General features: G+C 58.1%; 46 protein-coding genes and 1 tRNA gene (1 of these 47 running past the window's edge). 31 read left to right on the forward strand and 16 right to left on the reverse strand.

Annotated features, from left to right (window positions below; genetic code table 11):
* The 3 genes in view from rsmD to ABRP84_RS07260 are tightly spaced (at most 16 nt apart) and all read left to right on the forward strand, a layout consistent with a single transcriptional unit that may run on beyond the window.
* Window positions 1–295 carry the end of a 16S rRNA (guanine(966)-N(2))-methyltransferase RsmD gene (rsmD, locus tag ABRP84_RS07250; RefSeq protein WP_349853181.1) on the forward strand. 299 nt of this gene lie to the left of the window's left edge, so only the last 295 of its 594 coding nucleotides appear in the window; the start codon falls outside the window, past its left edge; it ends in the stop codon at window positions 293–295.
* A gap of 16 nt (window positions 296–311) precedes the next feature.
* Window positions 312–785: a pantetheine-phosphate adenylyltransferase gene (gene coaD / locus ABRP84_RS07255; protein WP_349853182.1), complete on the forward strand. Its 474-nt coding sequence runs from the start codon at window positions 312–314 to the stop codon at window positions 783–785.
* Entirely contained in the window at window positions 782–1,528 is a 747-nt protein-coding gene (locus ABRP84_RS07260; protein WP_349853183.1) for a TSUP family transporter, read from the forward strand. Before coaD ends, ABRP84_RS07260 begins: the two co-directional genes overlap by 4 nt.
* A gap of 31 nt (window positions 1,529–1,559) precedes the next feature.
* Here ABRP84_RS07260 and ABRP84_RS07265 read toward each other — a convergent pair whose 3' ends face one another.
* The 5 genes from ABRP84_RS07265 to ABRP84_RS07285 all read right to left on the reverse strand — a co-directional run bounded on the left by ABRP84_RS07265 (window position 1,560) and on the right by ABRP84_RS07285 (window position 5,434).
* Entirely contained in the window at window positions 1,560–2,324 is a 765-nt protein-coding gene (locus ABRP84_RS07265; protein ID WP_349853184.1) for an amino acid ABC transporter ATP-binding protein, read from the reverse strand.
* Window positions 2,324–3,277, reverse strand: a complete 954-nt coding sequence (locus tag ABRP84_RS07270) for an amino acid ABC transporter permease (protein WP_349853185.1) — start codon at window positions 3,275–3,277, stop codon at window positions 2,324–2,326. The genes ABRP84_RS07265 and ABRP84_RS07270 overlap by 1 nt, the downstream gene beginning before the upstream one ends.
* Window positions 3,270–4,157 (reverse strand): ABC transporter substrate-binding protein, encoded by an 888-nt coding sequence (locus tag ABRP84_RS07275; protein WP_126318923.1) that lies wholly within the window; start codon window positions 4,155–4,157, stop codon window positions 3,270–3,272. Before ABRP84_RS07275 ends, ABRP84_RS07270 begins: the two co-directional genes overlap by 8 nt.
* Window positions 4,157–4,993 carry a DUF368 domain-containing protein gene (locus ABRP84_RS07280; protein WP_349853187.1) on the reverse strand — a complete coding sequence of 279 codons (837 nt, stop codon included), beginning with the start codon at window positions 4,991–4,993 and terminating at the stop codon, window positions 4,157–4,159. The genes ABRP84_RS07275 and ABRP84_RS07280 overlap by 1 nt, the downstream gene beginning before the upstream one ends.
* 367 nt (window positions 4,994–5,360) lie before the next feature.
* Window positions 5,361–5,434, reverse strand: a tRNA-Leu gene (locus tag ABRP84_RS07285).
* 144 nt (window positions 5,435–5,578) lie between these two features.
* On the opposite strand from ABRP84_RS07285, the gene polA reads away from it, so the two are divergent.
* Together polA and ABRP84_RS11285 are read left to right on the forward strand one after the other, a co-directional pair.
* Window positions 5,579–8,227 (forward strand): DNA polymerase I, encoded by a 2,649-nt coding sequence (gene polA / locus ABRP84_RS07290; protein WP_349853189.1) that lies wholly within the window; start codon window positions 5,579–5,581, stop codon window positions 8,225–8,227.
* Between the two features lie 7 nt (window positions 8,228–8,234).
* On the forward strand, window positions 8,235–8,453 hold the full coding sequence (locus ABRP84_RS11285) for a hypothetical protein (protein ID WP_502879797.1): 219 nt from the start codon (window positions 8,235–8,237) through the stop codon (window positions 8,451–8,453).
* Between the two features lie 859 nt (window positions 8,454–9,312).
* Here ABRP84_RS11285 and ABRP84_RS07300 read toward each other — a convergent pair.
* Together ABRP84_RS07300 and ABRP84_RS07305 are read right to left on the reverse strand one after the other, a co-directional pair.
* Window positions 9,313–9,780: an RDD family protein gene (locus ABRP84_RS07300; protein ID WP_349853190.1), complete on the reverse strand. Its 468-nt coding sequence runs from the start codon at window positions 9,778–9,780 to the stop codon at window positions 9,313–9,315.
* A gap of 10 nt (window positions 9,781–9,790) precedes the next feature.
* Window positions 9,791–10,522 carry a class I SAM-dependent methyltransferase gene (locus ABRP84_RS07305; protein ID WP_349853191.1) on the reverse strand — a complete coding sequence of 244 codons (732 nt, stop codon included), beginning with the start codon at window positions 10,520–10,522 and terminating at the stop codon, window positions 9,791–9,793.
* Window positions 10,523–10,771: 249 nt separating this feature from the next.
* On the opposite strand from ABRP84_RS07305, the gene rpsA reads away from it, so the two are divergent.
* From rpsA to ABRP84_RS07340, 7 genes are all read left to right on the forward strand, one after another.
* A complete protein-coding gene (rpsA, locus tag ABRP84_RS07310) occupies window positions 10,772–12,235 on the forward strand; it encodes a 30S ribosomal protein S1 (protein ID WP_005280312.1) in 1,464 nt (487 codons plus the stop codon).
* Window positions 12,236–12,550: 315 nt separating this feature from the next.
* Window positions 12,551–14,599, forward strand: a complete 2,049-nt coding sequence (locus ABRP84_RS07315; protein WP_349853192.1) for a glucose PTS transporter subunit IIA — start codon at window positions 12,551–12,553, stop codon at window positions 14,597–14,599.
* A gap of 74 nt (window positions 14,600–14,673) precedes the next feature.
* Window positions 14,674–15,276 (forward strand): dephospho-CoA kinase, encoded by a 603-nt coding sequence (gene coaE, locus ABRP84_RS07320; RefSeq protein ID WP_349853194.1) that lies wholly within the window; start codon window positions 14,674–14,676, stop codon window positions 15,274–15,276.
* 75 nt (window positions 15,277–15,351) lie between these two features.
* Window positions 15,352–15,714: a DUF4259 domain-containing protein gene (locus ABRP84_RS07325; RefSeq protein ID WP_084539229.1), complete on the forward strand. Its 363-nt coding sequence runs from the start codon at window positions 15,352–15,354 to the stop codon at window positions 15,712–15,714.
* Between the two features lie 39 nt (window positions 15,715–15,753).
* Window positions 15,754–17,847, forward strand: coding sequence for an excinuclease ABC subunit UvrB (gene uvrB, locus ABRP84_RS07330; protein WP_349853195.1), 2,094 nt, complete (start codon window positions 15,754–15,756; stop codon window positions 17,845–17,847).
* 151 nt (window positions 17,848–17,998) lie between these two features.
* Window positions 17,999–18,451 carry a universal stress protein gene (locus ABRP84_RS07335; protein WP_284609203.1) on the forward strand — a complete coding sequence of 151 codons (453 nt, stop codon included), beginning with the start codon at window positions 17,999–18,001 and terminating at the stop codon, window positions 18,449–18,451.
* Window positions 18,452–18,534: 83 nt separating this feature from the next.
* Window positions 18,535–18,975: a universal stress protein gene (locus ABRP84_RS07340; RefSeq protein ID WP_005282685.1), complete on the forward strand. Its 441-nt coding sequence runs from the start codon at window positions 18,535–18,537 to the stop codon at window positions 18,973–18,975.
* A 76-nt stretch (window positions 18,976–19,051) separates the two neighbouring features.
* Here ABRP84_RS07340 and ABRP84_RS07345 read toward each other — a convergent pair whose 3' ends face one another.
* From ABRP84_RS07345 to ABRP84_RS07355, 3 genes are all read right to left on the reverse strand, one after another.
* Window positions 19,052–21,310 (reverse strand): HelD family protein, encoded by a 2,259-nt coding sequence (locus ABRP84_RS07345; RefSeq protein WP_502879796.1) that lies wholly within the window; start codon window positions 21,308–21,310, stop codon window positions 19,052–19,054.
* Between the two features lie 141 nt (window positions 21,311–21,451).
* Window positions 21,452–22,468 carry a DoxX family protein gene (locus ABRP84_RS07350; RefSeq protein WP_349853196.1) on the reverse strand — a complete coding sequence of 339 codons (1,017 nt, stop codon included), beginning with the start codon at window positions 22,466–22,468 and terminating at the stop codon, window positions 21,452–21,454.
* A 77-nt stretch (window positions 22,469–22,545) separates the two neighbouring features.
* A complete protein-coding gene (locus tag ABRP84_RS07355) occupies window positions 22,546–23,148 on the reverse strand; it encodes an MBL fold metallo-hydrolase (protein ID WP_349853197.1) in 603 nt (200 codons plus the stop codon).
* Between the two features lie 64 nt (window positions 23,149–23,212).
* Between ABRP84_RS07355 and uvrA the strand changes: the two genes are divergently transcribed.
* From uvrA to argH, 17 genes are all read left to right on the forward strand, one after another.
* Window positions 23,213–26,053 (forward strand): excinuclease ABC subunit UvrA, encoded by a 2,841-nt coding sequence (uvrA, locus tag ABRP84_RS07360; protein WP_349853199.1) that lies wholly within the window; start codon window positions 23,213–23,215, stop codon window positions 26,051–26,053.
* Window positions 26,054–26,136: 83 nt separating this feature from the next.
* On the forward strand, window positions 26,137–26,976 hold the full coding sequence (locus ABRP84_RS07365; protein ID WP_349853201.1) for a serine hydrolase: 840 nt from the start codon (window positions 26,137–26,139) through the stop codon (window positions 26,974–26,976).
* A 270-nt stretch (window positions 26,977–27,246) separates the two neighbouring features.
* Complete coding sequence (infC, locus tag ABRP84_RS07370) at window positions 27,247–27,768, forward strand: translation initiation factor IF-3 (protein ID WP_081443661.1); 522 nt, start codon at window positions 27,247–27,249, stop codon at window positions 27,766–27,768.
* Between the two features lie 36 nt (window positions 27,769–27,804).
* The gene (gene rpmI / locus ABRP84_RS07375) at window positions 27,805–27,999 is read left to right on the forward strand and encodes a 50S ribosomal protein L35 (RefSeq protein WP_239269865.1); all 195 of its coding nucleotides are present in this window, start codon (window positions 27,805–27,807) and stop codon (window positions 27,997–27,999) included.
* 56 nt (window positions 28,000–28,055) lie between these two features.
* Complete coding sequence (gene rplT, locus ABRP84_RS07380) at window positions 28,056–28,439, forward strand: 50S ribosomal protein L20 (protein WP_023017886.1); 384 nt, start codon at window positions 28,056–28,058, stop codon at window positions 28,437–28,439.
* A 163-nt stretch (window positions 28,440–28,602) separates the two neighbouring features.
* Window positions 28,603–29,013 (forward strand): TM2 domain-containing protein, encoded by a 411-nt coding sequence (locus ABRP84_RS07385; protein WP_349853202.1) that lies wholly within the window; start codon window positions 28,603–28,605, stop codon window positions 29,011–29,013.
* A gap of 93 nt (window positions 29,014–29,106) precedes the next feature.
* Window positions 29,107–29,913 carry a TrmH family RNA methyltransferase gene (locus ABRP84_RS07390; protein ID WP_349853203.1) on the forward strand — a complete coding sequence of 269 codons (807 nt, stop codon included), beginning with the start codon at window positions 29,107–29,109 and terminating at the stop codon, window positions 29,911–29,913.
* Window positions 29,914–30,033: 120 nt separating this feature from the next.
* Entirely contained in the window at window positions 30,034–31,080 is a 1,047-nt protein-coding gene (gene pheS, locus ABRP84_RS07395; RefSeq protein ID WP_349853205.1) for a phenylalanine--tRNA ligase subunit alpha, read from the forward strand.
* 23 nt (window positions 31,081–31,103) lie between these two features.
* Window positions 31,104–33,620: a phenylalanine--tRNA ligase subunit beta gene (gene pheT, locus ABRP84_RS07400; RefSeq protein ID WP_349853206.1), complete on the forward strand. Its 2,517-nt coding sequence runs from the start codon at window positions 31,104–31,106 to the stop codon at window positions 33,618–33,620.
* A 202-nt stretch (window positions 33,621–33,822) separates the two neighbouring features.
* Window positions 33,823–34,866 (forward strand): N-acetyl-gamma-glutamyl-phosphate reductase, encoded by a 1,044-nt coding sequence (argC, locus tag ABRP84_RS07405; protein ID WP_349853208.1) that lies wholly within the window; start codon window positions 33,823–33,825, stop codon window positions 34,864–34,866.
* Between the two features lie 28 nt (window positions 34,867–34,894).
* A complete protein-coding gene (gene argJ, locus ABRP84_RS07410; RefSeq protein ID WP_349853229.1) occupies window positions 34,895–36,064 on the forward strand; it encodes a bifunctional glutamate N-acetyltransferase/amino-acid acetyltransferase ArgJ in 1,170 nt (389 codons plus the stop codon).
* An 8-nt stretch (window positions 36,065–36,072) separates the two neighbouring features.
* On the forward strand, window positions 36,073–37,008 hold the full coding sequence (gene argB, locus ABRP84_RS07415; RefSeq protein ID WP_349853210.1) for an acetylglutamate kinase: 936 nt from the start codon (window positions 36,073–36,075) through the stop codon (window positions 37,006–37,008).
* Window positions 37,005–38,183, forward strand: a complete 1,179-nt coding sequence (locus ABRP84_RS07420) for an acetylornithine transaminase (protein WP_349853212.1) — start codon at window positions 37,005–37,007, stop codon at window positions 38,181–38,183. Before argB ends, ABRP84_RS07420 begins: the two co-directional genes overlap by 4 nt.
* Window positions 38,180–39,100 (forward strand): ornithine carbamoyltransferase, encoded by a 921-nt coding sequence (gene argF / locus ABRP84_RS07425; RefSeq protein ID WP_349853213.1) that lies wholly within the window; start codon window positions 38,180–38,182, stop codon window positions 39,098–39,100. Before ABRP84_RS07420 ends, argF begins: the two co-directional genes overlap by 4 nt.
* A gap of 2 nt (window positions 39,101–39,102) precedes the next feature.
* On the forward strand, window positions 39,103–39,585 hold the full coding sequence (locus ABRP84_RS07430; protein WP_349853214.1) for an arginine repressor: 483 nt from the start codon (window positions 39,103–39,105) through the stop codon (window positions 39,583–39,585).
* Between the two features lie 78 nt (window positions 39,586–39,663).
* On the forward strand, window positions 39,664–40,884 hold the full coding sequence (locus tag ABRP84_RS07435; protein ID WP_005280338.1) for an argininosuccinate synthase: 1,221 nt from the start codon (window positions 39,664–39,666) through the stop codon (window positions 40,882–40,884).
* A gap of 6 nt (window positions 40,885–40,890) precedes the next feature.
* Window positions 40,891–42,330, forward strand: a complete 1,440-nt coding sequence (argH, locus tag ABRP84_RS07440) for an argininosuccinate lyase (protein ID WP_349853216.1) — start codon at window positions 40,891–40,893, stop codon at window positions 42,328–42,330.
* Between the two features lie 51 nt (window positions 42,331–42,381).
* Here argH and ABRP84_RS07445 read toward each other — a convergent pair whose 3' ends face one another.
* From ABRP84_RS07445 to thiC, 6 genes are read right to left on the reverse strand one after another with little or no spacing between them, the layout of a single operon-like run.
* Window positions 42,382–43,545 (reverse strand): ThiF family adenylyltransferase, encoded by a 1,164-nt coding sequence (locus tag ABRP84_RS07445; RefSeq protein WP_349853217.1) that lies wholly within the window; start codon window positions 43,543–43,545, stop codon window positions 42,382–42,384.
* The gene (locus ABRP84_RS07450; RefSeq protein WP_349853218.1) at window positions 43,545–44,327 is read right to left on the reverse strand and encodes a thiazole synthase; all 783 of its coding nucleotides are present in this window, start codon (window positions 44,325–44,327) and stop codon (window positions 43,545–43,547) included. Before ABRP84_RS07450 ends, ABRP84_RS07445 begins: the two co-directional genes overlap by 1 nt.
* A gap of 11 nt (window positions 44,328–44,338) precedes the next feature.
* Window positions 44,339–44,542: a sulfur carrier protein ThiS gene (thiS, locus tag ABRP84_RS07455; protein ID WP_349853219.1), complete on the reverse strand. Its 204-nt coding sequence runs from the start codon at window positions 44,540–44,542 to the stop codon at window positions 44,339–44,341.
* Between the two features lie 24 nt (window positions 44,543–44,566).
* The gene (thiO, locus tag ABRP84_RS07460) at window positions 44,567–45,703 is read right to left on the reverse strand and encodes a glycine oxidase ThiO (RefSeq protein ID WP_349853220.1); all 1,137 of its coding nucleotides are present in this window, start codon (window positions 45,701–45,703) and stop codon (window positions 44,567–44,569) included.
* The gene (locus ABRP84_RS07465; RefSeq protein WP_349853221.1) at window positions 45,696–46,376 is read right to left on the reverse strand and encodes a thiamine phosphate synthase; all 681 of its coding nucleotides are present in this window, start codon (window positions 46,374–46,376) and stop codon (window positions 45,696–45,698) included. The genes thiO and ABRP84_RS07465 overlap by 8 nt, the downstream gene beginning before the upstream one ends.
* A complete protein-coding gene (gene thiC, locus ABRP84_RS07470) occupies window positions 46,366–48,297 on the reverse strand; it encodes a phosphomethylpyrimidine synthase ThiC (protein WP_349853222.1) in 1,932 nt (643 codons plus the stop codon). Before thiC ends, ABRP84_RS07465 begins: the two co-directional genes overlap by 11 nt.
* A gap of 263 nt (window positions 48,298–48,560) precedes the next feature.
* Here thiC and ABRP84_RS07475 point away from each other — a divergent pair, with 263 nt between their 5' ends.
* Together ABRP84_RS07475 and tyrS are read left to right on the forward strand one after the other, a co-directional pair.
* The gene (locus ABRP84_RS07475) at window positions 48,561–48,734 is read left to right on the forward strand and encodes a Trm112 family protein (RefSeq protein ID WP_034656461.1); all 174 of its coding nucleotides are present in this window, start codon (window positions 48,561–48,563) and stop codon (window positions 48,732–48,734) included.
* Window positions 48,735–48,798: 64 nt separating this feature from the next.
* On the forward strand, window positions 48,799–50,085 hold the full coding sequence (gene tyrS, locus ABRP84_RS07480; RefSeq protein ID WP_349853223.1) for a tyrosine--tRNA ligase: 1,287 nt from the start codon (window positions 48,799–48,801) through the stop codon (window positions 50,083–50,085).
* Window positions 50,086–50,409: the final 324 nt, after the last annotated feature.

The raw sequence follows: 50,409 nt of genomic DNA on the forward strand, positions 1-50,409 counted from the left end.
GGTATCCACGTACCTGGCCAGTGCCCCGCGCGGTTATTTTGATCTGGTTTTAGCTGATCCGCCCTATGCGTTTGATGATGTCGCCGGGCTCGTGGCCGCACTCGAGCCTGTGCTTACAGATAGCGCAATGGTGGTTATTGAACGCCACGTCGAATCGCCCGAAACCGAGTGGCCAGAGGGATTTGTGCCGACTGGGCAGAAATTAAAGAAGCGTACCTTCGGCATCGCGCGTATGGATATGGCAGTCTATACCCGTCCCAGTACCGACGATGCCGACGAAACTTTAGATAACTAGAGAAAGCGATTTTTTTATGACCACAGCCGTGTGCCCCGGGTCTTTTGATCCCATCACTCTTGGCCACGTCAATATTTTCGAGCGCGCCAGCAAGATGTTTGATGAGGTTACGGTGCTAGTAACTGGCAACCCAGAAAAGCCTTCCGGGCTTTTTAGCGTGCACGAGCGCATGGATCTCATCCGCCAGAGCGTGGATTCGCGCATTAACGTGGATTATTGGTCTGGCCTGCTCGTGGACTATACCTCGCAGCACGGCGTTGACGTTTTGGTCAAGGGACTGCGTTCTTCCTTGGACTATGAATACGAGCTGCCGATGGCCCAGATGAACAGGCGCTTGTCCGGCATCGATACGGTCTTTTTGCTTACCGATGAAAAGTACGGCTACATCAGCTCTTCGCTGTGCAAGCAGGTCGCGCAATTCGGCGGTGAGGTCACCGGCATGCTTCCTGATCCGGTAGTTCAAGCGGTGAAAGAAAAATACCGCCGATGATATTGGCGCTGATTATTTTTGGCGTCGTTGTTGCAGGATCCACCCTGCAACGTGTCTCCGGCATGGGACTTGGTCTTATTGGCGGGCCCATACTCATGTTGGTAATGGGCCCAGTAGAAGGCATCCTTGTGATCAACGTCTTGGCGGCGGTGAATGCCCTGCTTACCACGGTGACCGTTCGCCGCAATGTCAGTTGGAGAATGTTTGGGCTCATTGCACCAGTGATGGTTATTGGGTCCTTGGCGGCTGCGGCGTTAATTAGCAAGATCGATACCGCAGGTCTATTGATAGTGGTAGGTGCAGCACTTCTCATCGCCTTGGCGGTGGTGACCTACGGCGCTAGGTTCATCCCGCCACTCGAGGGCAAGGGCCCGGCCATTTCTGCGGGCATCCTTGGCGGATTTACCAATACTTTGGCAGGAGTAGCAGGCCCAGTCATCACCGTCTATGCCCAAGCGGCCAAATGGCCGCAAGCCATGTATACGGCGACGTTGCAGCCGATTTTTGTGGTGGGTGGATTGTTTTCCGTTATCACCAAGACTGCGCTTGGTGCTGCGAGCTTCGATGGCCTGCCTTGGAACATTTGGCCCGCGGGAATTGTCGGCATGTTCATCGGCATCTGGCTGGGGTCACGCATCGCGCATGTCGTTTCTCGGGATGTCGCGCGCGCACTGTCGCTGTCGGTAGCCAGCCTTGGGGCTTTGAGTGCACTGATTCGCGGCATCGTCACCTACGGCGCCTAGGCAGGCGCGGCTGGCACCGCGCGAGAACCAATTAAAGCAGAGAGGACAGAAACTCCTTGGTGCGCGGCTGCTGTGGGTTTTCGAGCATCTCAGCGGGGGTACCGGACTCTAGAACTACGCCGCCATCCATAAAGAAGATTTTATCAGCAACCTCGCGCGCGAAACCCATCTCGTGGGTAACCACGAGCATGGTCATACCCTGGGCCGCGAGATCCTTCATGACGCGGAGGACCTCACCGACGAGCTCGGGATCGAGGGCTGAGGTAGGTTCATCGAAAAGCATGAGCTTGGGGTCCATCGCCACGGCGCGGGCGATGGCAACGCGCTGTTGCTGGCCACCGGAAAGCTGGACCGGGAAGTTATCGGCCTTGGCCGCAAGCCCCACCTCGTCTAGTAACTCTATGGCCCGCGTCCGGGCCTTATCCTCCGGCACCTTTTTGACCTGCATCGGTGCTTCAATGATATTTTCAATAACCGTGCGGTGAGGAAAGAGGTTGAAGGACTGGAATACCATGCCGATACTGGAGCGCTGCTGTGCAGCTTGCTTCTCGCTCACTTCGTACAGGACGCCATTCTTTTCGCGATAACCAATTAGTTCGCCATCGACATAGAGGCGGCCCGCCGTGGCTTTATCCAGGTGGTTAACGCAGCGCAGGAAGGTTGACTTACCGGAACCGGAAGGACCCAAAAGGCAGGCAACTTCGCCGGGCTGGACCTCTAAGTTGATGCCCTTGAGCACCTCGAATTGCCCGAAGGATTTGTGCACATTCTGGGCGGAAATCATGGGAGTAGTCATTAGTTTTTACCCTCCTGGATTACGGAGACGTTGCGGGGGATAGTACCTTCGGCATCGGCAAGCGCGGCAAGTTGGCGACCGGTGAGCTCGCGGGTGGCGCCGCGCTCAAAGTGGCGCTCGAGGAAGTACTGGCCCACCATGAGCACGGAAGTAATAACCAAGTACCACGAGGCAGCGACCATCAAGAGCGGAATTGGCTGGAAGAGGGCTGCGGAAATGTCGGTAGCGCGCCCAAAGATCTCGTGGGTATAGGGGATGGCTACCACCAGTGATGAGGTCTTAAGCAGGGAAATGAACTCATTGCCTGTCGGTGGGATGATAATGCGCATTGCCTGCGGCAATACGGTGCGCCGCATGGTCATCCACCAGGACATGCCAAGGGCCTTGGAGGCTTCCTTTTGCCCTTCTGGGACAGAGGAAATGCCCGAGCGCACGATTTCGGCCATGTAGGCGGCCTCATTGAGGCCCAAGCCCATGACCGCCAAGAAGAAGGCATTGGTCAGCACGCTTTGCAAAGAGACCTCGGCAAAGCCCAAGTTGATGGACTGATAAATCGCAGATAGCAGACCCCAGAAGACCAGCTGGACGTAAATTGGGGTGCCACGGAAGATCCATAGGAAGATCCAGGAAATGGCGCGCAGGATGGGGTTGGGCGACATACGCATCACGGCGAGGATGGCACCGCCTACCACGCCAATGATCATGGACGAGATGGTGATTGCAATCGTGTGCAGGGAGGCGATGGCGATGCGCCGGTCAAAGAGATAGTGAAAGTACGTATCCCACCCGAAGGCCTCGTTGCGCGCGGAGGCAATGACAAACCACAGGCCGAGGATCAGCAGCACAGCGGCAAAGATCCACCGCCAGGGATGGCGCAGTGGCCGGGCTTCAATCTTGGCGGGTGACTCCTGCTGTGCCGTAGGGCCGGATGTGTCTTTGTGCTCGTTAACCATTGATGGGCCTTTCATTAATCATCGCCTGGTCTACTAATCCATCTTCAATTCCCCAGCGGGCCAAGATCTCCGCGTACTCACCGGTATCGATAAGGTGCTGGAGGGCCGCAGCCGAGGCCTTGCCCAAGTCCGAATCCTTTGGAACCGCGAAGCCATAAGGAGAGGCCTGGAACATATCGCCCACTGCGCGCATCTTTCCCTCGGAGCGATTGACCGCCCAAGCCGTTACCGGCGAGTCTGCGGATAGGGCATCGGCGCGGCCCATCAGGACGGCGAGCGCGGCGTTATCCCCGGTGTCATAGGACAAGACGGTGAGATCGCCGTCGCAGGCCTCTTGCTTGGGGCGCACATCGTCGGTCTCGGATACGGTGGTGCGCTGCACGGCGACGGTCAGACCGCAAGGGTTTTGGGGATCGACCTTGTTGGGGCCATCGACAAGCTCTGCCCACTGGATGCCCGCATAGAGGTGATCCACGAAGTCGAACTCATCGCGGCGATCGGCCGTATCCGTAAACCCGGAAGCACCCATGTCTATCTGCCCGGACTGTACCGCCGGCAAGATCATGGAGAAGTCTTGCTCCAGGGCCTGGAATTTCAGACCCAGCACCCCGGCTACGGCGCGGGCGAGGTCGAGCTCTACGCCCTGCAGATCTCCGTGGGAGTCCTTGAGCTGAAACGGGGCATAGGGCGGGTTCGTTCCCGCCGTCAGCACGCCGTCATCGTCGTGGTACATCGCGGCGATCTCGGGAACCTCGCTGGTCTGTGGTTCCTCCCAGCCCTCTGGAGTCGAATCCTCCTCGTTGACCACGCACGCGCTCAAGGGGAGTACACACGCCATAACGGCAGCCGTGAGTGGTCGATGATTAATCGCCCAGGGCATTAATATTCCGCCGTCCTTTCCCCAATGGCACGTGCGTTCCTGCGGTCTACGTAGATGAAGATGGACACGATGATGGCACCGAGGATGAAATATCCGATGATGGCGCCCGAAGAAGCATCCTGGTCTGCACCCCACGGCCACAGGGCGCGCAGGGAGCCCAGCATGAAGCCCGCCATCGCGGCCAGGGTTGGGGCGCGGTGGGTGCTCAGCAAATAGTTGAGCAATTTGATGAAGGCGGCGAGGCCGCACAGGGCGCCTAATGCAAAGACACCCATGGTGCCCAACTCACGGTCTGATACCGCGCCGATGATCGGCTGGTATAGCCCCATAGTCAGCAGGATGAGCGAGCCGGAAATGCCCGGCAGGATGAGCGCGCATACAGCAATCGCTGCCGCAAAGAAGACCACGATGAGGCTCGGGTCATCGTGTGGCTCTGAGGTAAAGCCCGTGACGATGAAAATTACGACGGCAGCAGCGATAAACGCAATGATGGAGGAGGGGGCGGTGCGCTCCGCCTTAGACAACATGGATAGCGGAACGATGATGGAGACGACCACCATGCCTAAAAAGAGGGCGCTGGAGGCAGAAACATTGTTGTCGACGAAGTTGGATAGGAGCGTGGAAAAGCCAAAGACGGCGATGAGCATGCCGACGGCGACGGAGCCCAGAAAGGACCACTCGACCTTTTTAAAGTTGCCGGAAATGAGGTCATTGGCATTGCGAACGGCGCGCTCATAAATCCCCACGATGAGGGCGACGGTTCCGCCGGAGATGCCGGGAACCAGCTCGGCCATACCGATGAGGGCGCCACGAATGGCGTTCAAAATATAGTGCATAAGTTAAAAATCTACCTGGGTATAAGACATGACTGCGGTTGACGGGCCACTCAGGGCGCCAAAAAGCTCGTTGCTCAAGGTCGAACCGCGCGGGGAAGTAAAGACCGCGCTCGCTTAAGCCTGCATATCTTTCATTACTTTAACGATTATCTACCCTATATGAGATTGACTCTCGCTTAAAGTCTCGAGGTTAAAGCGCATTATTTTGCGTAGTTCATTCCCCTCGGGCGGTGTGTAAATATGCAATTCGCAGAAGGATATACGCTGAATCGAGGCAGTTGTGAAGAGGCAAGCGGCAAACAGTCTGGCATGACGAAACCCCGCTTCCTTCCAAAAAGTGTATCCGGAAAGAAGCGGGGTTTAAGCGTGCCCCTGGTGAGACTCGAACTCACACTGGACGGGTTTTGAATCCGTTGCCTCTGCCAATTGGGCTACAGGGGCAATCAAAAGCGAGTGCCTTTGACTGTTGGAAATATTAGCGCAGGGGCTGGCGCAATTCCTAATTGGGGTCCCCTTCTGGTGAAAACCCCTGCTCAACGGGCTGAAGTTGGGTGGGGTATTGCCGTGTCCACGGTGTTGCCTAGTATGGGTCAGGTGACTTCCAAACAGACCCGCCTTTTGCTCATTGACGGCCATTCGATGGCATTTCGTGCCTTTTATGCCCTGCCGGTGGAAAATTTTTCCACCTCTGGTGGCCAGCACACCAACGCCGTGTATGGCTTTTTGTCCATGCTGTCTAATATCGTCTCTGAGGAAAAGCCGGATGCGATTGCGGTTGCCTTCGATGTGGGGCGGAAGACTTTCCGCACGGAGATGTTCCCGGACTATAAGGCGCAGCGCGAGGCTGCGCCGGAAGAATTTAAGGGCCAAGTAGATATCATCCGCGATACCTTGGAGACCTTGGGGATAACGACGCTCTCGCGTGAAAATTACGAGGCCGACGATATTTTGGCCACCCTGGCTACCCACGCCCGTGACTACGAGACGCTCATTGTCACCGGTGACCGCGATTACCTGCAGCTGGTTACGGACTCGACGACGGTGCTTTATCCCATGAAGGGCGTATCCACACTGCACCGGTTTACGCCGGAAGCTGTCGAGGATAAATACGGTCTTACTCCCGCGCAATATCCCGACTTTGCTGCCTTGCGCGGCGATCCCTCCGATAATCTCCCCGGCATCCCCAAAGTGGGAGAAAAGACTGCCACTAAGTGGATAGTCAAGTATGGAGACTTGCCCTCCTTGGTAGAGCACGCCGAAGAAATCAATGGCGTGGTGGGAAATAACTTCCGCGAGCGCATCGAACAGGTGCAGATGAACCGGAAGCTCACCCAGATGATTACCGATATGGACTTGGACGTCGGCCCGGGCGATCTAGCTTTCAGGGAAGCCAAGGTTGCCGATGTCGCCGCAAAATTCGATGAGTTGGAGTTTGGCAGCAACCTACGCGATCGTGTCCTATCTGCCATCCCCAATGATGGAGCAGAGGCTGCCGAGCAAGCCGCGGAGACCTCAGATGTCGAGCTCACCATTGATGATGCTCCGCTGAGCGAGTGGCTACCTGGTCGCGAGCACGTGGCCGTGTACGTGCAAGGCGAGGGTACCCCGGGCCAAGGCGATGCCTCTGCCATCGCGTTTGTGGACCGCGAGCACCACGGCCTGCAGATAGAGCTCGGGGAACTTTCCGCCGATGAGGAAAAGGCTCTGGTCCAGTGGCTCGAATCGCCGGCCCCTAAGTATCTCCACGCCGCGAAGGCTGCATTCCACATGTTGGCCGGGCGCGGCATTGAACTCGACGGGATCGCCCACGATACCGCCTTGGCGGCGTATATCCTGCGCCCAGGCCAGCGCACATACGAGCTTTCCGATGTCTACCAGCGCCACCTTCAAAAGTCCCTCGGCGCCGCCTCGGAGCAGATGTCGCTGCTCGATAGTTCCTCCCTGGTAGATCAGGCAGCGGCAATCATGGAGCTTGCGGAAAAACTCACCGCAGAGCTGCAGGACATCGACTCTTTCGAGCTCTATACCGACTTGGAATTGCCGCTGGTGACCATTCTGGCGCGCATGGAGGCTACGGGTATCGCGGTCGATGTGGACATTCTGGAAACGCAAAAGGATGCCTTTGTGGAGCAGGTGGCGGAACAAGAACGCTCCGCGCGGGAGCTCGCTGGCGATAACAAGCTCAACTTGAACTCTCCTAAACAGCTGCAAAAGGTGCTCTTTGAGACCTTCGATATGCCCAAGACGAAAAAGACGAAGACGGGCTATTCCACGGCCGCTAAGGAAATCGAGCAGCTAGCCATTAAGCACCCGCACCCGTTTTTAGATCACCTCTTGGCCCACCGCGAGTATCAAAAGATGAAGACCACGCTGGAGGGCCTCATCAAGACTATCCAGCCAGATGGGCGCATTCACACTACCTTTAACCAGACGGTGACCTCGACAGGGCGCTTGTCCTCGACGGAGCCAAACCTGCAAAATATTCCGGTGCGTACGGAGGCCGGCCGTCAGATTCGCTCGGCATTTATCGTGGGCGAGGGATTTGAGCAGTTAATGACCGCGGACTACTCGCAGATTGAAATGCGCGTCATGGCGCACCTTTCTGCCGATCCGGGGTTGATAGAGGCCTATAAGGCCGGCGAGGACTTGCACAATTTCGTTGGTTCTAGGGTCTTTGATGTGCCTGTAGACCAGGTGACCCCTGAGCTGCGCCGCCGAGTTAAGGCCATGTCCTATGGCCTTGTCTATGGCTTGTCCGCATTCGGTCTATCGCAGCAGCTGGCAATCCCTGCGGGTGAGGCCAAGTCCATTATGGAAAGCTACTTTGAGCGTTTTGGCGGCGTGAAGAAATACCTAGATGATGTCGTAGAGCAAGCCCGCAAGGATGGCTATACTGCAACGCTCTTTGGTCGCCGCCGCTACCTGCCGGAGCTTAACTCCGATAACCGTTTGGCCCGCGAAAACGCGGAACGCGCTGCGCTGAACGCTCCCATCCAGGGAACGGCCGCGGATATCATCAAGGTGGCGATGATTCGCGTCGACCGTGCTCTGCGCGGTATGGATTCCCGTGTGCTGCTCCAGGTGCATGATGAGCTGGTGGTAGAAGTGGCTCCAGGAGAGGGGGAGAAAGTGCGCGAGATTCTGGAACGAGAGATGGATTCCGCTATCGAGCTCAACGTTCCACTCGAGGTCTCTGCAGGTGCCGGTACCGATTGGGATGCGGCGGCCCACTAAGCCGGTGATGGGGCTTATCGATGCCCCGTTGACGCGCGCGGAGTTAAAAGAACGCGCAGAGCGGATGCTGCCCGAGGTGGGCTTTTGGAGGGGCAGGCCCACTCGCAACAGGGTGCAGTTCACCAACGATGAATCAGCACTCAGGACGTTGTGGTTGATGATCTGCAGTATTGCCATCAACCGGATGGCCGTGGCCTTTCCCGACCGCTTCGACAAATACCTATAAACCTAGCCCCACACACAAAAGCTTGACGCTCTCGCTGCTGAAATCAACTATCGTATCGGAAAAACATTATCGAAAAGACAGCAAGTGTGGTTGCTATGAAGAATTCAGGATAAATTCTCCATTCTATATTCTCCATAGAAAACACCCTGATAACGCCAAATATAAAAACTATTGCACTCGCGATTGCAAGTGCCCAGGCTAGGCACCGTGCCCTTGGGTTTCTCTTATTCATGCCTTAACCTGCCACTTTCTGTGATAATTTTCTAACACTTCGAGGCCACGGCAGCTAGAAAGCCGTTTGAGCCAAGTCCCCACATTGCCAAAGCGAGAGCCTTGCCGTGGAATCCAGCCGTGGAGACGATCTTTGTTGCATAGGTTCATCCTACTGAATGAACCAGATTGAAGTGTCCCAGCTTTTATTCCGTTTGAGTAGATGGGAAAATCTGGAATATGCCCGTAGTCGTGTCGACCAGCAGTGGAAGAGCTCTTAAGGGGCCCTGTGGCCTAGGGTATATGTTGTTTGTATGAAGGTGCTCGGGAGAAGGATAACGAAGAAACCACAGCCCTTTGGGCTTCGCCTTTTCGAATCCATGTGGGCGGTTCAAGTTGCATATCCGGCGGGAAAGATTGGGGAGCTTGGCTTTCAGGGCGTGGTGAATGAGGATAGGTTTTATTTCGGTTTCTATGCCATCATGGCCTTAGGATTTTTCCTTGCGGCCGGAGATGCCGCAGACGCCGATGAGAACCCTTGGCGATACCGCAGGCAGGCGGCTGGGGTGATGATTGGGACTACCGTAGTGGCAATGGCCTTTCCGTTTTCGTGGACGTTTGTAGCATTAACTATTGCCGCCTTGGTGTACTACTTTTGGCCGCGCGTAGAAGTAGAATCTGCCTGAGGCCGCTTTTCCACCAGGCATCCCGCCAAAAGGTCAAAGGGCGTTTGGCCGATGGCCACAACAGAAAGGCCGAGAATTATAAGGATAACGGCGTCTATGCCCCAGCCTGTAAGCGTCAAGGGCGTGAGCAGCAGCCACGAGTTTCGCAAGCACGCCGTGACAAGCGGGGAGCGGGCCGGAATGATTTCTAACTGCATCGACCATTTGCCCAGAGACGTAGACTTCTTAGTTTCCACCCACACGCGGTAGATATAAAACACTAAGGCGAGTGCAACGGCGTCGTATATTTCTTGGGGCCTGCCGCTCAAAGGGGCATCGGCAAGCGCATTGATGACCCACCGCAGCACGGTGATAATGGCAGCTACGAGAAAAGCATCGATCCACCATGCAACTGCGCGCCGCAGCAGCATTTTGAGTCTTTCGACGATCATGTTCTACACATTAGCTGTGTGCGCGGCAGATGAAAATTATGCTTCCTGGGAAGATCTCCCCGCGCTGCAAGGACCACTGGCCCCACGTGGTGTCCAAGCCTTCCGGCCATTCCGGTTCGATGATGTCCTCGATGAGAAATTGGCCGCGACCTTGGAGTGCGCGGAACCAATCGCTGATGGTGCGGTGAAATTCGGCATAAGTCAGGGTGCCGGGGGGATCGTGTTCCAGGTAGGCGCGGTCGAAATAGCTTATTGCTGCGGTGAGGTTGGTGGGATCATCGGGGAAGATCCACCGCATTGGGTGGGTCACGGAGAAAACAAAGCGCCCGCTTGGGCGTAATACGCGGGCAACTTCCGCGAGCGCGGCATCGAGATCGGCGAGGAAGGGGAATGCGCCGAACACAGAAAATGCCACGTCAAAGGAATCTGCGGCATAGGGGAGCGCCAAAGCATCGGCTTGACTAAGCGCGAGACCAGGGGCGGCGTGCGAGAGCATCCCGCGAGAGATATCGCATCCAGTGGCAAACCGCGCTCGATCGCTCAACCATCGGGTGCAGGCAGCAGACCCGCAGCCGATTTCGAGGACAGTGGCAGATGAGACATCGCCAAGCAACTGCGCATCGGCCTCGCGCAACATCTCTGGGCACCAATAAAAAGAGGAGAGGTACTCGGGGTGTTCAACATGATAAGAGGCCGCATCACCATCCCAGTGGGATTGATTGGCGCGAGAGGGTGAAGTCACTGGGGAGTTTTACCTTTCTAGGCGGCGTGCTGTATTTGCCGTATAAGCTGGACGGATGTAGGCTTTTACGAGCATGTCTATGCTGCGGGTTGTTGCGGGCTATTGTAGGAAAGCTTGGGGCAATCACGCGGCGGGATCGAATATAGCCTCAATCTCGCGTGTTTGTGCAGGTTGGATGGGCTTTTAATTCGAGAGACACGCAGTTGTCCACGAACGATTTCCTACATTTATTCGGAGCATTTTTACAATATGCCATCTTCTACTACCCCTCAGGTTGCGATCAACGATATCGGAACCGCAGAGGACTTCCTCGCAGCTGTAGACGCCACCATCAAGTACTTCAACGATGGTGACATTGTCGGGGGTACCGTCGTCAAGGTCGACCACGACGAGGTACTGCTGGACATCGGATACAAGACCGAAGGCGTTATCCCTTCCCGCGAGCTGTCCATCAAGCATGACGTCAACCCCGACGAGGTCGTCGAGGTTGGCGATGAGGTTGACGCACTTGTCCTGACCAAGGAGGACAAGGAAGGCCGCCTGATCCTGTCCAAGAAGCGCGCACAGTACGAGCGCGCTTGGGGCGCCATCGAGGAACTGCAGGCCAAGGAAGAGCCCGTTACCGGTACCGTCATCGAGGTCGTCAAGGGCGGCCTTATCCTTGACATCGGACTGCGCGGCTTCCTGCCTGCTTCCCTCGTTGAGATGCGTCGCGTCCGCGATCTTGAGCCGTACATCGGCCAGGAGCTGGAAGCTAAGATCATCGAGCTGGACAAGCAGCGCAACAACGTTGTCCTGTCCCGCCGTGCATACCTGGAGCAGACCCAGTCCGAGGTTCGTTCCGAGTTCCTGCACCAGCTGCAGAAGGGTCAGGTCCGCAAGGGCGTTGTCTCTTCCATCGTCAACTTCGGCGCCTTCGTCGATCTTGGCGGTGTCGACGGCCTGGTTCACGTTTCCGAGCTGTCCTGGAAGCACATCGACCACCCATCTGAGGTTGTCACCGTTGGTGACGAGGTAACCGTTGAGGTTCTGGACGTCGATCTGGACCGCGAGCGCGTTTCCTTGTCCCTGAAGGCAACCCAGGAAGACCCATGGCGCGTCTTCGCCCGCACCCACGCTGTGGGCCAGATTGTTCCGGGCAAGGTCACCAAGTTGGTTCCGTTCGGTGCGTTCGTTCGCGTCGAGGAAGGCATCGAGGGCCTGGTTCACATCTCCGAGCTGGCACAGCGCCACGTCGAGGTTCCGGACCAGGTTGTTACCGTTGGCCAGGAAGTTATGGTCAAGGTCATCGACATCGATCTCGAGCGTCGTCGTATTTCCTTGTCCGTCAAGCAGGCTGACGAGGACTACTCTGAAGAGTTCGATCCGTCCAAGTACGGCATGGCTGACTCCTACGACGAGCAGGGCAACTACGTGTTCCCAGAAGGCTTCGACCCAGACACCAACGAGTGGAAGGAAGGCTTCGACGAGCAGCGTCAGGCTTGGGAAGCACGCTACGCAGAGTCCGAGCGTCGCTTCAACCTGCACACTGCTCAGATCGAGCGCAACCGCGCTGCCGCCGCAGAGGCTGCAGAGTCCGCTGAAGCATCCTCCAACTACTCTTCTGACTCCACCGATGCGGCTCCGGCATCGGAGACTCAGGCAGAGTCCGGCGGATCCTTGGCTTCTGACGAGCAGCTCGCCGCACTGCGCGATAAGCTCGCCGGCAACTAAGGCGCCTTTGGAAACTAAGGTGAGATAGTCCCTAGCTTCACACAGCTGCACTGGCCGCGTCCTTCTCCTTTAGGGGAGGAAGGACGCGGCTTTGTGAGTTTTATGACAGTGGATGCAAACGATTGCGTGTTAGTTTTCCATTGTCAGTTCCTTGACCTGTGGCGAATTGATGACGCCTGTAGAAAAGGCAACCATCCCCACTAAAGGCCACTAAATTGGACTTTTGTTTGTGTTGCCTCTCACTTATAATCCGAGTGTGACGTAATAGCCAGTTGAGTACTGACTATTGGTTTGTCTTTATGCAAGGAGTATGAAGTGGCATCTGTCAAGGACACTTCCACACACATCATTGAAAGCTTGGGCGGCGCCGATAACATCACGTCGCTGACGCACTGCGCGACGCGCCTGCGCTTTCAACTCGCTGATGTGGGAAAAGTAGATCAGGAAAAGCTGGAAAGCGATACGGCCGTTCTCGGTTCCGTCACGCAAGGTACGCATGGCTACCAAGTGGTCATGGGTGGCGGCGTGGCGAACTACTACGGCGAAATCATCAAAAACCCCGGGGTGCAACCCGCTGACGAGGAGTCCTCCTCATCCAAGAAGAACTACGACGGCGTACGTGGAAAGTACGATTGGATCGACTACTGCTTCGAGTTCCTCTCTGATACCTTCCGCCCGGTTCTGTGGGCACTACTTGGTGCCTCCCTGATTATCACGCTGCTGGTGCTGGCGGATACCGTTGGCATTCAAGACTTCCGCGCACCGATGGAAGAACAGCCCGAGGGCTTCCGCTTGGCCCACGCTATGTTCCAATCGGTCTTCTACTTCCTGCCGGTAATGGTGGGTGCTACCGCTGCGCAGAAGCTCGGCGCGAATATGTGGGTCTCGGCCGCCATTCCGGCCGCTCTGCTGACGCCGGAGTTTATGTCTCTGGGTGAACAGGGCGATACCGTGAACGTATTCGGCCTACCGCTGGTGATTAACTCTTATGGCTCCCAGGTATTCCCACCGATCTTGGCCGCCATTGGCCTGTACTGGGTGGAAAAGGGCTTGAAAAAGATCATCCCAAGCGCGGTACATATGGTCTTCGTGCCATTCTTCTCGCTGTTGATCATGATTCCGGCCACGGCCTTCCTGCTTGGCCCATTCGGCATCGGCGTGGGCAACGGCATCTCCTGGGTACTGTTCCAGATCAATGACTTCTCGCCGTTCATCCTGGCCATTGTCATTCCGCTGCTGTACCCATTCCTGGTGCCCATGGGCCTGCACTGGCCGCTCAACGTGATCATGATTCAGAACATCACCACCTACGGCTACGACTTCATCCAAGGCCCCATGGGTGCGTGGAACTTCGCCTGCTTCGGCGTTACCGGCGCCGTGATGGTCATCTCCATGAAGGAGAAGAACAACTCCATGCGCCAGGTCTCCGTCGGTGCCTTCGCAGCCGGCATGCTCGGCGGTATTTCGGAGCCGTCCCTCTACGGCATCTTGCTCCGCTTCCGCCGCACCTACTACCGCCTGCTGCCGGGTTGTGCCATCGGTGGCGCAGTGATGGGGCTTTTCGATGTCCGCGCTAACGCCTTCGTCTTCACCTCCATCTTGACCACCCCAGCCATGACCCCGCAGGTGGGCTACATCATCGGCATCGCCGTGGCATTCTTCACCTCCTTCTCCCTCACGCTGCTGTTTGGTTACCGCACCGCAGAGGAAAAGCAAGCCGATCTTGAGCGCATCGCCCGCGAAAATAACGAGACTGTGGAAGAGGTTGCTAGCCGCTCCGAGTCCCGCATCATCGGCGGATCCGATGATGAGTCGGACGGTTCCGAGAATGCACAGGCTGCAGGGGTTGCGGCTGCTACCGGAATCGCCACCAAGGAAGCAGAACAGGCAATCATCAAGCTGGACTCTCCTCTGGAGGGCGAGGCCGTGGACCTGTCTGAGGTACCGGATCCCATCTTTGCCGGCGCCAAGCTTGGGCCGGGCGCTGCCGTGAAGCCAACCGGCAATACCGTCTACGCGCCTGCCGATGGTACCGTGCTCACCGTCCAAAAATCCGGCCACGCGATCGGTCTGAACCTGGATAACGGCGTACAGCTGCTCATCCACGTTGGCCTGGATACCGTGGAACTCGGCGGAGAGGGATTTGATGTCCACGTGGAAAAGAAGCAGCGCGTTTCTGCTGGCGATAAGCTCATCACCTTTGACGCAGACTTCATCAAGTCCAAGGACTACAACCTGATTACCCCGGTTGTTGTCACCAACGCCAAGAAATTTGGTTCCGTGAGCGGCGCTACCGGCGCTGTCACCCCAAGCGATGAACTCTTGCAGGTTCATCCAAAGCCGGAAGAAGAACTCGAGTCCTAATAGGCACTCTTAAATTCCGGAGCAAAGAGCCCAGGCATTCGTGCCGGGCTCCTTTTCGCGTACCCTGGTATCTTATGAAGCTAATCGGATTAACCGGGGGAATCGGCAGCGGGAAATCTACGGTAGCGACGCTGTGCGCCCAGCGCGGCTGGCGGGTGGTGGATGCAGATCGCATTGCCCGGGACATCGTCAAGCCTGGCCAACCGGCCTTGACCGAGCTAGGGGAGAAATTCGGTGAGGACATCCTGCAGGAAGACGGCAGCCTCGACCGCAAGGAACTAGCCCGCCGCGCTTTCGTGGACAAGGAACATACCGAGCTCCTCAATTCGATTACGCACCCGCGCATCCAAGAAGAGACCCAGCGGCAATTTGCCGCCGCGCGAGAAGAAGGCGTTGATTTTACGGTTTATGACATGCCGCTACTCGTGGATAATGGGCTTGACGGGGATATGGATTTTGTCATCGTCGTTGACGTGGATCCGGAAGAGCGGGTGCGTCGCCTGGTGGATTTCCGCGGACTCGATGAGGAAGATGCGCGCAAAAGGATTAATGCCCAGATTTCTGATGAGAAACGGCTCGCGGCAGCAAGCCATGTCATAGATAATAACGGCACGCAGGAACAACTGGCCGAGCGCGCAGCGGCGGTCTGCGATGAGATCGAAGCGGCGTCTTCTTAACCTTAACCTTTTTGGTAAGTAGCGTTAACGTCTTTTCCTATTAACGTTTACTTTTGGCCCCTACACTATTTGAGCGTGGGAACTTGGGGCACTGGACCATTCGATAATCACGCGGCGCGAGACGTACTCGATAGCCTGCGGGATGGTTCTTTTGATCTCCGGCACTTTCAGCGCTCGTGCGGCACTGGAGTGCTCGATTCCGATGAAGCCGAAGCGGTCATCGCATTAGGGGCGCTGACGAAGCTGCCTGCCGATGGCCTGCCAGACGGCGTAGCCCCGACGGATCTAGCGTCCCTGTACACGCCGCAATCTAAGGCGTGGCTGCGCCGGCGCATCAATCAAGCGATGTGCTCTGATTCCTCGTCGGTCTACGCGCTATGGGAACCGACAGGGGAGCTGGACCAGTGGCTGCACACCGCCCAAGCCGCGCTCCCATGAAATGGCTAGCAGCAGCGTATAAGCAGTAGAATAGCGGGCATGGCTTTTGCTGCTGAACATCCCCTTATTCCAAATTCTGAACACCGCGTCGTCGGCGAGGTAGAACGCACCCCCGGCAAGTTTCAAGTCGTTTCTGAATATGAACCCGCAGGTGACCAGCCTGCGGCCATCAAGGAACTTGATGAGCGCCTCAACCGCGACGAGCGCGACGTTGTGCTGATGGGCGCAACCGGTACTGGTAAATCCGCGACGGCCGCGTGGCTGATTGAAAAGCAGCAGCGACCCACGCTCGTCATGGCTCCCAATAAGACCTTGGCCGCACAGCTGGCCAATGAGCTGCGCCAATTATTGCCCAATAACGCGGTGGAATACTTCGTCTCCTATTACGACTACTACCAGCCAGAAGCCTATATCGCGCAGACCGATACCTATATCGAAAAAGACTCCTCCATCAATGAGGACGTCGAGCGCCTGCGCCACTCGGCCACCTCTGGATTGCTCTCGCGGCGCGATGTCGTGGTGGTCTCCTCGGTCTCGTGTATCTACGGCCTGGGCACTCCGCAATCCTATTTGGATCGCTCGGTGATTATCGCCGTCGACGAGGAGCTCGACAGGGACCGTTTCCTCCGGCTCTTGGTGGATATCCAATATGAGCGCAACGATGTGGGCTTTACCCGCGGTACCTTCCGCGTCAAGGGCGATACGGTCGATATCATTCCGGCATATGAGGAACGCGCGGTGCGCATCGAGTTCTTCGGCGATGATATTGATTCGCTGTACTATATCCACCCAGTGACAGGTGATGTTATCGAGCAGGTCGATGAAGTGCGCATTTTCCCCGCCACGCACTACGTGGCCGGCCCAGAGCGCATGGAAAAGGCCGTGGCCGATATCAAGGAAGAGTTGGCTGAGCACCTCGAGGATCTAGAAAACCGCGGCAAGCTCTTAGAAGCGCAGCGGCTGCGCATGCGCACGGAATATGACCTAGAGATGATCGAGCAGGTGGGGTTCTGTTCCGGCATTGAGAACTACTCCCGCCACGTGGATGGCCGCCCGGCGGGGTCCGCGCCAGCCACGCTCTTGGACTATTTCCCAGAGGATTTTCTTACCATCATCGATGAGTCCCACGTGACCGTGCCACAGATCGGCGGCATGTACGAAGGCGATATGTCGCGCAAGCGAAACCTGGTGGAGTTTGGCTTCCGCCTTCCCTCCGCGGTGGATAACCGGCCACTGACCTTTGACGAATTTGAAGAGCGCGTTGGTCAAACCGTTTATATGTCCGCTACCCCGGGCGATTTCGAAATGACCTCCTCTGGCGGCGAGTTTGTCGAGCAGGTCATTCGCCCGACTGGCCTGGTCGATCCTAAGGTCACGGTGAAACCGACCAAGGGCCAGATCGATGACCTCATTGATGAGGTCCGCGGCCGCATTGCCTCTAAGGAGCGCGTATTGGTCACTACCTTGACCAAGCGCATGGCAGAAGACCTGACGGATTACCTCTTGGAACAGGGGATTAAGGTCCGCTACCTGCACTCGGATATCGATACGCTGCAGCGCGTGGAGCTGCTGCGCCAATTGCGGCAGGGCGAATTCGACGTGCTCGTGGGCATTAACCTCTTGCGCGAGGGCTTGGACTTGCCCGAGGTCTCGCTCGTGGCCATCCTCGATGCGGATAAGGAAGGCTTCTTGCGCTCGACGACGTCGCTCATCCAGACCATTGGCCGCGCCGCCCGTAACGTATCGGGCGAGGTCATCATGTACGCGGATAAAATCACCGACTCGATGCAAGAAGCCATCGATGAAACGGAGCGCCGCCGCGAGAAGCAGATTGCCTATAACAAGGAACATGGCGTGGATCCGCAGCCGCTGCGCAAGAAGATCGCGGATATCTTGGACCAAGTCTATGAGAACAATGGGGAAGAGGCCGCCGAGTCGGATCCTTCGGCGGTGGTGGAAAAGCGCGACGTGTCCAGCATGGCTACTGATGAGGTTGAGGCGCTCATCAATGACCTGCAGGCACAGATGGGCGCTGCTGCACGCGAGCTGAAATTCGAGCTAGCCGGCCGGCTGCGCGATGAGATTGCGGATTTGAAGAAAGAACTGCGCGGGCTGAAGGAAGCCGGGATCTAGCGGCGTGCGCGCCGTCCCGGTAACGCTCTCCCCCTAAAAGTGCGCACTACTGCAACGATCGGCTTATTGGTTCGGCGTCCTGACTATACTGGGGGCGACTTAATCAGCCGGTTCAATGTGCCGACCTAGTAATTCACCAGCAAGGAGAATCATGCTTACGTATCACACCATCGCCGTCGGTACCGATGGCTCCGAAACTTCCCTGCGCGCCGTGCGCTCGGCTGCATCCATGGCGCGGGCATACGATGCCAAGCTCATCATCGTCTCCGCAGCTTATAACCATTCTGGCTCCATGCTCGGTGCCCCCAGCGGTGAGGGCTCTAGGCTACCGGTGGTCAGCGAAGAAATGGCCGATACCTACCTCACGAACGCGCAGCGGATTGCCGAGTCCGAAGGTGCGGAAAACATTGAGGTGATCACCACCCCCGGTGACCCCGTCAACGCCTTAATCGAGGTCACGGAGAAATACGACGTTGAGCTCTTGGTCGTGGGCAATCGCGGCGTTAATTCCGTGCGCGGGCGCGTTTTTGGCTCGGTGCCGACGGAACTTACCCATAAATCCAAGGTGGATGTCGTGGTGGTCAACACGAGTGAAAAACGTTAATCATTTTTCGTTGTTACACTTGCAGTAACGCCAAGTTGGCACACTAGAATAGTTAGGGTACACACCCACAAAGAAAGGTCATCATGAGCGACTACAGCACGATTGTTGTCGGTACTGACGGTTCCAAGTCCTCCCTCCTCGCCGTGGAGCGAGCAGCCAAGATTGCCGCTGCATTCGATGCCACGCTGATCATCGGTTGTGCTTACTACGAGAATCAAGAACAGGCCTCGAAGACCTTGCGCCAGGATTCCGTCACCATTCTTGGTGATGAAAAAGCCGAAGCCAACCTGCAGGCGGGCAAGGAAGAAGCCGAAAAGCACGGGGTTTCCAAGGTGGAAACCGCCGTCCGCCCTGGAACGCCGGTACAAGCCCTGATGTCCATCGTGAATGACAATGATGCAGACCTGCTCATCGTGGGTAACCGCGGGATTAATTCTCTTACCGGCCGTTTGCTCGGCTCGGTGCCGGCAGATGTGGCGCGTCAGTCCGACTGTGACGTCATGATTGTTCACACTGTGAATTAATCTAGACTTTTGCCTGACCCGCCGCAGCGAGTCCTCCTTTGGAGTCGCTGCGGCGGGTTTTGTGATCCTAGCGGGGCTAAATCACATCTCCCGCATCTCCCACTAGGGTCAACGTCTGCGTGGCCCGGGTGATGCAGACGTACAGATTCTGCAGCCCCTGCGGGGAGGAAGCGACAATCTCTTGGGGGTTAAGCACGATCACGTGGTCGAATTCGAGGCCCTTGACGGCTTCGGCATTCGTGGCGTCAATGACCGCGGTCAGGCGGCCATCGTCTTCGGTGACAACGCCGGGGGTGAAGTCGGCATCGTCAAGCCGGCGCACCGGCTCGCCATCGCGAATGGCAATGGCTGGGGTGGCATCCGGATCAATGGAGGCCAAGAGGCTATTGGCAAGCTCGGTAATGGGCTGAGGCGTGCGGTAATTGACGGTAAGGAGGTGGTGGCGGAAGCGCTGGGCGACGAACGGCTCCAAGGCCTCGCCCCAGTCATCCACGCCGGCTGGGGACCCCGTCTGCGAGGTATCACCCACCAGCGTCATCCACCGCGACGGGCAGCGGCGGAAGAGCATGCGCCATTCCATTGGGGTAAGTTCCTGTGCCTCGTCCACGATGATATGACCAAAGGCCCACGTGTGATCCTCCCGGGCGCGCTGTGCCGTGGTACGCGTATCTCGCACCTCCTGGCGCTGCGCCAGGGTTTCGGCGTCGATCACGTCGTGCGCCGAGAGAATCTCCGCCTCAAACATGTCATCGTCGTTATCAGTGGATTCAGAGGAGGACAGGATATCCAACGCATCTTCTGCATCCGCGATCTGCTCGCGCCACTCGGCGTCCTTGGCCGCCTTCTTCTCTTCAGGATTGGGCAGGCCTATGAGGACGGCCAACTCATCCAAAAGGGCAGCATCGGAATCAGTCCAGGCGTAGCCATCAGCGCGGTACAAGGCGGCTTGGGTCTCCTCATCGTAGCCGCGGGCAGCCGAGGCAATGAGTTCGCGGGAAGACAATAACGCGGCGAGTACCTCAGAGGGATCAAGCTCGGGCCAAAAATCATCGATGCAGCCCACCACGGACTCATCAATGGCAAGATCGTCGTGGAATTGGTCCACATCCGCGCGGCTTAAGAGGTTCTCCCCGCCCAGGGGATCCGTGCCCACCTTGGTGGCCATCTCTTGGGCGAGATCCTCCACGAAGTGCTCGATGAACGCCTCGCGCGCCTGGTTATGCGGCTTGCGTGAGCGGCGGGCGCGGGTGCGCGCCCTCTTCACCATGGAGGGCGTGATGGTCAGGGGCAGGCCATCTACGGTGATGTCCTGGGGCTCACTTGGCACCTGCTGATAATCCTTGACGGCGGCGCTCAGGATTTCCGCCATGGCTTCGCTGCCCTTAATTTCGCGGCCCACAAGCCCCTCGGTATGAGTGGGAGTGATGCCGGGGAATAGCCCACCGATGGTGGAGAGCACGACACCGGTTTCACCGAGCTCTGGTAGCACGCGGGAAATATAGTCCAAAAAGTTGGTATTGGGTCCAACGATGAGCACACCGGTGGAAGATAGCTGCTCGCGGTGGGTGTAGAGCAGGTAGGCAACGCGGTGTAGCGCGACGGCAGTTTTACCGGTGCCGGGACCGCCTTCTACGACCATGACGCCGCGGGTATTATCCCGGATGATTTCGTCCTGCTCGCGCTGGATGGTTTCCACGATGGACGTCATGTGTCCCGTGCGGGCGCGTTGCATGGCAAAATACAGGGCGGATTCGCTTGCCACGCCTGCTTCTTCCTCGCGCACACCTGGGCCATCTAAGGCCTCGTCATTGACATCAGTGACCGTGCGCCCGGTCATGCGGATCTGGCGGCGAGTGTGTACGCCTTCAGGTTGTGCGGTAGTGGCGAGGTAAAAGGGGCGAGCCATGGGCGTGCGCCAATCCAGCAGCAGGGTGCGGTAGTTTTCTTCGCGCGCATCCAAACCCATGCGGCCGATATAGCGGCGATCGAGTCCTTCTTCCGTCGGGTTATCGCCGGGGGCATCGATATCGATGCGGCCAAAGACGAGCCCCATCTGTGCGACGTTGAGGCGGTCCAATTTGGCCTGCAAGCCGTGGTATTCCGTTTCGCGGCGCACTAAGGCATCAGCATCGGGAGTCGCCGGGTCGACCTCGGCCTGGACCTCATTTAGGCGCGCGTTTGCCGCAGCTACCTCGTCATCGAGGCGGTCAAAGAGGCCATCGACATAGTTCTGCTCGGCTTCGATGGCAGAAATTCCAGCGTTTTCCGCGCGGCTAGATGAAGTTGCATCAGCGGGAGAATGATTGGCTGGAGAATTCTTCGGTGCAGAGTTCACAAGACTCCTCAGAATGAAACACGAAAATATGGGTGGGCGCGCATCCGCGTGCCGCGTAGGGGAGGTTCGAGTTTAGACCTTGCCGTGACAAAGAACAACGGCCCAGCGTAGGGCTGGGCCGTGTGCGAGGGTTAAGGCGAATTACTTAGCGCGCTTTTCAATCTTCTTGATAGCGGCTTCGATCTTCTTATTAGCCTTCTTCTGCAGCTTATCTGCCTGCTTGGAAGCCTTCTTAGCAGCGCGCTTGGAGTCTGCTTTGTCGAGCTTCGAGGCTGCGTCATCGGCACGCTTTTGTGCCTTGTTCGCAGCCTTGACGGCACCCTTGCGGGCGGTCTTAGTGTTGGACTCAGCGGACTTCAGCCATTCCTGCTTGTTGTCGCCAACGTAAGACTTGGCGCTATCTACGGAGTCCTCGATGAATGACTTCGCATTGTCCAAGAAGCCGCGGCCGGAATCCTGCCAGTCTTCCTTGTTGTCATCGACGTAGTCCTTGGCGTCATCAACATAGGACTTTGCGGTATCCAGCAGGCCGCGACCGGTGGACTGCCAGTCATCCTTGTTGTCATCCACGTAGGCCTGCGCCTTCTGAGAGGTTTCGTTGAACCAGTCGCCGGCCTTGTTGGACAGCTCGTTGGCGCGAGCGGAAAGCTCCTCGCGCTTTTCCTGGGACTCAGACTTGGTGGGCAGCGCCTGCTGAATCTTCTTATTGGTGCGCTCACCGGCCTTCTGTGCGCGCCAGCGCAGGGACGGCTTGCCCTCTGTGTCCTGGGTGGTGATAAAGAGCGCGCCGAGCAGGGCGGTATTGGTAATGAAGCCGTTGCGACGGTCTTCCTTGTCCTTCTTATTATCTGCGGCCCAGAAGTTATTCTTGCCCACCAAGTTGGGCAGGGTAGCGGCAGCCAGCACGGCTGCGGAGGTGCGTGGTGCCTTGCCCAGAGCCAAGGTGGTACCTGCACCGATCTTTGCGCCGCCGAGGGCGCGGGTAGCTAGTTCCGGATCGTTGGGAATCAGGTTCTTGTAACCGGAGGGGACGAACTTGCGCAGGGTCTTGAGGAAGCCTTCGGTTTCCTTGGTGTGCTCCGAGGCATTGCGCAGGTCGTCTACACCTTCCCATACAAATACCGATGCCAGCATGGGGCGGGCAAACTTGCGAATCATAGTCCTTTAAGCTCCTTAGCTCGTTGTTCTAGACCAATCGTGTGATTGACCATTATACGCTGAAATAGCCGCCTAGATCACCAACGGCGCTCCCACCAATCACCCAACTTGGGGCGTTCTTCCCCCAAGGTGGTGGGCTTGCCATGACCCGGGCGGATGATGGCGTTATCTGGGAACTCTTCGAAGACACGCTTGGTGACGTCCTTATATAGCCGCACAAAGTCGCCTTCAGAGGTCGTTCGGCCCAATCCACCGGGGAATACGGAATCTCCCACAAAGAGGTTGGTGACACCGTCAACGGTGGCCACAAGCGCGACGCCGCCGGGGGTATGGCCACGCAGGATGATGATCGGCAATTTCATGCCGGCAAAGTCGATGGAATCGCCCTCGCGCAGCTCAACGTCCACGTCTTCTGGAATGGCGGGCGAATCTATAAAGGAGGCGTAGTGTTTTGCGTTGGTTGCCTCCAAAACCTCGCCGAGAGCCCGCACGTGATCCCAGTGGCGATGCGTGGTGAGAACGGCGGTGATATCAACGCCGGCCTCGCGCGCCATGTCGAGGATGGCGGGGGCGTCATCGGCGGCATCGACAAGCAAGCCTTGATCGCCGGCGGTGAGCAGGTAACAGTTATTGTCCATCTCCGAAACGGAGATTTGGTGAAGATGTAGCTCGTTAGTCATACATTCCAGCTTACGGGTACATTCAAGGGGAGATTAAAATCTATGATGTGGAGGCTGGAGCGCAGTGGCAGAACGATTGATTGTGCGAGGCGCACGGGAACACAATCTCAAGGGCGTGGATATCGATATTCCGCGCGATAAAATGGTGGTTTTTACTGGGCTTTCGGGTTCCGGTAAGTCCTCGCTGGCCTTCGATACCATCTTTGCGGAGGGCCAACGCCGCTACGTGGAATCGTTGAGCTCTTATGCCCGGATGTTTTTGGGCCAGATGGATAAACCCAACGTGGAATACATCGGTGGCTTATCGCCGGCGGTGTCCATCGATCAGAAATCCACGAACCATAACCCGCGCTCTACCGTGGGCACGATTACGGAGATCTACGACTACCTCCGCTTGCTCTTCTCGCGCGCCGGCACGCCGCACTGCCCCAAGTGCGATGCCGTCATCGAGCGTCAGACGCCGCAGCAGATCGTCGATTCCGTGCTGGAGCAGGAAGAAAAGCTGAAGTTTCAGGTGCTTGCCCCGGTAGCGCGCAAGCGCAAGGGCGAGTTTGTTGACCTCTTCCAAGACCTTTCGGCACAGGGCTACTCCCGCGTGCGCGTGGATGGAGAGACCCACCAGTTAAGTGATCCGCCAAAGCTGAAGAAGCAGGTTAAGCACACCATCGAGGTGGTGGTGGACCGGTTGCAGGTCAAAGCCTCCCAGAAGCAACGCCTGACCGATTCCGTGGAAACGGCTTTGCGGCTTGCCGATGGCCTCGTCACCATCGAGTTCGTTGATAAAGAGGAACTCACGCATACTTATTCTGAAAAGGCGGCCTGCCCCAATGGCCATGCACTTACCATCGAGGAGTACGAGCCGCGCGCGTTTTCCTTTAACGCCCCCTTTGGCGCCTGCCCGGTCTGCGATGGCTTGGGCACTAAGCTCGAAGTGGACGTGGATCTGCTCATTCCGGATCCGGATGCCCCGGCCGTTGATGCCGTGCAGCCGTGGCATTCCAGCCCGAACTCCCGGTACTTCGTCAAACTCGTGGAAGGTTTGGGCAAAGCCATGGGCTTTGATCCGCAGACCCCCGTCAGCGAGCTGACGAAGGAGCAACGCGATGCGTTGATTTACGGCACCGAAACCGAGGTGCGAGTGCGATATAAGAACCGCTATGGTCGCCAGCGCAATTGGACCGCGCCCTTTGAGGGTGCTGTTGGTTTCCTGCACCGCAAATTGGATACCACGGATTCGCAGTCCCAAAAGGATCGTCTACTGCAATACACCCGCCGGGTGCCGTGTAGCACGTGTAAGGGAACGCGCCTGAAGCCGGAAATCCTCGCTGTGCGCTTGGCGTCGACCTCACATGGTGAACAGTCCATCGCGGGGCTCAGCGCCCTGTCCATCGAGGATGCCTCAGAGTTTTTGGATTCGCTGGTCTTGGGTCACCGCGAGGAAATTATCGCGGGAGCGGTGCTGAAGGAAACCCAGGCCCGCCTGCGCTTCTTATTGGATGTGGGCCTTAACTACCTTGCCCTGGACCGCGGCGCCTCGACCCTGTCTGGCGGCGAGGCCCAGCGCATTCGCTTGGCCACGCAGATTGGATCCGGGCTGGCAGGCGTTTTGTACGTCTTGGACGAGCCGTCCATCGGTTTGCACCAGCGCGATAATCACCGCCTGATCTCAACTCTGCAGCGCCTGCGCGATATTGGCAATACGCTCATCGTGGTCGAACACGATGAGGACACCATTCGCTCGTCCGATTGGCTCGTGGATGTGGGCCCGCGCGCCGGCGAGTACGGCGGTGAAGTGGTCTACCAGGGCGAGCCCGCCGGCGTGGAGCAGGTAAAGGAGTCTCTAACGGGGCAGTACCTATCCGGTTCCAAGGTCCTGGCCGTTCCGGATCACCGCCGCGAGATCGATAAGGACCGCACCCTGAAGGTGGTCGGCGCCCGGGAAAATAACCTCAAGGGAATCAACGTCGAGATTCCGCTCGGCGTGCTGGTGTGCATTACCGGTGTATCCGGCTCCGGCAAGTCCACCGTGGTCAATGAAATCCTGGCCAAGACCTTGGCCAATAACTTGAACCGCGCCCGGCAGGTTCCTGGGCGCGCCAAGCGCGTGGAGGGCATTGAGCACCTGGATAAATTGGTGCAGGTGGATCAGAGCCCGATTGGCCGTACCCCGCGGTCCAATCCGGCGACCTATACCGGCGTCTTTGATAAGATTCGCAACCTTTTTGCGGAGACCCAAGAAGCAAAGGTGCGAGGCTACAAGGCCGGCCGTTTTTCCTTCAACGTCAAAGGCGGCCGCTGCGAGGCCTGCCAGGGCGATGGCACCATCAAGATTGAGATGAACTTCTTGCCGGATGTCTATGTCCCGTGTGAGGTCTGCGAGGGTGCGCGCTATAACCGCGAGACCCTGGAGGTCCACTACAAGGGCAAAAACATCGCGGAAGTGCTGGACATGCCCATCTCAGAGGCAGCGGACTTCTTCGAGCCCATTACCTCCATCCACCGCTACTTGGCCACGCTTGTCGATGTCGGCCTGGGCTACGTTCGCCTCGGCCAAGCCGCCACCACGTTGTCCGGCGGTGAGGCTCAGCGCGTGAAGCTCGCTTCGGAGCTGCAAAAGCGCACCAATGGCCGCACCATCTATATCCTGGATGAGCCGACGACTGGTCTGCACTTTGAGGATATTCGCCGGTTAATGCTGGTGATTCAAGGGTTGGTAGATAAGGGCAATTCCGTGCTCATCATTGAGCACAACCTCGATGTCATCAAGGCTGCAGACTGGATTGTGGATATGGGTCCAGAAGGCGGTGCCGGTGGCGGTACCGTGGTTGCGCAGGGTACCCCGGAGAAGGTCGCGCAAGTGGAGGGTTCCTATACCGGCGGCTACCTCAAGGAAATGCTGCCTTAAAAACTAAGGGGATAGTTTCTGTGAAAAATTGTCCCCTTTCTAAAAGATGGGCTAGTCTGTGAGGAATGAATCTGCGGCGGAGAATGGGAGCGATACTGGCGACGGTATCGCTTGCTGCAGTGGCGGCGTGCTCGTCGCCGGAACAGGCGCCGGATACGGCGGCGGGGGAAGGGGCATCGGCAAGCGCTAGCGATAATGCCGATGCCGCAATCGCCAAAGATCTAGACCGCGCCATTGCGGCAGTGTCCAAGGACTATGACGCTAAGGTTGGCGTGGCCATCTCCGCCGGTGAAGAAAAAATTTCTGCGGGCGACAAAGGCGAAGGCCCAGCATGGTCCACCATCAAAGTGCCCATCGCGATTACGGCCCTGCAGGACGGCGCCGATCCATCCTTGGTGGATTTGGCCATCAAGGAATCCGATAATGATGCCGCCTACGCATTGTGGTCGCAAGTGCAGTGGGAAGAAGGTGTGGCCTCGGAGGCGGTGGAAAAACTCTTGCGCGAGCACGGCTCGAATGCCTCCATTGAGGACGATGCTTTTGGGTACTCCACCTGGCCATTGCAGGAGCAAGCAAATTTTGGCGCGCAATTGCCCTGCATCAAAGAAGCCGAATACGTCCATGAGGTATTAAATGACATCGTGGAATGGCAAAACGTTGGCCTCTCCAAACACACAAGCACCCGGGCCAAAAGCGGCTGGGGGCTCGATGAAAATAGCAATGACTACACATTCCGCCAATTCGGTGTCCATGAAAAGGACGGTAAAAGGGTAGGCGTGGCCTTGAGCGTCATCGTCGAGGGCGAGGATTATGAAAGTGGCTCCGCCGCGATCGATGACCTTGCCGATGATGTCCTTAAGGTCATCGACAAATCCATTGAAGATGAAAAACTAGAGCCCGATTCCTCCTGCGAGGATGCCTAGTATTCTGCGGTTTGCCTTAAATGGTAGCGGCTGCTAGTGTCGTATCCACTACCGCCCAAGGTACCTTTTCTAGGTACCTGGGTCACAAGCGGAGATTCTCCCACCCGATGCCGCGAACTTAAAGCTCGTTGGATAACGGTAAAGGTAACCAGACATTAGTGTCTGGCTCTGTGAGATCTCCCGGCTGCCTTTGGCAGACCGGGTTAGATTCGTTTGTGGTCCACGGTAGGTGAACTCATTACCCAAAACCCCTAATCGAGGAGAACCACAATCAGCGCTGAAGCTCGCATTAATGAGCGTATCCGAGTACCCGAGGTCCGTCTTGTCGGCCCCGGTGGTGAACAGGTGGGTATCGTCCGCACCGATGATGCCCGCAAGCTTGCTTATGAAGCTGACCTGGATTTGGTCGAGGTAGCTCCTAAGGCTAAGCCCCCAGTTGCCAAAATCATGGACTACGGCAAGTTCAAGTATGAGCAGGCCCAAAAGGCTCGCGAATCTCGTAAGAACCAGCAGCAGACCGTGGTGAAGGAACAAAAGTTCCGTCCGAAGATCGACGATCACGATTATGAGACCAAGAAGAGTAACGTAGTTCGCTTCCTGGAAAAGGGATCCAAGGTCAAGGTGACCATCATGTTCCGCGGCCGCGAGCAATCGCGACCGGAGCTGGGTTTCCGGCTTTTGGAGCGGTTGGCCGATGACGTCGCTGAGGTTGGCGTAGTTGAGTCCCGCCCCAAGCAGGATGGTCGCAACATGACCATGGTTTTGGGTCCGGTTCGTAAGGGCAAAAAGTAAACCATATTCCACGTAGGATTTAAGGACTTAATACTCATGAAGCAGAAGACCCACAAGGGCACCGCAAAGCGCATCAAGGTGACCGGTTCCGGCAAGCTGCGCCGCGAGCAGGCAAACCGCCGCCACTTGCTGGAGGGCAAGCCTTCCAAGCGTACCCGTCGCCTCAAGGGCACCGAGTCCGTCTCTCAGCCAGACACCAAGCGCGTCAAGCGCCTGCTCGGTCGCGCCTAAAAGCGCCCAATCAACCCACATCCACCATCTCAATCAGAATTTAAGGAAGTATTACTGTGGCACGAGTAAAGCGCTCAGTTAACGCAAAGAAGAAGCGTCGCGCGATCCTGAAGTCCGCCAAGGGCTACCGTGGTCAGCGTTCCCGCCTGTACCGTAAGGCCAAGGAACAGTGGCTGCACTCTATGACCTACGCTTACCGCGACCGTCGCGCGCGTAAGTCCGAGTTCCGTAAGCTGTGGATCCAGCGCATCAACGCTGCTGCCCGCATGAACGACATCACCTACAACCGCCTGATCCACGGCCTGCGCTTGGCTGAGATCGAGGTAGACCGCAAGATCCTCGCTGAGCTTGCCGTCAATGACTTCGAGGCCTTCTCCGCACTGTGCGAGACCGCCAAGGCCGCCCTGCCTGAGGACGTCAACGCACCGAAGGCTGCGTAAGCTTTTCAGCTACATAGCTGCTTGCCCACTCCATCACCGGTTAATCCCCGGCGTGGGGTGGGTTTCGTGCTATCTCAACGCCTAATGCTCGTCAAAATCGTGCACGCTGTGTGCTAGATTGATGAGTCTATAAAGCTAGTATTTGCAAGGAGACTGCCAAGCTATGATGAGCCCGTATAACCGCGAGCAACCAGAAGGCAACCCTTATTCGAGTCAATTTCCTGGCCAGGATCGGCCGTATTACTCCCAGGAATTCCACTCTGGTGGCTATCCGCAGCAGGGCTATCCTCAGCAACAATATGCGGTGGCAGGTAACCAAAAGTCCTGGGTAGCTGCGTTGCTTCTGTGCTTCTTCTTGGGCAGTGTCGGCGCGCATAACTTCTACACTGGTCGCACAACTTATGGTGTCGTGCAGTTGTCTCTCAATATCCTTGGCTGGTTTACCTTCTGGTTCCTGTTGGGCTTCCTTTTCTGGACCGTTTTAGGAATCTGGGTGTTCATTGAGTTCTTCATGATTCTCCTTGGCGTGGGCGATTACGACAAGGACGCACGGGGAGTCCCGTTAAAGAAGTAATTTTTTGCCATGGCCCTGCCGGATTTCTGGCAGGGCTTTGTCATATCTGAGGCGTGAAACGAGCAGTTCAGCGCCCAAGGTAGGGTAGGGCCTATGAATTTAGACTTTGACTCCGCCTTTACTGAACGTACTCCGCGCATCGTCAACGCGGCGAAATTGCACCGGGCTGCTAATCGTAAGAAGGCCAAGCAGTTCATTATCGAGGGCGAAAATGCGGTGGATGCTGCGGTGTCTACGGGTGCGGCCACGGATGTATTTGTGACGGAAAAGGCCGCGGAGCGCTTTGCGGACATCGTCACGGCCTGCGGCTATATGGATGTCTACGTCCACCCCATTACAGATAAGGCCGCAAAGCATCTGGCCGATACTGCGACTACGACGGGAATTTTTGCCCTGTGTAGTTCTTCGGTCTTGTGGTCCGCAGGAAAGATTCTTAATGGAAAGCCGAATTTGATTTCGGTGCCGGTGCTTACCTCGGAGCCCGGGAACGCGGGGACGTTGATTAGGACTTCGGACGCGATGGGCGCCGACGGCGTGATCTTCGCCGGCGAGACCGTGGATCCCTTAGGCAGCAAGGTTGCCCGGGCTTCGGCAGGCTCCTTATTCCACGTCCCAGTTGCACGCGATCCAAATATCAAGGACGTACTCGGCCAATTGCGCAAGTCTGGCATGCAAATCGTCGCTACGGCCGCGGATGGGGAAGTAGAGCTTGCCGATGCCGACCTCACCCAACCCACCGCCTGGCTCTTCGGCAATGAAGCCCACGGGCTGGGCGAGCTGCTTGAAGAGGCCGATATGCGGGTACGCATCCCGCTGCGGGGGCGCGCGGAGTCACTCAACCTTGCCACCGCGGCCAGTATTTGTTTGTACGAATCCGCCAAGGCACAGGAACAGAGTTAGGCCGCAATCGCGTTTATCCGCTGTAGCGAATGAAAAAGGGGTCCCTGAGACCGTCCGTGTCCTAGTGACAGAGTATGATTGCACGCGTTAGTTTTCGCGCGAGAAGAAGGTACGAAGTACGTGTCCGATACACCGCAGATCGAATTGACCGAACAGGCCCTCGGGGCCGCGGCCGATAAGGCTATCGCAGCCTTCGAAGCAGCAGAGACGCTAGAGGATCTCACCGCTGCCCGCCGCGAGCACTTAGGCGAAAACGGGTATATCCCGCAAGCCCGCCAATCCCTCGGGCAAATCCCCAAGGATCAACGCAAATCCGCCGGCAAGGCCGTCAATATGGCCCGCGGCAAGATGGAAAAACGTTTTGCGCAGGTCAAGGACGAATTGGAGCAGCAGGCTCGCGAGGCCCAGCTGAAGGCCGAAACCGTTGACGTGACCATTCCTACGACTCGGGCGCAAACGGGTGCGCTGCACCCCATTACCTCCTTATCGGAGCGCATTGCCGATATTTTCGTTGGCATGGGGTGGGAAATCGCCGACGGCCCAGAGATCGAGGCAGAGTACTTTAACTTCGATGCCCTGAACTTCAAGCCGGATCACCCAGCGCGCACCCTGCAGGATACGTTCCACGTGGGCAAGGAAGGCTCCAAGCAAGTTCTCCGCACGCACACCTCGCCGGTGCAGGTGCGCACGATGCTCGAGCGCGATGTGCCCCTGTACATCGCCTGCCCGGGGCGCGTTTTCCGAACAGACGAGCTGGACGCTACTCACACCCCGGTATTCCACCAGGTGGAGGGGCTCGCCGTGGATAGGGGTTTGACCATGGCTCATCTGCGCGGAACGCTTGAGCACCTGGCCAAAGTGCTCTTCGGCCCCGAAACCACGACGCGCATGCGCGTTAATTACTTCCCGTTCACGGAACCTTCTACCGAGGTAGATGTCTGGTTCCCCAATAAAAAGGGCGGGGCCGGCTGGATTGAATGGGGCGGTTGCGGAATGGTAAACCCCAATGTGCTGCGCGCGGTAGGTGTTGATCCGGAAGAATATACGGGTTTCGCGTTCGGCATGGGCCTTGAGCGCACCCTGCAATTCCGCAATGGACTGACCGATATGCGCGACATGGTCGAAGGCGATGTCCGCTTCACCTTGCCCTTTGGCGTACAGGCTTAAAACCCAGAAAGGATAGATACATCATGCTTATTTCCCAAGACTGGGTTACCCGTATCCTTGGCGCTTCCAATCCGAACTGGAGCGCGTCCGCTGCCGATATGGATTCCGGTTTCGTCCGTGTGGGCTTTGAAACCGAAGGATATGAGCCTATCCCTGAGACTACTGGTCCATTGGTCATTGGCCAGGTTGTAGAAATTGAAGAGCTCACGCAGTTCAAAAAGCCCATTCGGTACTGCCAAGTCAACGTCGGCCAGGCCAATGGCACCGGTGAATTGCAGGGCATTATCTGCGGTGCGCGTAACTTCCGTTTGCATGACTACGTTGTAGTCTCCCTGCCCGGCGCAGAGCTGCCCGGCGGCTTCAAAATCGCAGCGCGCGAAACCTATGATCACATCTCCAATGGCATGATGTGCTCCGCTGCTGAGCTGGGCCTTGGCGCGCAGGCAAACGGCATCATCGTGCTGGGAGAGGAAGTTGCGGACATGGTGGGCGAAGATGCCCGTCCAGTCATCGGCCTGTCCGATACTGATTTTGACGTCAATATCACCCCAGACCGCGGCTACGCACTATCCGCGCGTGGGTTAAGCCGCGAGATCGCCTCGGCCTTTGATCTGGAGTTTAAGGACGTCGCCGATGATCCAGCGGTAGCTGGAATCGATACCTCTGTTGTGCCAGAGGCCGAAGGATCGCTTCTCATCATCGATCTGCGCGAGGAAACTAAGGCGCAGCGATTTGGCGTGCGCAAGGTGACCGGCATCGATCCGCAGGCACGCACCCCATTTTGGATGGAACGCGAACTCATGCTGTGCGGCCAGCGCAGCGTCAATGTGGCAACGGATGTGACCAACTACGTCATGTTGCTCTTGGGCGCCCCGATGCACGCCTTCGATGCCAATGAAATCGCAGGCGACCTTACGGTGCGCAATGCACACGAAGGCGAGAAGTTTGAGACCCTCGATCACGTCACTCGCGAACTTTCTGGTGAAGACGTGGTCATCTGTGATGACAACGGCATTCAATCTCTAGCCGGCGTTATGGGCGGTACGAGCTCAGAGATTTCTGACCAGACCACCGATGTCTACTTTGAGTCCGCAATCTGGGATCCCATCACCGTGGCCCGCACTTCTCGCCGGCACAAGCTTTCTTCTGAGGCATCGCGCCGGTTTGAGCGCGGCGTCGATCCGGCCATCGTCGAGGTGGCCCTCGATATTGCGTGTGTGTTGTTGCACTCCATCGCGGGCGGAACGATTGACAAGGGTCGCACCCTCGTCGGTGAGGTTGCTCAGCCACAGGCTATTCGTTTGCGTGCGGAAAAGCCGAGCGAATACGCCGGTGTGGAGTACTCCCGCGAGACCGTTATCTCCCGCCTCGAAGAAGTCGGTTGCTCCGTCGAAGCAGAATCGGATTCGGTACTTAAGGTCACACCCGCGACCTGGCGTACCGATATTTCCATGGACGTTGACCTCATCGAGGAGGTCTTGCGCCTAGAAGGCCTAGAAGATATCCCCACCGTTCTGCCTACGCCAGCAGGCGGTCGTGGTTTGCCCCTAGCGCAAAAGCGCCGCCGCGCCATCGGCCACGGTTTGGCCTATGCCGGCTACGCAGAGGTTTTGCCCACGCCGTTTATCGCAAACGACACCTTTGATGTGTGGGGCCTTGCCGCTGACGATGCCCGCCGCACTACCGTGGCAGTGCAGAACCCGTTGGAGTCTGACAAAGCCATCTTGGCCACGACCTTGCTTCCCGCAACGCTTGAGGCTTTGGGCCGCAACGTAGCTCGCGGCCGCAAGGATCTGGCGCTGTATGGCCTGCAGCAGGTGGCATTCAAGCGCGCAGAATCGTCACCGATGCCTTCCGTTGCCCAGCGTCCTGGCGATGAAGTTGTGGAAGAACTCCTGCGCACCCTCCCGGATCAGCCCTTGCACGTGGCAACCGTCGCTACGGGCAAGATGGAACACGAGGGCCCGTGGGGCGAAGGCCGCGATTACACTTATGCGGATGCCATCGAATCCGCACGTCTGGTTGCCCGCGCCGCGGGCCTTGATATCGAGGTCGAAGCCGCGCAACACCTGCCGTGGCACCCAGGCCGGTGCGCCGCCATCAAGGTGCCAGGATCAGATGACATCGTGGGCTACGCCGGCGAATTGCACCCCCAGATTCTTGAGGCGCTCAACTTGCCGCCGCGCACGTGTGCGATGGAGCTTAATATCACGGCGCTGCCGTTGACGGAGCGCTTCCCAGCGCCGGTGCTGTCTGCATTCCCAGCTTTGCACCAAGACATCGCGCTGGTGGTGGATGAGGATATCCCGGCAGAAAAGGTGCGCGCCACGGTGGAGGAGGGAGCTGGCGATCTCATCGAGTCGGTCGACCTCTTCGATATTTTCCGCGGTGAGCAATTGGGCGAGGGCAAAAAATCCTTAGCTTTCCAGCTGCAATTCCGCGCTGCAGACCGTACCTTGACCGATGAGGAGGTCAACGAGCACCGCACTACAGCCGCCGAATTGGCCAAGCAGCGCTTCGGCGCAGAAATGCGAGCATAGGGCAGACCCAGTAGTCCAGCCCTTTGCATTAAACGGCGAAGAACCAGACTTTGGTGGCACATAAGCCACTCGGGTCTTGGGTCTTCGCCGTTATGCTATTTCATGCAGATGTTTATTATTTTCACTCCTTATGAGCTGCGAAAAGTAATCCAATTCACTGAATAACATACAGTGGAGCGTATTTCTTGCTATAGTTCCGGGTATGACGATTTCAGTAGCAGTGGCAGGGGCCACAGGATACGCCGGCGGAGAGATACTGCGCTTGCTGCTATCCCACCCTGCCTATCACTCCGGTGACCTGCGCATTGGTTCCTTGACGGGAAATTCCCAAGTGGGCCAGCGCGTCGAAGAAATTATGCCGCACCTGCCGCAACTGGCAGAGCGCGTTATCGCCGAAACGACACCCGAGGAACTTGCGGGACATGACGTCGTATTCTTGGGCTTGCCGCATGGACACTCGGCGCGGATCGCGGAGCAATTGGGCGATGAGGTAACCATCATCGATTGCGCCGCCGACTTTCGGCTCCGTAAGGAAAGCGATTGGAAAGCCTATTACGGCGGGAACTATGCGGGGCAGTGGCCGTACGGTATCCCGGAAATCCCGGAAAACAGGTCAAACCTTAAAGGCACAAACCGGGTAGCCGTGCCCGGATGTTTCCCCACGGCCATTACCTTGGGGGCACTGCCCGCTATTGCGCGAGGGCTAGTGGAATCCACCCTTTCCGTGATTGCCATCACCGGCGTCTCCGGAGCGGGAAAGAAGGCTTCCGTCGCGCAATTGGGCGCAGAGACCATGGGAAACGTCAAGGCTTATAAACCAGGCGGCACCCACCGGCATACCCCGGAAATCGTGCAGAACTTGCAACCATTTTCCCACGATGAGGTGTCCGTGAGTTTCACCCCGGTGCTTGCGCCCATGCCCCGCGGGATTCTGGCGACGATTACGGCGGAGCTGAAAGGGGGCATCGGCAAGCAGCAGGTGCGCACCGCATTTGAGGAATTCTATGCCGATGAGCCCTTCTGCCTAGTGCTGCCAGAAGGCCAACAACCGGAAACCCAGAACGTGGTGGGCACGAACATGGTGCATATCCAAGCCCACGTCGATGAAAATTCCCACCGCCTCATCATTACCGCGGCGCTAGACAATTTATGCAAGGGTACCGCCGGTGCCGCCGTGCAATGTATGAACCTTGCGCTGGGATGGACAGAAACTTTGGGATTGCCCCAAGCCGCAGTCGCCCCTTAGGGCTGCGCACAATACAGAGGAGGAAATGATGACTACACCAGGAATCACAGGACCCGCCGGATTCAGTGCCGGCGCGGTAAAGGCCGGAATCAAGCCTTCCGGAAAATCGGATTTAGCTTTGATCGTCAATGAGGGCCCGCGCTCGGATGCGGCGGCGGTGTTTACGCGCAACCGCGTGGTGGCTTCCCCAGTAAAGGTCTCCCGCGAGGCGGTAGCGGATGGCCAGTTGCGCGCCGTAGTCATCAACTCCGGCAATGCCAATGCGTGCAATGGCGCGCAAGGCGATGCCGATGCGCGCGCAATGGTGGACGCCGTATCTCATCGCACGGATATCGCTGTGAAGGATATTGCCATCTGTTCTACCGGGCTTATCGGCGAGCCGTTGCCCATGGAGAATGCGCTTGCGGGCATCGCTGACGTCGTGCACCACGTGGGTACGACTCCACAGCACGGCAATGATGCCGCCACAGCCATTATGACCACGGATACCGTCCCCAAGGAATCCGCTTTTGCAGGCGATGGATGGTCCGTGGGCGCTATGGGCAAGGGCGTTGGCATGATGGCGCCGTCGCTAGCCACGATGTTGGTCTGCATTACTACCGATGCCGTCGCTGACGCGGCGGTCCTCCAAAGCTCGCTGGAAAAGGCCTGCGCACAGACTTTTAATACCTTGGACGTGGACGGTTCAACCTCTACCAATGACACCGTGATTGTCATGTCCTCCGGGGCCTCCGGCGTACAGCCCAGCGAAGAAGAGTTGTACCAAGCAATCCTAGAGGTCTGCGCGGATATTGCGGATCAGCTCCAAGCCGATGCTGAGGGAGTGACAAAGCGCGTAAAGATCACCGTTGAAGGCACGGGCTCCGATGAGCAGGCGCTTAATGCCGCTCGCACCCTGGGCCGGGATAACTTATTCAAGTGCGCCATGTTCGGCTCCGATCCCAACTGGGGCAGGGTACTGGCCGCCGTCGGCATGGCGGATGCAGACATGGACCCAGACAACATCTCCGTCTATTTCAATGACCAGCCGGTATGCGAGCACTCGACGGGCGCGCCCGGGGCCCGCGATGTGGACTTGAGCGGGGCAGATATCGATGTCCGCGTGGATCTCGGCACCGGCGGTGAAGGTACGGCCTTTGTCCGCACGACGGACCTGTCCTACTCCTACGTTGAGATCAACTCGGCGTATAGCTCCTAGGAGGAGAAATGTTTCCCGGATTAAATAATCAAGAACGCGCTACGGTGCTGGCTGAAGCCCTGCCGTGGTTGCAACACTTCCGCGATAAAATCGTCGTCGTCAAGTATGGCGGCAACGCCATGGTGGATGAGGAACTCAAGGAAGCCTTTGCGGCGGATATGGTGTTTCTGCGCACCATCGGCGCAAAGCCCGTTGTCGTCCACGGCGGCGGCCCGCAGATCAATTCCATGCTGGATAAGCTCGGCATCGAAGGCGAGTTTAAGGGCGGTTTCCGCGTCACCTCGCCCGAAATCATGGATGTGGTGCGCATGGTCCTTTTTGGCCAAGTCGGCCGTGGACTAGTAAACCTCATAAACTCGCACGGGCCCTACGCCGTGGGCACAAGCGGCGAAGACGCTGGACTTTTCCGCGCCACCAAGCGGTTTGTGGACGTAGAAGGAGAGGCAACCGATATCGGCATGGTGGGCGATATCGTGGAGGTCAATCCGGCAGCCGTCAATGACATTATCGAAGCCGGCCGCATCCCGGTGGTCTCAACCATCGCGCCAGGAGCCGATGGCGAGGTATATAACATCAACGCCGATAGCGCCGCGGGTGCGCTGGCGAGCGCACTGGGAGCAGAACGCCTTGTCATCTTGACCAACGTGGAAGGCCTTTATACCGACTGGCCGAATAAAGATTCCTTAGTCTCCAAAATCGAAAGCGATGAGCTTACCGGTCTTCTTCCCGGCCTGAGCTCCGGCATGATTCCCAAAATGGAATCCTGCCTCAATGCCGTGCAGAGCGGGGTATCCGCCGCGCACGTCATCGACGGCCGAATAGGCCATCCCGTACTCCTTGAGCTTTTAACCCCAGGCGGCATTGGAACGATGGTCCTGCCCGATGATTACGAAAAGCACGATTATCCCGAAGGCACAGTGTTCAGGAAGGACGATATCGCATGAGCGCACAAGAAACATTAACCGGCCGATGGTCAGAAACGCTGGCCAATACCTACGGTGAGCCGCCACTCGGCTTGGTGTCCGGGGAGGGGGCTACCGTTACCGATGAGAACGGGAAAACCTACATTGACCTGCTGGCCGGCATCGCCGTGAATTCCTTGGGCTATGGCAATGCGGAGGTAGCAGATGCCGTTGCCAAGCAAAGCCGCACCCTTGTGCATACCTCCAATCTTCTTGCCACCCAACCTGTGCTCGACGCTGGGGCAAAGCTCATTGAGCGGGTAGGCGATAGCGACGCGCGCGTGTTTTTCTGCAACTCCGGCTCAGAGGCAAACGAAGCGGCATTCAAGCTCGCGCGGCTCACCGGTAGGCGGCGCATCCTCGCCGCGCACCATGGTTTTCACGGGCGCACAATGGGCTCTTTGGCCATGACTGGGCAGCCCGATAAGCAAAAGGCATTCCGCCCACTGCCAAGTGGCGTGGAATTTTATCCTTACGGCGATATCGACTACCTGCGCCAATTAGTGGAGCAAGACGCCGCGGATACCGCCGCCATCATTTTCGAGCCGATTCAGGGTGAGACCGGAATTATCCCCGCTCCCGCCGGTTTTATGCGGGCCGTTGCTGATTTATGCGATGAACACGGTATTTTGCTCATCGTCGATGAGGTCCAGGCCGGGGCAGGGCGCACGGGGCAATTCTTTGCGCACGAGTTTGAGGGAATTTCCCCCGATGTCATCACCATGGCCAAGGGCCTCGGCGCCGGATTGCCCATCGGCGCCACTATCACCCGCGGTCGCGCCAAGGATTTATTTCAGCCGGGTTCCCACGGGACCACCTTTGGCGGAAACCCCGTGGCGTGCGCTGCGGCCAATGTAGTACTCGATGCACTTGATGAGAAGTTCTTGAATGAGGTCTCCGCCAAGGGCGAGCACGTAGCGCAGCAAGTAGAAAAGATTTCCGGGGTCAGCGAGGTGCGCGGCCGCGGTCTTATGCTAGGTGTTGTATTAAATGCGCCGGTGGCTCGCGAGGCCGTCAAGCGTGGATTTGAGCAAGGGATAATCCTCAATGCCCCGAGCGAGAACGTTTTGCGCCTTACTCCGCCATTGGTCATTTCCCAGCAGGAAATTGATACTGCCCTAGAAAAGCTACGCACCGTTGTGGAGGAATTAGTATGAGCTTGCGCCATTTCTTAGCCGATGATGACCTTAGCCCGGAGGAACAAAAAGAAGTCCTCGATCTCGCGGTTAAGCTCAAGGCCGATCCATTCGCGCGGCGCCCGTTGGAGGGACCAAAGACGATAGCCGTCCTCTTTGATAAGACGTCCACGCGCACCCGCTTTTCCTTTGAAACCGGAATTGCGCATATGGGCGGCAGCGCCATTACCGTTGATTCTTCGGGCACGCAGATGGGCAAGGGCGAGTCCTACCAGGATACGGGCGCGGTCTTGTCCCGCTACGTGGAGGCCATCGTCTGGCGCACATATGCCCACGACAACCTGGAACAGATGGCGGAGACTTCGACGGTTCCACTGGTCAATGCGCTGTCTGATGACCTGCATCCCTGCCAAATTTTGGGCGATCTTCTGACCTGCCGGGAAAACCTTGGCGATCTTGCTGGCCGCAAGGCGGTCTATCTTGGGGACGGCAATAATAATATGGCTAATTCTTATATGATTGGCTTTGCTACCGCTGGCATGGATATTTCCATCATTTCGCCGGAAGGGTTCCAGCCTCGTCCCGAATTTGTCGAGCGCGCACGGCAGCGCGGCAACGTCACGGTTACCGATGACGTTGCGGAAGTAGCCGGCGCCGATGTAGTTATAACGGATACCTGGGTGTCTATGGGCCAGGAAAACGATGGGCAGGATAGGCGCACTCCGTTTTTGCCATATCAGGTCTCTAAAGACGTGATGGCAAAGGCAAAGCAAGACGCGATTTTCTTGCACTGCCTGCCGGCCTATCGTGGCAACGAGGTGACCGCAGAAGTCATCGACGGGCCGCAATCCCGAGTATTCGATGAGGCGGAAAACCGCCTGCATGCCCAAAAGGCACTGCTGGTGTGGCTACTCGATATTAATAAGGAGAACCGCTAGCGATGAGCACCCCGAGCACTCGAACTGCCCGGCAGGCAAAGATCTTGGAAATTTTGGATCGCAATCGCGTCACGAGCCAGGTGCAATTATCGGAGCTCTTGTTGGCAGAAGGCATCGATATCACGCAGGCCACGCTGTCGCGGGATCTTGATGAGCTGGGAGCGAAAAAGGTCAAGCGAGACGGTGGGCGCTCGTACTATATGGTCGCGGGCGAGCTGGAACAATTCGAGGATCAGGTGGGCGGACCGCGCGAGAAGTTGCGGCGCATGTTGGATGAATTGGTGGTTTCCCACGATTCTTCGATGAATATCGCGATGTTGCGCACGCCGGCGGGCGCAGCGCAGTACCTCGCCAGCTTTATCGATCGCGTGGGCCTGCACGATGTAGTGGGGTGCATCGCCGGTGATGACACCATCTTTGTGCTGGCACGCGAGGGGGTTACCGGTGCGGAATTGGCGGAAAAGCTGAAGACGCAGAAGATTTAAAAAATTGTGGCATTCTCACACCCGCTCGTATATTATTTAACTAACCGAATTTTTTTCAATTAATGAAGGAGTCTTAGCATGTCTGCACGCGTAGTCTTGGCCTATTCCGGTGGCCTCGATACCTCGGTAGCCATTCCATACTTGGCAAAGATGACTGGCGGCGACGTCGTGGCCGTCTCCCTTGACTTGGGTCAGGGCGGCGAGGATATGGAGTCCGTACGCCAGCGCGCGCTCGATTGCGGTGCGGTGGAGTCCATCGTTATCGATGCTAAAGATGAGTTTGCGGAGCAATATTGCGTGCCTACCATCAAGGCGAATGGCATGTACATGAAGCAGTACCCGCTGGTATCTGCCATTTCCCGCCCGCTTATTACCAAGCACCTGGTAAAAGCCGCCCAGGAGCACGGCGGAACGCACGTCTCCCACGGTTGTACCGGCAAGGGCAATGACCAGGTGCGCTTCGAGGTTTCCTTCCGCGCCCAGGATCCATCGCTAGAAATCGTCGCTCCCGCGCGCGATTATGCATGGACCCGCGATAAGGCCATTGATTTTGCGGAAGAGATTAACCTTCCCATTGAGCAATCGGCGGCCTCGCCCTTTTCCATCGACCAAAACCTGTGGGGCCGTGCGGTAGAAACCGGCTTCCTGGAGGATCTGTGGAACCCACCGACAAAAGATCTCTACGCATATACGGAAGACCCGGGCCTGGGCAATGCTCCGGATGAGATCATCATTTCCTTTGAGAAGGGTGTTCCGGTTGCCGTCGATGGCAAGAAGTTGACCCCGCTGCAGGTCATCGAAGAGGTCAATCGCCGCGCTGGTGCCCAGGGAATCGGCCGCCTGGACATGGTAGAGGACCGGTTGGTGGGCATTAAGTCCCGCGAGGTCTACGAGGCACCGGGTGCCATGGTGCTCATTCAGGCCCACGAGGCGCTGGAGGATGTCACCGTGGAGCGCGAGCTGGCACGCTACAAGCGCCTGACGGATGCACGGTGGTCCGAGGAGGTTTACGACGGCCTGTGGCACTCGCCGCTCAAGCGTTCTCTGGATGCCTTCATCGAGGAGTCCCAGGAGAACGTCACTGGCGATATCCGCCTGAGCCTGCACGCAGGTACCGCGACCGTCACCGGCCGCCGCTCCGGACAGTCGCTGTACTCCTTCGATTTGGCTACCTACGACACCGGCGATACCTTCGACCAGACCGCTGCAAAGGGCTTTGTCCAGTTGCACGGCTTGTCCACCCAGATTTCCAACCAGCGTGACCGCGACGGCGGTTTCCCCACCAGCGCAGAAAAATAGGCACCGATGGAACCACACAAGACTAACGAAGGTGCGCTCTGGGGCGGCCGGTTCTCCGGCGGCCCTTCCGAAGCGATGTTCGCCCTCTCGGTTTCCACCCATTTTGACTGGGTGCTTGCCCCTTACGACGTACTCGCCTCGAAGGCGCATGCCAAGGTGCTGCACAAGGCAGGGCTGCTTTCCGATGCCGACCTCGACACCATGCTTTCCGGACTCACCGAGCTCGGGGAAAAGGTAGCTTCGGGCGAATTTGTGCCAGCACCCACCGACGAAGATGTGCACGGCGCCATGGAGCGTGGCCTCATCGACATCGTTGGGCCCGAGGTAGGCGGCCGCCTGCGCGCGGGACGTTCCCGCAATGACCAAGTTGCCACGCTCTTTCGCATGTGGGTACGCGATGCCATCCGCGATACGACCCTGCAAGTCTCCGAGCTTGTCGATGCCCTAGCGGATCAAGCCGCCGCGCATCCCGAGGCCATCATGCCGGGCAAGACGCACTCCCAGGCCGCGCAGCCCATCTTGCTTGCCCACGAATTGTTGGGTCATGCCCAACCGCTGCTGCGCGATATTCAACGCTTGCAGGACTTGGATAAGCGGCTAGCCGTATCCCCGTATGGCTCGGGTGCGCTCGCAGGTTCCTCCCTGCAGCTTGACCCAGAAGCCATCGCCGTAGAGCTCGGATTTGATTCCGCTGCGGAAAACTCCCTGGATGGCACCGCATCTCGCGATTTTGCCTCGGAAACGGCCTTTGTGCTGGCGCAGATCGCAGTGGACATGTCCCGGCTGGCAGAAGAGATCATCTACTGGTGTACCCCAGAGTACGGCTACGTCACCTTGGATGACGCGTGGTCGACAGGCTCATCCATCATGCCGCAGAAAAAGAACCCGGATATCCCGGAACTTACCCGCGGCAAGACCGGGCGCCTGATTGGCAACCTCACGGGGCTGCTATCCACGCTCAAGGCACAGCCACTGGCTTATAACCGCGACCTGCAAGAGGACAAAGAACCCATCGTGGACTCGGTGGCGCAGCTCAATTTGTTGCTGCCATCGATGACCGGGCTCGTGTCCACCCTGTCCTTTAATGAGGACAGGATGCGCGAGTTGGCACCACGCGGATTCACCTTGGCCACCGACCTAGCAGAGTGGATGGTTCGCCAAGGCGTGCCCTTCCGCGAAGCACACGAAGCTTCCGGCGCGTGCGTACGCATCGCCGAAGAGCGGGGAGTGGACCTGGTGGATCTCACTGACGAGGAACTTAGGGGCGTCGACAAGCGGCTGACCCCAGAGGTGCGCGCGGTCCTGACCATTGATGGTGCGGTCGCTTCCCGCACAACCAAGGGCGGGACCGCCGGCGTTCGCGTTGCTGAACAGCGCGAAACCGTCCGCGAACATGCCGCTGCGGCGCGTGAGTGGGCTACCAAGCCAGTGCGCACGCAGAACTAGAAGGGCGACAGACAAGGTCCCTGGCTTATCTAGTAGATAAAAATGCCCTCATCAATGAGAGGATGGCATTCCATGAGACGTCGCGGGTTGGCCCTTTATGCCGCCTGCGACGTTGTGCAACGTGATGCCGCGCCGTTCGGCATCCTCGGCGAAAGCTGAGATGAAGCTGGCCGAGCGCTTGCCGGAGGCGCAGTACACCCACGCTTCGCTAAGCCCCTCGGCCTGCAGGGAATCGAGGAGGCAGCGCGCTGCCTCTGGATCTTCCAGCCACACGGAGGTTGGTAAGTGGTAATGCTTGGCAGTGGAGTCAAAGAAGAAATCATCGATGGCGGCTTCACTGATTTCGCGCACATCGATGGCCGCGGCGCCATCGCGTAGCTTGTCGAAGATCTCGGCATCGGTATCATCGTCCTCCGGCACGGCACAAGCTCCGCCACCGTAGTCATGCTGCAACTGGGTGGTTAGTTCGCGTGCTGGGTCGCGGGGCACGTGGAAGTGGTCGATGGAGGCGGTTAGGGCATTGTAGATGCTTAGCAGGCCCACCCGGTCGCGGTTCATGCCCGTTGCGAACTGGATCAGCTCGGTGGACATCAGGCCCGCGACCACGCTGGTGGTCACGCCCAGCACGCCGGCGGTGGCGCAATCAGGCACGGAATCGGGGTCGGGTTGCAGGGGATAGAGGTCGCGCATGCCCACGCCCGACTCGGCGCCGGGCCCGGACCACCACACTGCGCAGTCGCCCCGAAAACGCAGCACCGAGCCCCATACCAGCGGGGTGCCCGTGATCTCCGCGGCATCGGCTGCTAGGAACTTGGTGGCAAAAGTATCAGAACCATCCACTAGGATGTCCACTCCACGGAGGTAGTCCACGGCATTGTCAGCGGTGAGTCGGTCGCGAATCGCATGCACCACGATGCCCGGCTGCAGTTGCTGGAGCCTTTCGGCCGCGACGTCCACCTTGGGCTTACCCACATCGTGGGCGCCGAATAGGATTTGGCGGTGGATATTGGTCAGATCCACCGTGTCGTCGTCGATCACTGAGATCTCACCCACGCCGGCGGCAGCCAGCTGCTGCATCAGGGGACAACCCAAACCACCAGCGCCAATGACTAAGACGTGGGTAGCGTGCAGTGCCTCTTGCTGGGCGATGCCGAAGCCGGGCAACAGCGTTTGGCGGGCAACCCTGTGCAACTCTTCGCGGGGAAGTTCGCTCATTACAAGACCTTGTCTTCCCAGCTAGCCAGCCCCTCGAACGATGACGAGGCCACGGCGTGCTGCCGTTTGGGAATGCGCCCGGCTTGGCGGGCCAACCGGCCGCCTTCCACGGCGTATTTCATTGCAGTGGCCATTGCCAGGGGATCCTGGCAGCGGTTGATAGCGCTGGCGAGGAGAACGCCGTCGCAGCCCAGCTCCATAGCCAGTGCAGCATCGGAGGCCGTGCCCACACCGGCATCCAGCAGTACGGGCACGTGTGTACGCGAACAGATCAGCTCGATATTGTGTGGATTCAGGATACCCAGGCCCGTACCGATGGGCGAGCCCAAAGGCATCACCGCATCCACGCCGACGTCTTCTAGCCGCTTGGCGATGACCGGATCGTCGCTCGTATATGCCAGCACCACGAATCCTGCGGCAACCAGCATCTCGCAAGCATCTACGAGCTCGACCACGTCCGGCAAAAGCGTGCGATCATCCGCGATAACCTCCACCTTCACCCAATTGGTACCAAGCGCCTCGCGGGCTAGCTTGGCTGTAGTTACGGCATCGCGGGCGGTGCGGCACCCGGCAGTGTTGGGCAGCACGTCAATATTCAATCGCTGTAAGAGCTCGAAGATGGATTCCCCACCGGAACTCGTGGCACTGTGCCGACGCATGGCCACGGTGGTCAGCTGCGTACCACTGGCAACCAGGGATTGTTCCAACATAGCCTGGCTGCTGGCACCGCCGGTTCCCATTACTAGGTGCGAATCGAAGTGTTTATCTGCGATAGAAAGCATGGTGAAAGCTCCTAACCGCCCTGCACGGCGACAAGGATATCCAATTCATCGCCGTCGGTTACTTCATAAGACCAGTTGCTGGCGGGAACCACGTCGCCATTTACGGCCACGGCCACGCCCTTGGGCGAGGCATTGCCAGTTTCTGCTTCTACGATGGCGGCCACGGTGATATACCTATCGCTGTTGCGTGGTTCTCCATTAACCGTGTATTCCATGGTGCGTATTCCTTTCGTTTTTGGCTATCGGGCGTGGCGCAGCGGATCGCAGGCCGAGATGTCCATCCCCGGGGACGTGCCCAGCCCCAACTGGACTCCTACCTTAGCCCCGAAGGCGGACAGGAGGATTCCGTGGCGGAAGTATCCGGTAGAGACCACCAGCCCGTCGCGTATTTTGCCTAGGTAGGGCAGGTCATCGGGGGTGCCGGGTCGGACTCCAACGATCGCTTCGATAAACTCGCACTCTTCCAGCCCAGGGACCACGCGGATGGCATCGCGCAGCAGTGTGTACACACCGTCTACGGCAGGCCCCTTACGGTTATCTTCGCGGCTGGTCGCCCCGACGGCGATGGTGCCATCGGTACGGGGGATGGCATACACCGGCCGGTCTTCCACGAACGCGCGCACCACCCGGGTCAGCGGCTCGCCGCTGGTGTGCACTATTTCTTCTGGCACCCGCAGTCGCAGCATGTCGCCGTACACCGGCCGAAGTGCTAGGGGATTGGCGCCCTCGAACCAGCCGTCCACGTCCTTAGCCCCCAGCCCGTTGCAGAGGTAGATCATTCCGGCGGTGACCATGCGGGCATCGGCAAGCTGCACATTTTGGCCGTCGATGCGCGTTGCTGCAGTGGACATAAAGCGAACCCCAGCGTGCAGCAGGTACTCCTGCAGGCAGGAGCCGAACATGCGCGGGTTGATCTGATGGTCGCCCGGGATTTCCACCGCGGCCGCCAGTTGGGGACTGAGCCCCGGCTCAAGCTTTCGGGCTTGCCGCAATGGCAGCGCGTGGGCATCCATGCCGTGTTTCTGTTGCAGCGCCAGCAGTTCGCGGATGTGTAAGCCATCGGCGCGGTCAGCCCCTACCACCAGGGTGGATTCACTGCGGTGGCCGGTCGGCGCTGAGGTTTTGCCACCCAACCTGGCCAGTAGGTCAGGGAACATCTCGCCCGAAGCCACCATCAGCGGGTACAGCGGTTCTTGCCTGTATTGCACTTCCGCAACCGGAGCCAGCATGCCGCCGGCCACGAACGTGGCGCCACTGATGGGCTGGGGATCTACTACTAGGATTTTCTGCGGGTCCACGCCCGCATCTACCAGTTCGAATGCGGTGGACAGCCCGATGATTCCTGCGCCGATTATGGCGTGCTCGGTATTATTCATGGGAGCCGTTTGCTGCGTTCGCGTTCGCCCGATCGAAGGCATCGACAACCGTGGTTGCCAGCGCAGCTGGATCATCGGAGTCCATAAAGGCACGCACAATCGCCACTCCAGCCACACCGGTTTGGGCCAGCGCTTCGGCGTCGGCGGCCTGCACGTCTCCAATTGCCACCACAGGAACGGCCGATGCACTCACGAGTGGGGGATAACCATCCAACCCCAGCGGGGTGCGGCCGGAGGTCTTCGTGGGCGTGGGGCGGAACGGGCCAGCTCCGATGTAGTCGATCACATCGGCGTACTCGTTAGCAGCCTGCACTAGATCAAGGGTGCCGGTAGTCAGCCCGATGATCGCATCCTCGCCAAGGATTCGCCGCGCCAAGCGTGGGTCCAGGTCGTCCTGGCCGATGTGCACGCCGTGGATGTTGTACTCGCCCATGAGCGCGGCGGCTACGTCGACTCGGTCATCGATAAGCACACGCGTCGCCGGATTGGCTTCCTCGACTGCCGCGGCAACGTCGATGGCCAGGGCGGTCAAATCGCGCACGCTGATGGGCTTGCTGCGAACCTGAATCACGCCCGCGCCACCGGCGGCTGCTGCCGCGGCAACCTGTACGACCTTTTCCTGCGGTGCGCCCGTCACGTGGTAACACCGCAGGTCCAGTTGCTTACCGTGCACTGTGTCCCGCTGCTTCCTTTTCCAAGTCCTCAGCTACTTCCTTGGCCTCGCTGCGGTTCAGATACAGCTTGGAACCCGCGCGGCGGAACTCCTCGGCCATTTCTTCTTCGCCTTCGGCATTTGAGACGCCCTCTTCGTCCACACTCTGGCGGCCAAAGCCCGGCAAGCCGAGGTCCTTGACCAGCGATTGCTCGTGGTCGGTGGCCAGAGCCTCGTCGATCTTCTCACCAAATGCGTCGCGGATGTCCTGGCTGATGCGCATGGAGCAGAATTTCGGTCCACACATCGAGCAGAAGTGGGCGGTCTTTGCCGGCTCCGCGGGCAGGGTCTCGTCGTGGTAGGACTGGGCGGTATCCGGGTCCAGGGACAGGGCGAACTGGTCGTGCCAGCGGAACTCGAAGCGGGCCTTGCTCATCGCATCGTCCCACTCGTGGGCACCCGGGTGGCCCTTGGCGACGTCCGCGGCGTGGGCCGAGACCTTGTAGGTGATCACGCCGGTCTTCACATCGTCCTTATTCGGCAGGCCGAGGTGCTCCTTCGGGGTGACGTAGCACAGCATCGCGGTACCACCCATGGCGATATTAGCCGCACCGATGGCGGAGGTGATGTGGTCGTAGCCGGGAGCAATGTCGGTGACCAGCGGTCCCAGGGTGTAGAACGGCGCACCGCCGCACCATTCCTGCTCCTTTTCGTTGTTGACCTGCACCATGTTTAGCGGTACGTGGCCCGGGCCTTCGACCATCACCTGCACGTCGTATTCCCACGCGCGGTGGGTCAGCTCGCCGATGGTCTTCAGCTCGGCGAACTGGGCTGCGTCGTTGGCGTCGGCGATAGAACCTGGGCGTAAGCCATCACCGAGTGAGAACGCGACGTCGTATTTGGCGAAGATCTCGCACAGCTCGTCGAAGTTCTCATAGAGGAAAGATTCCTTGTGGTGTGCCAGGCACCAGCCAGCCATGATGGAACCGCCGCGGGAGACGATGCCGGTCACGCGCTTGGTGGTCAGCGGCACGAAGGGCAGGCGCACGCCGGCGTGGATCGTCATGTAGTCCACGCCCTGCTCGCACTGCTCGATCACGGTATCGCGGAAGATTTCCCAGGTCAGGTCCTCGGCGACGCCGTCGACCTTCTCGAGTGCCTGGTAGATCGGCACGGTACCGATCGGCACCGGCGAGTTACGCATGATCCACTCGCGGGTGGTGTGAATGTCGTTACCGGTGGATAGATCCATCACGGTATCTGCGCCCCAGCGGGTAGCCCAGCGCAGCTTGTCCACCTCTTCGCGGATGGAGGAGGTCACTGCGGAGTTGCCGATATTGGCGTTGATCTTCGTGTTGAAGGCATTGCCGATGATCATCGGCTCGGACTCCGGGTGGTTGATGTTGTTCGGGATGATCGCCTTACCGGAGGCAACCTGCTCGCGCACTTTTTCTACATCGCAGTGCTCGCGCAGTGCGACGTATTCCATCTCCGGGGTGATAACACCCTGGCGGGCGTAGTGCATCTGGGTTACGCGCTTGCCATCCTTGGCCCGCAGCGTCTCGCGGCTGACGCCCTTCCACTCGTCGCTGGCCTCGCCACGCTTGAGGGCGCGGTTACCGTCGTCCAGCAAGTTGCGACGACGCCCCTCGTAGGCCTCCACATCTCCGCGGGCTTTGATCCACTCGCTGCGCAGGGCCTCTAGGCCTTCGGTTGGCTCGGCCCACGGACCGCGGGTGCGGTAGAGCTTCTGCGGTGCGTTCGGTCCCGTCGGGGAATCATCCAGCTGCACCTCGGTCTCCGGCACCTGCAGGGTGAAGGTCTTACCGAAGGATTCCACCTGCTTCTCGATGGGGGCGAAGCTGTGCTTCGGGTGGATTTCCGCACCATATTCGTCGTTCGGAATGGTGGTACGGGTGTGTTGGGTAGACGTATCCGTCATAGTTGACTCTCCTCATTCTTCCTTCGCTGGTTCTAACCAGGCAGGTTCTAGCGGTACTCGCGCGGGCATACAGCGCGATCTCAGCTCGATACCTCGAGCGCCCGTGTTCGGTTGCACTTCCTACTGTAACGCACAGCACCCGCGTATTAAGTCCTAGGGCGGACGGTTTTTCGGGCAGCCTCAATGAGCAAAATAGAAAAGCGTTAAACAACTCCAGAGAGGCTCTCGGTGTGATGGCTGGGGCACGGGTTAGACTTAGCAGCATGATTGATCAGAAGCTCCTAGAGATCCTCGCGTGCCCGATCGACAAGCAACCGCTGGAGGATCACGGCGACTATTTGGTTAACCCCAGGCTGAACAAGGCCTATCCGGTGCAGGATGGCATTCCGGTCCTGCTGGTGGACGAGGCCAAGGACTGGCCCATTGGGTCCAAGTAACTAGAGCCACACGCTCTGGAAAAGCAGACACTTAGATAATTAGGGAACAGGGGAACACCTACGTATGACTAACAACACGAACATTGTTGACGAACTGGAATGGCGCGGGCTCATTAACCAGTCCACGGATTTGGAGGCTTTGAAAGAGGCCACAGAGAACCCGATCAGCTTGTACTGCGGTTTCGATCCGACGGGTAGCTCGCTGCACGCTGGGCACCTGGTACCACTGATTATGCTGAAACGCTTTCAGCAATTCGGCCACCGTCCAATCGCGTTGGCCGGTGGTGCGACGGGAATGATTGGTGACCCACGTGATGTTGGGGAGCGTTCTATGCTCACGGAAGAGCAGATCGCAGAGAATATGCAGATGATCAAGACCCAACTGGAATCTTTCGTGGACTTCACCGATTCGGGCGAGGTTGCAAGCCCAGCGGTGATGGTGAACAACGCGGACTGGATTAGCCAGATCAACGTCATCGAGTACCTGCGCGATATCGGTAAGAATTTCTCGCTGAACACCATGCTGGACCGCGATACGGTTAAGCGCCGCTTGGAATCCGATGGCATTTCCTACACCGAGTTTTCCTACATGCTGCTGCAGGCTAACGATTTTGTGCACCTACACAATGAGTACGACTGTGTCCTGCAGATTGGTGGTGGCGACCAGTGGGGCAACATCGTTTCCGGTGTGGATCTGAACCGGCGCGTGAACGGTGCGAAAGTCCACGGCCTGACGGTACCGCTGGTGACGGATGCCGAGGGTAATAAGTTCGGCAAATCCACCGGCGGCGGCAAGCTATGGTTGGATCCGCAGCTGACCAGCCCATACTCCTGGTACCAGTACTTTATTAATGCTGGAGACGCGGTGGTTATCGATTACCTGCGTTGGTTTACATTCTTGACTCAGGAGGAGATCGCGGATCTGGAGCGCAAGGTAGAGGAGGAACCCTACAAGCGTGAGGCGCAGCGAGTGTTGGCACGAGAAATGACCACACTGGTCCACGGCGCACAAGCCACCGAAGCAGTGGAGCTGGCCTCCCAAGCTCTGTTCGGTAAGGCGGAGTTGCAGGATTTGGACGAGGCCACGCTGTCTTCTGCATTGCAGGAGACCGAGGTAGCGGAGGTCAGCTCGGATGCCACGATCCTGGATCTATTGGTTTGTGCGGGCTTGGAGAAATCGAAGGGTGCCGCGCGCCGCACTGTGGGTGAAGGCGGTGCATACGTGAACAACCAGCGCATCGAGGACATCGAATGGTCTCCGTCTTCCCAAGACCTCCTGCATGGCTCGTGGCTGGTGTTGCGCAAGGGCAAGAAGCGCTTCGCCGGGGCACGGGTTGTGAATCCTTCCTAATGCCGTCACGCTTTCTGCCAATAAGGTAGCTAAATGATCCCTTGGTAATGGTTTTGACCATTTACCAGGGGATTTGTGTGTTTTTAGGTGTGGGGTGTAGCTTTATCCAAGTCGCCGAGAGGTAGCCGGTTGGTTGCTTGTTTGTGACTTTGTGTACTGGCTTGGTTCGATGATTTGACTTGGTTCAGGTTGTTGGGTAAGTTGGTACGAGCCGCCGCTGAGAGGTTAACGTTTGGTTAATTTTCTTGTGGTGTGTGGATGTTGTTTGAGAACTCAATAGTGTGCCAATGTACTTATTTTTTATTTTTGTGTGCATGGTTGTGT

The sequence above is a fragment of the Corynebacterium sp. KPL2861 genome, assembly GCF_040225475.1.
Taxonomy (GTDB): domain Bacteria; phylum Actinomycetota; class Actinomycetes; order Mycobacteriales; family Mycobacteriaceae; genus Corynebacterium.

What these genes read in the sequence shown, in the direction of transcription:
- ABRP84_RS07340 (WP_005282685.1), top strand. Translation starts at nt 18,535, where the DNA reads ATGAGCGACTACAGCACGATTGTTGTCGGTACTGACGGTTCCAAGTCC.
- uvrB (WP_349853195.1), top strand. Translation starts at nt 15,754, where the DNA reads ATGGCTTTTGCTGCTGAACATCCCCTTATTCCAAATTCTGAACACCGC.
- ABRP84_RS07385 (WP_349853202.1), top strand. Translation starts at nt 28,603, where the DNA reads ATGATGAGCCCGTATAACCGCGAGCAACCAGAAGGCAACCCTTATTCG.
- coaD (WP_349853182.1), top strand. Translation starts at nt 312, where the DNA reads ATGACCACAGCCGTGTGCCCCGGGTCTTTTGATCCCATCACTCTTGGC.
- thiS (WP_349853219.1), bottom strand. Translation starts at nt 44,542, where the DNA reads ATGGAATACACGGTTAATGGAGAACCACGCAACAGCGATAGGTATATC.
- ABRP84_RS07260 (WP_349853183.1), top strand. Translation starts at nt 782, where the DNA reads ATGATATTGGCGCTGATTATTTTTGGCGTCGTTGTTGCAGGATCCACC.
- argF (WP_349853213.1), top strand. Translation starts at nt 38,180, where the DNA reads ATGAGCTTGCGCCATTTCTTAGCCGATGATGACCTTAGCCCGGAGGAA.
- ABRP84_RS07270 (WP_349853185.1), bottom strand. Translation starts at nt 3,277, where the DNA reads ATGGTTAACGAGCACAAAGACACATCCGGCCCTACGGCACAGCAGGAG.
- ABRP84_RS07420 (WP_349853212.1), top strand. Translation starts at nt 37,005, where the DNA reads ATGAGCGCACAAGAAACATTAACCGGCCGATGGTCAGAAACGCTGGCC.
- ABRP84_RS07430 (WP_349853214.1), top strand. Translation starts at nt 39,103, where the DNA reads ATGAGCACCCCGAGCACTCGAACTGCCCGGCAGGCAAAGATCTTGGAA.
- ABRP84_RS07450 (WP_349853218.1), bottom strand. Translation starts at nt 44,327, where the DNA reads ATGCTTTCTATCGCAGATAAACACTTCGATTCGCACCTAGTAATGGGA.
- ABRP84_RS07475 (WP_034656461.1), top strand. Translation starts at nt 48,561, where the DNA reads ATGATTGATCAGAAGCTCCTAGAGATCCTCGCGTGCCCGATCGACAAG.
- ABRP84_RS07350 (WP_349853196.1), bottom strand. Translation starts at nt 22,468, where the DNA reads ATGATTCGCAAGTTTGCCCGCCCCATGCTGGCATCGGTATTTGTATGG.
- pheT (WP_349853206.1), top strand. Translation starts at nt 31,104, where the DNA reads ATGCTTATTTCCCAAGACTGGGTTACCCGTATCCTTGGCGCTTCCAAT.
- ABRP84_RS07275 (WP_126318923.1), bottom strand. Translation starts at nt 4,157, where the DNA reads ATGCCCTGGGCGATTAATCATCGACCACTCACGGCTGCCGTTATGGCG.
- argB (WP_349853210.1), top strand. Translation starts at nt 36,073, where the DNA reads ATGTTTCCCGGATTAAATAATCAAGAACGCGCTACGGTGCTGGCTGAA.
- argH (WP_349853216.1), top strand. Translation starts at nt 40,891, where the DNA reads ATGGAACCACACAAGACTAACGAAGGTGCGCTCTGGGGCGGCCGGTTC.
- argJ (WP_349853229.1), top strand. Translation starts at nt 34,895, where the DNA reads ATGACTACACCAGGAATCACAGGACCCGCCGGATTCAGTGCCGGCGCG.
- thiO (WP_349853220.1), bottom strand. Translation starts at nt 45,703, where the DNA reads ATGAATAATACCGAGCACGCCATAATCGGCGCAGGAATCATCGGGCTG.
- ABRP84_RS07355 (WP_349853197.1), bottom strand. Translation starts at nt 23,148, where the DNA reads ATGACTAACGAGCTACATCTTCACCAAATCTCCGTTTCGGAGATGGAC.
- ABRP84_RS07335 (WP_284609203.1), top strand. Translation starts at nt 17,999, where the DNA reads ATGCTTACGTATCACACCATCGCCGTCGGTACCGATGGCTCCGAAACT.
- thiC (WP_349853222.1), bottom strand. Translation starts at nt 48,297, where the DNA reads ATGACGGATACGTCTACCCAACACACCCGTACCACCATTCCGAACGAC.
- rpmI (WP_239269865.1), top strand. Translation starts at nt 27,805, where the DNA reads ATGAAGCAGAAGACCCACAAGGGCACCGCAAAGCGCATCAAGGTGACC.
- ABRP84_RS07435 (WP_005280338.1), top strand. Translation starts at nt 39,664, where the DNA reads ATGTCTGCACGCGTAGTCTTGGCCTATTCCGGTGGCCTCGATACCTCG.
- tyrS (WP_349853223.1), top strand. Translation starts at nt 48,799, where the DNA reads ATGACTAACAACACGAACATTGTTGACGAACTGGAATGGCGCGGGCTC.
- polA (WP_349853189.1), top strand. Translation starts at nt 5,579, where the DNA reads ATGGGTCAGGTGACTTCCAAACAGACCCGCCTTTTGCTCATTGACGGC.
- rpsA (WP_005280312.1), top strand. Translation starts at nt 10,772, where the DNA reads ATGCCATCTTCTACTACCCCTCAGGTTGCGATCAACGATATCGGAACC.
- ABRP84_RS11285 (WP_502879797.1), top strand. Translation starts at nt 8,235, where the DNA reads ATGGGGCTTATCGATGCCCCGTTGACGCGCGCGGAGTTAAAAGAACGC.
- ABRP84_RS07445 (WP_349853217.1), bottom strand. Translation starts at nt 43,545, where the DNA reads ATGAGCGAACTTCCCCGCGAAGAGTTGCACAGGGTTGCCCGCCAAACG.
- ABRP84_RS07265 (WP_349853184.1), bottom strand. Translation starts at nt 2,324, where the DNA reads ATGACTACTCCCATGATTTCCGCCCAGAATGTGCACAAATCCTTCGGG.
- coaE (WP_349853194.1), top strand. Translation starts at nt 14,674, where the DNA reads ATGAAGCTAATCGGATTAACCGGGGGAATCGGCAGCGGGAAATCTACG.
- ABRP84_RS07300 (WP_349853190.1), bottom strand. Translation starts at nt 9,780, where the DNA reads ATGATCGTCGAAAGACTCAAAATGCTGCTGCGGCGCGCAGTTGCATGG.
- argC (WP_349853208.1), top strand. Translation starts at nt 33,823, where the DNA reads ATGACGATTTCAGTAGCAGTGGCAGGGGCCACAGGATACGCCGGCGGA.
- ABRP84_RS07280 (WP_349853187.1), bottom strand. Translation starts at nt 4,993, where the DNA reads ATGCACTATATTTTGAACGCCATTCGTGGCGCCCTCATCGGTATGGCC.
- ABRP84_RS07365 (WP_349853201.1), top strand. Translation starts at nt 26,137, where the DNA reads ATGGGAGCGATACTGGCGACGGTATCGCTTGCTGCAGTGGCGGCGTGC.
- ABRP84_RS07390 (WP_349853203.1), top strand. Translation starts at nt 29,107, where the DNA reads ATGAATTTAGACTTTGACTCCGCCTTTACTGAACGTACTCCGCGCATC.